Annotated in this window: 46 protein-coding genes (1 of these 46 only partly in view); 24 read left to right on the forward strand and 22 right to left on the reverse strand. The window is 68.1% G+C overall.

All coding sequences use genetic code 11. The features are described from left to right. A protein-coding gene (locus ACFVAV_RS21870) for an NTF2-like N-terminal transpeptidase domain-containing protein (RefSeq protein ID WP_379036894.1) crosses the window boundary here: on the reverse strand, nt 1–1,031 show its 5' portion. 649 nt of this gene lie to the left of the window's left edge; only the first 1,031 of its 1,680 coding nucleotides appear in the window; it begins with the start codon at nt 1,029–1,031; its stop codon lies off the left edge, out of view. Between the two features lie 398 nt (nt 1,032–1,429). Between ACFVAV_RS21870 and ACFVAV_RS21875 the strand changes: the two genes are divergently transcribed. Both ACFVAV_RS21875 and aroQ read left to right on the forward strand, forming a co-directional pair. After that, complete coding sequence (locus ACFVAV_RS21875) at nt 1,430–2,011, forward strand: hypothetical protein (protein WP_379036895.1); 582 nt, start codon at nt 1,430–1,432, stop codon at nt 2,009–2,011. 15 nt (nt 2,012–2,026) lie between these two features. Further along, complete coding sequence (gene aroQ, locus ACFVAV_RS21880) at nt 2,027–2,476, forward strand: type II 3-dehydroquinate dehydratase (RefSeq protein ID WP_379036897.1); 450 nt, start codon at nt 2,027–2,029, stop codon at nt 2,474–2,476. Here aroQ and ACFVAV_RS21885 read toward each other — a convergent pair. Continuing rightward, the gene (locus tag ACFVAV_RS21885) at nt 2,473–2,919 is read right to left on the reverse strand and encodes a nitroreductase/quinone reductase family protein (RefSeq protein WP_379036985.1); all 447 of its coding nucleotides are present in this window, start codon (nt 2,917–2,919) and stop codon (nt 2,473–2,475) included. The two genes, aroQ and ACFVAV_RS21885, sit on opposite strands and share 4 nt — an antisense overlap. A gap of 181 nt (nt 2,920–3,100) precedes the next feature. Between ACFVAV_RS21885 and ACFVAV_RS21890 the strand changes: the two genes are divergently transcribed. Genes ACFVAV_RS21890 through ACFVAV_RS21900 form a run of 3 tightly spaced genes read left to right on the forward strand, consistent with a single transcriptional unit; the run spans nt 3,101 to nt 5,098 of the window. Then, nucleotides 3,101–4,027 (forward strand): ABC transporter ATP-binding protein, encoded by a 927-nt coding sequence (locus ACFVAV_RS21890; protein WP_379036898.1) that lies wholly within the window; start codon nt 3,101–3,103, stop codon nt 4,025–4,027. Next, on the forward strand, nt 4,024–4,872 hold the full coding sequence (locus ACFVAV_RS21895) for an ABC transporter permease (protein ID WP_379036899.1): 849 nt from the start codon (nt 4,024–4,026) through the stop codon (nt 4,870–4,872). Before ACFVAV_RS21890 ends, ACFVAV_RS21895 begins: the two co-directional genes overlap by 4 nt. Continuing rightward, the gene (locus tag ACFVAV_RS21900; protein ID WP_379036900.1) at nt 4,862–5,098 is read left to right on the forward strand and encodes a helix-turn-helix transcriptional regulator; all 237 of its coding nucleotides are present in this window, start codon (nt 4,862–4,864) and stop codon (nt 5,096–5,098) included. The genes ACFVAV_RS21895 and ACFVAV_RS21900 overlap by 11 nt, the downstream gene beginning before the upstream one ends. Nucleotides 5,099–5,147: 49 nt before the next feature. Here ACFVAV_RS21900 and ACFVAV_RS21905 read toward each other — a convergent pair whose 3' ends face one another. Then, the gene (locus ACFVAV_RS21905) at nt 5,148–6,077 is read right to left on the reverse strand and encodes an NAD(P)-dependent oxidoreductase (protein ID WP_379036901.1); all 930 of its coding nucleotides are present in this window, start codon (nt 6,075–6,077) and stop codon (nt 5,148–5,150) included. A 93-nt stretch (nt 6,078–6,170) separates the two neighbouring features. Between ACFVAV_RS21905 and ACFVAV_RS21910 the strand changes: the two genes are divergently transcribed. After that, a complete protein-coding gene (locus ACFVAV_RS21910) occupies nt 6,171–6,548 on the forward strand; it encodes a winged helix-turn-helix transcriptional regulator (RefSeq protein ID WP_379036902.1) in 378 nt (125 codons plus the stop codon). Nucleotides 6,549–6,566: 18 nt separating this feature from the next. On the opposite strand, the gene ACFVAV_RS21915 is transcribed toward ACFVAV_RS21910, so the two are convergent. Further along, complete coding sequence (locus ACFVAV_RS21915) at nt 6,567–7,694, reverse strand: glycerate kinase (RefSeq protein WP_379036903.1); 1,128 nt, start codon at nt 7,692–7,694, stop codon at nt 6,567–6,569. A gap of 156 nt (nt 7,695–7,850) precedes the next feature. On the opposite strand from ACFVAV_RS21915, the gene ACFVAV_RS21920 reads away from it, so the two are divergent. Next, nucleotides 7,851–8,162: a GNAT family N-acetyltransferase gene (locus ACFVAV_RS21920; RefSeq protein WP_379036904.1), complete on the forward strand. Its 312-nt coding sequence runs from the start codon at nt 7,851–7,853 to the stop codon at nt 8,160–8,162. Here the strand turns inward: ACFVAV_RS21920 and ACFVAV_RS21925 are convergent. Beyond that, nucleotides 8,156–8,917: a lysophospholipid acyltransferase family protein gene (locus tag ACFVAV_RS21925; protein ID WP_379036905.1), complete on the reverse strand. Its 762-nt coding sequence runs from the start codon at nt 8,915–8,917 to the stop codon at nt 8,156–8,158. The genes ACFVAV_RS21920 and ACFVAV_RS21925 overlap by 7 nt on opposite strands. Nucleotides 8,918–9,022: 105 nt before the next feature. Between ACFVAV_RS21925 and ACFVAV_RS21930 the strand changes: the two genes are divergently transcribed. The 3 genes from ACFVAV_RS21930 to ACFVAV_RS21940 all read left to right on the forward strand — a co-directional run bounded on the left by ACFVAV_RS21930 (nt 9,023) and on the right by ACFVAV_RS21940 (nt 10,934). Then, nucleotides 9,023–9,661, forward strand: coding sequence for a YqgE/AlgH family protein (locus tag ACFVAV_RS21930; protein ID WP_379036906.1), 639 nt, complete (start codon nt 9,023–9,025; stop codon nt 9,659–9,661). 68 nt (nt 9,662–9,729) lie between these two features. Then, the gene (locus ACFVAV_RS21935; RefSeq protein WP_378851892.1) at nt 9,730–10,239 is read left to right on the forward strand and encodes a sigma-70 family RNA polymerase sigma factor; all 510 of its coding nucleotides are present in this window, start codon (nt 9,730–9,732) and stop codon (nt 10,237–10,239) included. After that, nucleotides 10,236–10,934, forward strand: a complete 699-nt coding sequence (locus ACFVAV_RS21940) for a zf-HC2 domain-containing protein (RefSeq protein ID WP_379036907.1) — start codon at nt 10,236–10,238, stop codon at nt 10,932–10,934. The genes ACFVAV_RS21935 and ACFVAV_RS21940 overlap by 4 nt, the downstream gene beginning before the upstream one ends. A gap of 160 nt (nt 10,935–11,094) precedes the next feature. Here the strand turns inward: ACFVAV_RS21940 and ACFVAV_RS21945 are convergent, their stop codons facing one another. The 3 genes from ACFVAV_RS21945 to ACFVAV_RS21955 all read right to left on the reverse strand — a co-directional run bounded on the left by ACFVAV_RS21945 (nt 11,095) and on the right by ACFVAV_RS21955 (nt 13,549). Next, on the reverse strand, nt 11,095–11,877 hold the full coding sequence (locus ACFVAV_RS21945) for an ABC transporter permease (protein ID WP_379036908.1): 783 nt from the start codon (nt 11,875–11,877) through the stop codon (nt 11,095–11,097). Further along, complete coding sequence (locus ACFVAV_RS21950) at nt 11,874–12,908, reverse strand: ATP-binding cassette domain-containing protein (RefSeq protein ID WP_379036909.1); 1,035 nt, start codon at nt 12,906–12,908, stop codon at nt 11,874–11,876. The genes ACFVAV_RS21945 and ACFVAV_RS21950 overlap by 4 nt, the downstream gene beginning before the upstream one ends. Before the next feature lie 113 nt (nt 12,909–13,021). Beyond that, a complete protein-coding gene (locus ACFVAV_RS21955; RefSeq protein WP_379036910.1) occupies nt 13,022–13,549 on the reverse strand; it encodes an EXLDI protein in 528 nt (175 codons plus the stop codon). Nucleotides 13,550–13,714: 165 nt separating this feature from the next. On the opposite strand from ACFVAV_RS21955, the gene ACFVAV_RS21960 reads away from it, so the two are divergent. The 5 genes from ACFVAV_RS21960 to ACFVAV_RS21980 are packed head-to-tail and all read left to right on the forward strand — an operon-like array spanning nt 13,715 to nt 18,558. Beyond that, nucleotides 13,715–15,412, forward strand: a complete 1,698-nt coding sequence (locus tag ACFVAV_RS21960; protein WP_379036912.1) for a thiamine pyrophosphate-binding protein — start codon at nt 13,715–13,717, stop codon at nt 15,410–15,412. Continuing rightward, nucleotides 15,409–16,065, forward strand: a complete 657-nt coding sequence (locus ACFVAV_RS21965) for an SRPBCC family protein (RefSeq protein ID WP_379036913.1) — start codon at nt 15,409–15,411, stop codon at nt 16,063–16,065. Before ACFVAV_RS21960 ends, ACFVAV_RS21965 begins: the two co-directional genes overlap by 4 nt. Further along, a complete protein-coding gene (locus ACFVAV_RS21970) occupies nt 16,062–17,081 on the forward strand; it encodes a 3-oxoacyl-ACP synthase III family protein (RefSeq protein ID WP_379036986.1) in 1,020 nt (339 codons plus the stop codon). Before ACFVAV_RS21965 ends, ACFVAV_RS21970 begins: the two co-directional genes overlap by 4 nt. After that, complete coding sequence (locus ACFVAV_RS21975; RefSeq protein ID WP_379036915.1) at nt 17,078–18,181, forward strand: pyridoxal phosphate-dependent aminotransferase; 1,104 nt, start codon at nt 17,078–17,080, stop codon at nt 18,179–18,181. The genes ACFVAV_RS21970 and ACFVAV_RS21975 overlap by 4 nt, the downstream gene beginning before the upstream one ends. Further along, nucleotides 18,178–18,558 carry a cupin domain-containing protein gene (locus ACFVAV_RS21980; RefSeq protein WP_379036916.1) on the forward strand — a complete coding sequence of 127 codons (381 nt, stop codon included), beginning with the start codon at nt 18,178–18,180 and terminating at the stop codon, nt 18,556–18,558. The genes ACFVAV_RS21975 and ACFVAV_RS21980 overlap by 4 nt, the downstream gene beginning before the upstream one ends. Nucleotides 18,559–18,562: 4 nt before the next feature. Here the strand turns inward: ACFVAV_RS21980 and ACFVAV_RS21985 are convergent, their stop codons facing one another. From ACFVAV_RS21985 to ACFVAV_RS22000, 4 genes are all read right to left on the reverse strand, one after another. After that, entirely contained in the window at nt 18,563–18,934 is a 372-nt protein-coding gene (locus tag ACFVAV_RS21985; RefSeq protein WP_379036917.1) for a hypothetical protein, read from the reverse strand. Between the two features lie 108 nt (nt 18,935–19,042). Continuing rightward, nucleotides 19,043–19,336: a hypothetical protein gene (locus ACFVAV_RS21990; RefSeq protein ID WP_379036918.1), complete on the reverse strand. Its 294-nt coding sequence runs from the start codon at nt 19,334–19,336 to the stop codon at nt 19,043–19,045. Between the two features lie 28 nt (nt 19,337–19,364). After that, nucleotides 19,365–19,661: a hypothetical protein gene (locus ACFVAV_RS21995; RefSeq protein WP_379036920.1), complete on the reverse strand. Its 297-nt coding sequence runs from the start codon at nt 19,659–19,661 to the stop codon at nt 19,365–19,367. Nucleotides 19,662–19,735: 74 nt separating this feature from the next. After that, nucleotides 19,736–20,143: an SdpI family protein gene (locus ACFVAV_RS22000; protein WP_379036922.1), complete on the reverse strand. Its 408-nt coding sequence runs from the start codon at nt 20,141–20,143 to the stop codon at nt 19,736–19,738. 159 nt (nt 20,144–20,302) lie between these two features. Between ACFVAV_RS22000 and leuS the strand changes: the two genes are divergently transcribed. Next, the gene (gene leuS / locus ACFVAV_RS22005) at nt 20,303–23,149 is read left to right on the forward strand and encodes a leucine--tRNA ligase (protein ID WP_379036923.1); all 2,847 of its coding nucleotides are present in this window, start codon (nt 20,303–20,305) and stop codon (nt 23,147–23,149) included. A 66-nt stretch (nt 23,150–23,215) separates the two neighbouring features. Here leuS and ACFVAV_RS22010 read toward each other — a convergent pair whose 3' ends face one another. The 5 genes from ACFVAV_RS22010 to ACFVAV_RS22030 form a co-directional block, all read right to left on the reverse strand. After that, on the reverse strand, nt 23,216–24,085 hold the full coding sequence (locus ACFVAV_RS22010) for an SGNH/GDSL hydrolase family protein (protein WP_379036925.1): 870 nt from the start codon (nt 24,083–24,085) through the stop codon (nt 23,216–23,218). A gap of 109 nt (nt 24,086–24,194) precedes the next feature. After that, complete coding sequence (locus ACFVAV_RS22015; RefSeq protein ID WP_379036987.1) at nt 24,195–25,319, reverse strand: IS4 family transposase; 1,125 nt, start codon at nt 25,317–25,319, stop codon at nt 24,195–24,197. A 128-nt stretch (nt 25,320–25,447) separates the two neighbouring features. Further along, a complete protein-coding gene (locus ACFVAV_RS22020; RefSeq protein ID WP_379036926.1) occupies nt 25,448–26,125 on the reverse strand; it encodes a hypothetical protein in 678 nt (225 codons plus the stop codon). Between the two features lie 194 nt (nt 26,126–26,319). Continuing rightward, nucleotides 26,320–27,108, reverse strand: coding sequence for a polysaccharide deacetylase family protein (locus tag ACFVAV_RS22025; protein WP_379036988.1), 789 nt, complete (start codon nt 27,106–27,108; stop codon nt 26,320–26,322). Between the two features lie 196 nt (nt 27,109–27,304). Then, nucleotides 27,305–27,994 carry an SDR family oxidoreductase gene (locus ACFVAV_RS22030; protein WP_379036928.1) on the reverse strand — a complete coding sequence of 230 codons (690 nt, stop codon included), beginning with the start codon at nt 27,992–27,994 and terminating at the stop codon, nt 27,305–27,307. Nucleotides 27,995–28,151: 157 nt separating this feature from the next. Here ACFVAV_RS22030 and ACFVAV_RS22035 point away from each other — a divergent pair, with 157 nt between their 5' ends. Further along, nucleotides 28,152–28,700: a DUF6069 family protein gene (locus ACFVAV_RS22035; protein ID WP_379036929.1), complete on the forward strand. Its 549-nt coding sequence runs from the start codon at nt 28,152–28,154 to the stop codon at nt 28,698–28,700. A gap of 54 nt (nt 28,701–28,754) precedes the next feature. After that, on the forward strand, nt 28,755–30,095 hold the full coding sequence (locus ACFVAV_RS22040; RefSeq protein ID WP_379036930.1) for an amylo-alpha-1,6-glucosidase: 1,341 nt from the start codon (nt 28,755–28,757) through the stop codon (nt 30,093–30,095). Between the two features lies 1 nt (nt 30,096). Here the strand turns inward: ACFVAV_RS22040 and ACFVAV_RS22045 are convergent, their stop codons facing one another. Further along, on the reverse strand, nt 30,097–30,783 hold the full coding sequence (locus tag ACFVAV_RS22045) for a pentapeptide repeat-containing protein (protein ID WP_379036931.1): 687 nt from the start codon (nt 30,781–30,783) through the stop codon (nt 30,097–30,099). Between the two features lie 102 nt (nt 30,784–30,885). On the opposite strand from ACFVAV_RS22045, the gene ACFVAV_RS22050 reads away from it, so the two are divergent. After that, entirely contained in the window at nt 30,886–31,170 is a 285-nt protein-coding gene (locus tag ACFVAV_RS22050) for a type II toxin-antitoxin system Phd/YefM family antitoxin (RefSeq protein WP_379036932.1), read from the forward strand. Nucleotides 31,171–31,208: 38 nt separating this feature from the next. Next, on the forward strand, nt 31,209–31,436 hold the full coding sequence (locus ACFVAV_RS22055) for a type II toxin-antitoxin system RelE/ParE family toxin (RefSeq protein WP_379036933.1): 228 nt from the start codon (nt 31,209–31,211) through the stop codon (nt 31,434–31,436). A 70-nt stretch (nt 31,437–31,506) separates the two neighbouring features. On the opposite strand, the gene ACFVAV_RS22060 is transcribed toward ACFVAV_RS22055, so the two are convergent. The 3 genes from ACFVAV_RS22060 to ACFVAV_RS22070 all read right to left on the reverse strand — a co-directional run bounded on the left by ACFVAV_RS22060 (nt 31,507) and on the right by ACFVAV_RS22070 (nt 35,080). After that, the gene (locus ACFVAV_RS22060) at nt 31,507–33,570 is read right to left on the reverse strand and encodes a PhoX family protein (RefSeq protein ID WP_379036934.1); all 2,064 of its coding nucleotides are present in this window, start codon (nt 33,568–33,570) and stop codon (nt 31,507–31,509) included. A 155-nt stretch (nt 33,571–33,725) separates the two neighbouring features. Beyond that, nucleotides 33,726–34,526 (reverse strand): hypothetical protein, encoded by an 801-nt coding sequence (locus ACFVAV_RS22065; protein WP_379036935.1) that lies wholly within the window; start codon nt 34,524–34,526, stop codon nt 33,726–33,728. A 38-nt stretch (nt 34,527–34,564) separates the two neighbouring features. Next, a complete protein-coding gene (locus ACFVAV_RS22070) occupies nt 34,565–35,080 on the reverse strand; it encodes a lipoprotein LpqH (RefSeq protein ID WP_379036936.1) in 516 nt (171 codons plus the stop codon). Nucleotides 35,081–35,230: 150 nt separating this feature from the next. On the opposite strand from ACFVAV_RS22070, the gene ACFVAV_RS22075 reads away from it, so the two are divergent. The 4 genes from ACFVAV_RS22075 to ACFVAV_RS22090 all read left to right on the forward strand — a co-directional run bounded on the left by ACFVAV_RS22075 (nt 35,231) and on the right by ACFVAV_RS22090 (nt 40,595). After that, a complete protein-coding gene (locus tag ACFVAV_RS22075) occupies nt 35,231–36,529 on the forward strand; it encodes a hypothetical protein (RefSeq protein WP_379036989.1) in 1,299 nt (432 codons plus the stop codon). After that, nucleotides 36,529–37,650 (forward strand): hypothetical protein, encoded by a 1,122-nt coding sequence (locus ACFVAV_RS22080; RefSeq protein ID WP_379036938.1) that lies wholly within the window; start codon nt 36,529–36,531, stop codon nt 37,648–37,650. Before ACFVAV_RS22075 ends, ACFVAV_RS22080 begins: the two co-directional genes overlap by 1 nt. Before the next feature lie 33 nt (nt 37,651–37,683). Then, nucleotides 37,684–39,198, forward strand: a complete 1,515-nt coding sequence (locus ACFVAV_RS22085) for a tetratricopeptide repeat protein (RefSeq protein WP_379036939.1) — start codon at nt 37,684–37,686, stop codon at nt 39,196–39,198. Nucleotides 39,199–39,377: 179 nt separating this feature from the next. Further along, the gene (locus ACFVAV_RS22090; RefSeq protein WP_379036941.1) at nt 39,378–40,595 is read left to right on the forward strand and encodes a CHAT domain-containing protein; all 1,218 of its coding nucleotides are present in this window, start codon (nt 39,378–39,380) and stop codon (nt 40,593–40,595) included. A gap of 6 nt (nt 40,596–40,601) precedes the next feature. Here the strand turns inward: ACFVAV_RS22090 and ACFVAV_RS22095 are convergent, their stop codons facing one another. Beyond that, nucleotides 40,602–41,669 carry an alpha/beta hydrolase gene (locus tag ACFVAV_RS22095; protein ID WP_379036942.1) on the reverse strand — a complete coding sequence of 356 codons (1,068 nt, stop codon included), beginning with the start codon at nt 41,667–41,669 and terminating at the stop codon, nt 40,602–40,604. Nucleotides 41,670–41,917: the final 248 nt, after the last annotated feature.

The following is a 41,917-nucleotide window of genomic DNA, read 5'->3' on the forward strand; positions in this document are numbered from 1 at the left end:
GCGCCGGTCGACGGCTGGATCGCGACGACCGAGGCCGGCGTGCCGACGCTGACCACCGCGTCCTCGGCCGCGCGCTGTAGCCGCTGGTCCATGGTGGCGGAGATGTCCGGCCCGGCCGGGCCCTGATATCCGGCGACCTGGTTGACGAACCGGCCGTCGGCTTCGAAGATCTGCACGCCCCAGCCCGAGGTGGTCTCCTGGCTGTCCTTCCACACCTCGCGCAGCGCGTCCAGCATCGGCGACCAGGTGCGGCGGTCGGCGGAGATCAGCCTTGGCTGCTTCTCCATCACCACGCCCGGCACCGCGGCCATCCGTGGTTCCAGGATCGCGAAGTCACCATCGCGCAGGTTGACCGCGACGACCGGCTTGCCCTGCGACCCGGCCAGCTGCTGCATCAGCGACGGTCCGGTGATCAGCGGCGCGACCGGTTCGATGGCGTCTGCCAGCGCGTTGGTCGACCCGACGAGGTCACCGGTGCGGCTCGGATCGATCTTGATGACATTGATCGTCTGCTCGGTCATCAGCGCGTCACCGGACAGGTCGACGACCCGCGGCGGCGGCTTCGCGGTGGTGCGCACGAGCTTGACGGTGCGATTGCCTGCCAGCTGGGGCATGATGACCGCGGGGTCCCAGGAGATCCGCCAGCCGATGGCGAGCTTGCGGACGGTGCCCTGCAGTGTGTAGGTCCAGTCCTTGTGCTCGCCGAAGTTCCAGGCGACATGCATGCTGAAGATCGCCGACTGCGCGTCGAGCTCGATGACCTGAGTGTTCTCGTAGTCGACCGTGCCGGTCGCCAGGCCCTCGAACATTTGCTTCATGGTTGCCGAAGCGGCGGCGGGGTACGAGGTCAGGTCGGCGGCCTTGGCGTAGTCCTGCTCGTCCAGCAGGTCGGTAAACCGCTGGACAACCGATTCCGACTCACTCGTGTTCCCACCCACCCCGCACGAGCACAGCGCGATGGCGAGGGTCGCAACCCCCGCGATCGCCATTGCGCCCCGGACGCGAAAGCGGCGGGATCCCCACACATCCATATCGCCCACTCTTCACTCTTGCCACTCCGGTAACAAATCCACCGTACCCGAAGTTGACCCGTCTCCGATGCCCCGGTATCGCGGGACGCTACCCATCCTCAGCACCTTGATTGTGCCCGAAATCTTGCCCCGATGAAGGGGTGTTTTCGAACCTCGCCCAGCCAGTGGCAACAACTGGCGCACTTACCGTACCGACAGTCACGCCACGTCGCGCGGAACTCATATCGTCCCGGCGATTCAACGCGAGGGTACCCCGGCCCATCGACACCCAACCCTGGGGACGTCGGCGCGGATCACTCGGCAAGGCACCGTTCTCGCAGAGCATAAACCGCAACGCATATATCGGCGTAATCTTGTAATCATCGCAACGTGCGCAACAGAGATAGCAGGTGATTTCCATGCGGAACGCCCATCGCGAACGCGGATTCGGCCGGCCGGGCGGCTGGCAGCAAGCAGATCTCCCCGACCCGGCCGACGCCCCCGACTGGTTCGCCGGACGATTGCCCGCCGACTGGTTCACCGGCCCGCCCGAGATCAATATCGACCGCGACGAGATCGTGGTCGTCGGTGAACTCCCGGTGCCGCAGCCCAAGTCGGCCGACGCCGACGCGCCGCCGGTGTCGGCGGCGACGAAAGAAGGTGCCCTGGCCCGCTTCCGCGAGTCCACCCGCCCGGCCAGGATGCAGATCGCCGACGAGGCCCAGCGGCGCTACGGCCGCAGCGTCGCCTGGGGTGTGCGGGTCGACGGTCAGCGAATCCTGTTCACCCACCTCGCCGTTCCGGTGATGACCAGGCTGCGTCAGCCCGAACGCCAGGTCCTCGACACCCTGATCGACGCGGGCGTCGCCCGCTCCCGCGCCGACGCGCTGGCCTGGACGGTGAAACTGGCAGGCAAGCACGCCGAGTCCTGGCTCGCCGAGCTCCGCGAGGCCATGCGCAAGGTCGACGACCTGCGCTCGGAGGGCCCGACCGGCCTGTGAATTAAGGTGGCCTGCATGGCAGACACCGTGCAGGCCACCGGCCCGATCCTCGTGCTCAACGGGCCGAATCTGAACATGCTCGGCACCCGCCAGCCGGAGATCTACGGCGCCGACACCCTCGACGACGTGGTCGCGCTGTGCGAGCGGACGGCCGCCCGGTTCGGGCGCGAGATCGTCGCGTTCCAGTCGAATCACGAAGGCGCCCTGATCGACCGGATCCAGCAGGCCCGCGGTGAAGTCTCGGCCATCGTGATCAATCCGGGTGGACTCACTCACACTTCCGTCGCCCTGCGCGATGCCCTGGTGATCCCCGAGGTGCCGATCGTCGAGGTGCACATCAGCAATGTGCATGCCCGCGAGGAGTTCCGGCACCATTCGTTCGTCTCCCCGATCGCGACCGCGGTGATCGCGGGCCTCGGCATCCAGGGTTACGCCGCGGCGATCGAATTTTTGAGCAAGTCCTAGGCGAGCTGGAAGACCGGGAAACCCGGTGCGATCGCGGCGAGTTCGTCGTCGGTCGAGTCCTTGGTGACGCCCTCGAAGAACTTGCCGACCTCCCAGCCCCACTTCTCCAGGTAGAGCCGCAGCAGCGGCACCTTGTCGCCGTCGGCGATCTCGGTGGCGGTGAACTGTTCCACCTTGCGGCCCAGGCGCAGTTCACCGTCGCCGGCGACGCGCAGGTTGCGCACCCACTGGGTGTGCCCGCGCGGGGCGACCAGGTAGCGCGCGCCGTCGGCGCCGGTCATCACGTTGACCATCGTGGTACGCCATTCACCGCTCTTGCGACCGCGCACGGCCAGCAGCCGCGAGCCCATGACGCTGATCCCGAGCTTGGGCAGCAGGTTGGCGATCTTGTTCATGATCGGGTCGAAGCCGGTGGGGCCGAGGTAGCGGGTGGCGTTGTCCATGCTGATCACTCCTGAACTGTGAGCACTGCTCTCTGTTGAGTACAAGCATGCGCGATGCGCGATCGCTTGTCAAGAGCAGTGCTCTCTCTTTCTCGAATGCCCCCTTTCGTCCGAAGTATTGCCGCGATGAAATGTAGTACGTATGCTACATCTCATCGAAGGTCGATGACTGGGAGGACTCATGGCTTCGAGTAACGGCGTTGTTCTCGACGTTCAGCAACTACGGATGCGATACGACGACACCGACGTCCTGCACGATGTGACATTTCAGGCCGAGCGCGGGGAGGTGCTCGTCATGCTCGGGCCCAACGGCGCGGGCAAAACCACCACGATCGAGATCCTCGAGGGGTTTCGCAGGAGGTCGGCCGGTCGGGTCGACGTGCTGGGGACCGATCCCGAACACGGTGACGAACAGTGGCGCGCGCGCATCGGCGTGGTGCTGCAATCCTGGCGTGATCACGCACGGTGGCGGGTGCGCGAACTGCTGGCCCACCTGGGCGCGTACTACCGCCCCTATTCCACCGGCCGAATCCACCGGCCTTGGGACACAGATGACCTCATCGCTCTCGTCGGGCTGACCGAGCAGGCCGACGCCAAGATCGCCACTTTGTCGGGCGGCCAGCGGCGCAGGCTGGACGTGGCGATCGGCATCGTGGGCAGGCCCGAACTGCTGTTCATGGACGAACCGACGGCAGGCTTCGATCCCGCCGCACGGCGCGACTTCCACGATCTGGTACACCGTCTCGCCGACCTCGACGACACCACCGTCCTGCTCACCACACACGATCTGGACGAAGCCGAGAAACTGGCCGATCGGATCCTGATCCTGGCGGGCGGACGCATCATCGCCGACGGTTCGCCCGAGGAGCTCAGCGCCGCCACCGCGGGTGAGGCGGAGGTGCGCTGGACCTGCGACGGTCAGCGCTTCGTCCACACGACGACCGAGTCGACCAAGTACGTCCACGAACTGTTCAAGCAGCACGGTGACCTGATCGCGGATCTCGAAGTGCATCGCGCCTCGCTGGAAGACACGTACATGACGCTGGTCCGACGCTTCGAATCCGGCTCGACCGAGCCCGTCCACTCGTTGCAGGAGGTTGTGCGATGAATCCGAATCTCGTTGCGGTCAAGGGCGGCCTGGCTGCCATGCGGATCGAACTGCGCCAGCTGTACACGAACGGGACCAGTCTGGTCGGCCAGTTCCTGACGCCTGCCTTGTTCCTGATCGCGATCTTCTTCCTGCGCGACCGGAATTACCACGACACCGACCTGTCGATCGGCGAACTCGCGGTCCCCGGCCTGCTCGGGTGCGTCATCGCATTCAACGGCCTGTACGGGATCGCCGAGGTTCTCGCACTGGACCGGGAGGACGGAACCTTGTTGCGCGCCAAGACGGTCCCGAACGGCATCGTCGGCTACTTCATCGGCAAGGTCGGCACGACCGCGGGCGCGGTACTGGTGCAGCTGGTGGTGATAGTCAGCCTCGGCGCCGTGATCGTGGGTGGCTTCTCGGTGTCCGGCGGCGACGTGGTCACGCTGGCGTGGGTGGTCGTTCTCGGGTTGCTGGCCACCCTGCCGATCGGCGCGATTCTGGGCGGTCTGATCGTCGGCGCCAGGGACATCTTCCTGCTGACACTGCCGTTGCTGGGGATGATCGCCATCTCCGGCATCTGGTACCCGATCACCGCGCTGCCGGGCTGGTTGCAGAGCCTCGCCCAGCTGTTCCCGATGTACTGGCTCGGCCTCGGCATGCGTTCGGCGTTGCTGCCCGCCGAGGCGGTCGCCATCGAGATCGACGGATCGTGGCGGCACCTCGAAACGGCCGCGGTGCTCGGCGTATGGTCGATCGTCGGGTTGCTGGTCGCGCCGATCGTGCTGCGGCGAGCGGCCCGACACGAGTCCGGTTCGAGCGTGGCCGTCCGCCGCGAGAAAGCGATGCAGCGTGCCTTCTGAGGTCATCTACAACCGCATCGCGATGCTGCGCGCCGAGCGCGGCATCTCGCGGCGGGACCTGGCCGAGGCGCTGGGCGTGCACTACCAGACCGTCGGCTACCTCGAACGGGGCGAATACAGCCCCAGCCTGCATCTCGCCCTGCGGATCGCGGCCTATTTCGAGGTGGCGGTGGAGGTGGTGTTCGCCACCGAACCGTTCCCCCGGTTGGGCACCGAGACCGCATGACCCGGCACCCGCCCGGCACCTCGCGTGCCGGGCGGATTTCGTCGTCGGATCAGTCTGTGCCGCGGAACAATTCGTAGGTCGAGACCGGCTTGCCCGCCGCCTCGCTGGCCTCGACCGCCTTGCGCCAGTACTGCTGCGACAGGTGCGAGAACCCCGCGTCGACGCCGACTTCCTCGCTGGCGTCGATGATGTGCTGCGCGCCGGCGACCATCATCTTCAGTGTCGCCAGATCCGCCCAGCCGCCGTTCTGGTTGGCCACCGAGAACTGCTCCATGAAGTACGGATACGCCTCGCTCGAGCGGATCGCGAACGGCACGAACTTCGCGATGTCGTGACCGGACTTCGCGATCATCGCCGTCGCCTGGTCGAAGGACAGCAGCCAGGGGTGGAAGGTGGTCAATAGTGCCTGGTAGAAGACCTGCGCGAGGCCGTCGTCGGCGCCGAGGTACTCCTGCGGGCTGAGCGGGCGCAGGAGCTCGGCGTGCGCGTCGAACACCGTCTTCGGGCCGCTGTAGAAGATGTAGGACGCGGGATGCTCGATATTGTCGCCCGCCGACATCACCCCGCCGGAGATGAACTCCGCGCCGCGTTCGCGGACCCAGGCCGCACCGGCCCGCGCCTGCTCCGGCGAATCCGAGGACAGGTTGGCGATCACCTTGCCCGCCAAGGCTTCCGGCGCCTGGCCGAGCACGTCGTACATGGCGGCGTAGTGGGTCAGGCTCAGCACCGACACCTCGTTCGCGGCGAGCGCCTCGGCCACCGAGTCGGCGCGTTTCGCGCCGAGCTCGACCATCGCGTCGACCTTCGCCGTGCTGCGGTTCCACACGGTGACCTCGACGCCGGCCGCCAGGAAGGCCCTGACCATGGCCTGGCCCATCGGGCCGAGACCGAGGACGGATACGGAACGGGTCTTGCTCTGCTCGGACATGTACTGCCCCTTCGATTCTCGATGCTTGATGGTTTCGGCGCCGGGATCCATGGTGGTCGCGCGGGTATCGTCGGGGAAGACCGAACGTCGACGTGCGGTTGCTTACCCAGAGGTTCGAAATACGGTCAGAAGGGTGCACCGGACATGAGCAGTGACGCAGATCACGATGTGTGTGGCATGAGCCTGGCCATCGACGTCGTCGGCGGCAAGTGGCGACTGCACCTGATGTGGGTGCTCGGCAGCGGACCGCAGCGATTCGGGCAGATCAGGCGCATGCTCGACGGCGTCAGCGAGAAGGTGCTCGCCGAGAACCTGCGCCACCTCGAGAGCACGGGCGTGGTGCACCGGGAGATCTATCCCGAGATCCCGCCGCGCGTGGAGTACTCGCTGACCGACCTCGGGGAAACTCTGCGGCTGGCGCTGATCCCGCTCGAGGCGTGGGGCGACGCGCACCGCACCGAACTCGCCGCGGGCACCCGCGCCCAGTCCGCACCGGTGCGCACCGCCTCCGTCGCGATGTGATTCAGCGAGCTGAGCGAATCACCAGCGCTCCACGGCGATTCGCTCACCCACACGTTCGAGCAGCGCGGCCGCGTTCCTGATCGACAGGCGCGGGTTGGGTTCGAAATCGCTGAGCGCGTAGCACCCGGCGAATCCGGCGGCACGGATCTCGCCGGGGGACAACAGCGTTCGCCCGACGGCGGCGACTACCGGGACACCAGCAGCCTTGGCCGCCGCGGCGACACCGACCGGCGCCTTGCCGTGCATGCTCTGATGGTCCAGTGACCCCTCGCCGGTGACCACCAGGGTGGCGCCGTCCACCAGCGCCGGGAATTTCAGCAGGTCGAGCAGCACATCTATACCGCTGCGAACCTGCGCGCCGAGGACGGCCAGCACACCGAATCCGGTGCCGCCCGCCGCGCCCGACCCACCGATCTCGGCATAGCCGGTGCCCAGCACGGCAGCCCAATTGGTCAGTGCAGCTTCCAGTTCGCGCATCTGCGCGTGGTCGGCGCCCTTCTGCGGCGCGTACACCGCGACCGCACCCGCCGGGCCGAGCAACGGATTGTCCACATCGCAGGCCAGCGTGAACCTGGTCTGCGCGATCGCCGGGTGCAGCCCCGCCCGATCGACCGCGACCACGCTACTGAGCAGCGCGACCACATCGCTGGGCGCACCACCCAATTCGCGCCCGTTCCGGTCGAGCAGGCGCAGCCCGAGCGCGCGCAGCAGGCCCGCGCCACCGTCTGTGGACGCGCTGCCGCCGAGTCCGAGCACCACCTCGCGGGCGCCGTTGTCGAGGGCGTGCGCGACCACGACACCGAGGCCGAAGGTGTTCGCCCCGATCGGGTCGAGCCTGCCGCCGGGCAGCTTGGCCACCCCGACCGCGGCCGCCAGTTCGACGACCGCGGTGTCACCGCGGACGGCGTAGACCGCGCGCTCCGGCGCACCGGTCGGGCCGGGCGCGGCCACCTCGACCCGCTGCCAGCCCGCCGCGACGAAGGCGTCGACCATGCCGTCCCCGCCGTCGGCCACCGGCACGCAGTGCACATCGGCGCCCGGCGCGCGGCGATGGATCCCGGCGGCCAGCGCCGCGGCGACCTCGGGCGCGGTGAGAGAACCCTTGAATTTGTCGGGGGCGAGCACCACGCGTGGTCGGTCGGTCATGCTGTGTCCTCCTGGCATGCTCGGGCGCCCTGCGTGGTTACGCGGGCTTCTTTCTCCGGGCGCTGACCGATCATCCCGACATTCTCCGGGCTCGGGCCCGAACCCGCCATACACAGACCCCATCGGTCCGGCCGCTGACCGGGGTAGTTTCGACGCATGGCGACCGAGGTCCGCAACAACACCGCGCTCGAGCGGTTCGAACTCACCGCCGACGGGGCTCCCGCCGGCTATATCGAGTACCAGGACACCGGGGCCGAACGCGCCCTGGTGCACACCGAGATCTATCCCCGATTCGAGGGCCAGGGCATGGCGAACGTGCTCACCCTGGCCGCGCTCGACACCAGCCGCGCCGAAGGATTCGGCGTGCTGCCGCTGTGTCCGGTGGTCCTGCATTTCGTCAAGACCCACCCCGCCTACATCTCGCTGGTGCCGCATCGGGCGAGGGAGCTGTTCGGGCTGCCTCAGTAGCGGGCGACGGCTCCGTCGACGGCCAGCTGCAATTCCTCCTTGACCAGCCGGGCGATGTCGCCGGGCCGCTGCGGAAGCTCCAGCACCGGCTCACGGAACACGAACCGCGCCGAGACGGCCTCCTCGGCGGTGGGTTCCACTGTCGGATCGGGTTGCGGCCCGTAGCTCATCGCGAGGGCGACCAGCGCGGGCGGCGCGTTCAGCTTGGCCGCGCGGAACGCGATGTGACCGATCCCGCTACCGACCGGCTGCACCTTCGTCGGATCGACATGGTTGCAGGTGCCCTCGGGGAAGACCGCCAGGTGATCACCGGCGGCCAGGCGCTGCGCGCAGATGTCCATCATGCGCTGACCTGCGGCGTTGACGGCCCTGATGCCGTGGTCGCGCCCGCGGAAGACCGGGATGCCGCCCATCATGTCGACCTTGCGGCGCTGATCGGGATCGATGAACAGTTCGTCCTTGGCCAGCACCCGCACGCGGCCGATCTTCGAGCGCAACGGTGAGTACCAGGCGGTCGCCGCGACGGTGTACGGGTCGCTGTTCGACAGGTGATTGATCGCGTAGACGACCGGGCGCCCGCTGCGGATCAGCGCCTTCAGCTGTTGTTTCGCGCCATCGACGAAGGCCACCCGCGGCCGGAACCGCCGGGCCAGGATGGCATAGCCACCCAGCGCCTTCCAGCGATTCTGCTGATGTCGCAGGTAGTAGTCGTACACGGCGTCGCTGTTCTCGAGCAATACCTCGGGCGAGTGCATGCCGCGACCCTACCGGGCGCGCCCACGGCCGTTTCGCGGAGAATATTTCCGGTCTCGGCGGTCCGCGGGGAGCGCGCGACACCGTAGCAATGCGATGATGGCTCAGTGGCACGCGGAGACGACCCGGACGAGCGCCGGACTCGCGACGGGCACGGCGATGACCGGCGGCGCGGGCAACCCGCGGTGCGCGTCCGCGCGGGCAACCTGCTGGTGTCGGCGATCGACCTGGTGGAACCGACGTTCCGGCGGACCGTCGTGTACGTCATCGAGCACAACGACGCGGGCAGTCTCGGCGTGGTGCTGAACCGGCCGAGCGAGACCCCGGTGCGCGATGTGCTCCCGCTGTGGGCCGAGCTGGCCGCCACCCCGACCGACCTGTACATCGGCGGCCCGGTCAAACGGGACGCGGCACTGTGCCTCGGCACGCTGCGCACCGGTGCCGACATCACCGACGTGCGCGGGCTGCGCCGGGTCGACGGCCGGGTGGTGCTGGTCGACCTGGACGCCGATCCCGCCGAGATCGGCCCGCTGCTCGAGGGCATCCGGATCTTCGCAGGCTATGCGGGCTGGTCGATGGGCCAACTCGACGGCGAACTCGACAACGACGACTGGATCGTGGTCTCGGCGCTGCCGTCGGATCCGCTCGCCACCGACCGCCACGACCTGTGGGCGAGCGTGCTGCGCCGTCAGCCGCTGCCGCTGGCCCTGCTGGCGACGCACCCGATTGAACTCGAACGCAACTGATCCCGTTACTCCTTCGACAGAGCAGGAGTGACACCATGAATATCGACGAGCAGTGACCCGGGCCGCCGATGAACGACGGTCGCGACGAACTGATGCGCGCGCTCTACGCCGAGCACGCTCCCGCGCTGTGGCGTTTCACGCTCGGCCTGGTGCGCGATCCCGGCCGGGCCGAGGACATCGTGCAGGAGACGCTGCTGCGGGCCTGGCAGCGGCCCGCGGTGCTGGAACAGACAGAGACCTCACCGCGCGCGTGGTTGTTCACCGTGGCACGTAACCTCGCCGTCGACGAGCACCGCAGCGCCCGCCACCGTCGCGAGTTCGGCACCGACACGCCGCCGGAGCAGGTCAGCCCCGACCAATCCGACCGGGCGCTGGACGGCTGGCTGGTCGCCGACGCGCTCAGCAAGCTCAGCCCGGATCATCGCGAAGTGATCGTGCGGGCCTACTATCGCGGACTCGGGATGGCGCAGATCGCCGACGAGCTGGGTATTCCGCCGGGGACGGTGAAATCGCGCCTGCACTACGGCATGCGCGCGATGCGTTTAGCGCTACAGGAGATGGGGGTGACGAACCGATGACCGATCTCGCCGACGAGTACAGCACCTGGGATGCCGCCTATGTCCTCGGTTCGCTCGGCGCCACCGAGCGCCGTGAATACGAAGCGCACCTGCACGACTGCCCGCACTGCCAGGCGGCGGTCGCCGAGCTGGCGGGCATGCCGGGCATGCTCGCCCTGGTCGATCGCGACACCGCGCTGTCACTGATCGAATCGCCCGAACCCGCATCGGCACCGGTACCCGACCTGCTGCCCGCGCTCGCCGCCGCGGCCACCCGGCGACGCAGGCGCCGCCGCTGGCTCGGCATCGGCAGCGCGGTCGCGACCGCCGCCGCCGCGGTGGCGATCGCCGTCCCGGTGACGGTCACCGTCGCCCGCTCCGACACCGCCACCGAACAGGTCGTCGCCCAGCAGCAGATGCGGGCCGTCGAACAGACCCCGATCAGTGCCTCGGTGAAACTGGTCCGCGACGGCGACCGCACCCGCCTGGTGATGACCTGCAGCTACGGCGGTATCGACTACGGCTACGGCACCACCTGGACCTACGGCCTGATCGTGACCACGGACGACAAGCGCATCGCCCTCGACCAATGGCCCGCGGGCCCCGGCACGGAACTGACAGTGGACCGCACCATCGACGCCCCACCGGAATCCATCAGCACCATCGAGATCACCTCGATCGACTCCGGCCGCACCGTCCTGGTCGCCCAGGTCTGAACGAGGAATAGCCCCGGACATATTCCGGGGCTATTCAACAGATTTGGTGAGAACATGGGTAACTCACCGGGTACCAGCCAACTCGCCATGCCCGCTACCGCCGGCCGCGTACCCGACTGTCAACGCGCTCGAGTCTGGCCTGAATACGCGGGGAGGCGGATCAGCCGGCTTGCTTGCGGAAGATGGACTTCGACCACAGGTAGCCGCCACCCGCGATGACCGCGCACCAGGCCAGCGAGATCCAGCCGTTGGCGCCGATCTCGGTGCCCATCAGGAGACCGCGGAGGGTTTCGGTGATGGGGGTGAAGGGCTGGTATTCGGCGAACTGGCGCAGGCCGATCGGCATGGTGTCGGTGGCGACCAGGCCGCTGCCGAGGAACGGCATCATCACGATGGGAAACGGTGCATTGCTGGCGCTTTCGGGGTTGGGCGAGAGCAGGCCGAGGGCGATGGCGAGCCAGGTGAACGCGAAGGTCACCAGGGTGAGCAGCCCGAAGGCGGCCACCCATTCGACGAGGTTCGCATTCGGCCGGAAGCCGATCAGCAGCGCGACGCCGGTCATCGCGGCCATGCCACCCAGCGCCTGGATGAGCGCGCCGAGCACGTGCCCGGTGAGCATCGACGACTGCGAGATCGCCATCACCCGAAAGCGATTCACGATGCCCTTGCTCTTGTCGGTGGCGATCGAGACGGCCACCGACACGGTCATGTACGCGGGCAGCAACAGCAGCATGCCCGGCGCCAGGTAGTCGATGTACTCGCCGCCGGAGGACTTCTCCAGCGCCCCACCGAAGACGTAGTTGAACACCAGCAGCAGCACGGTCGGCATGATCAGGATGCCGAAGATCATGCTCGGATAGCGCTTGGCGTGGATGATGTTGCGCCGCAACATGGTCATGGTGTCGGCGAAGGCGTGCTTGTTCGCCACGGTGTGGGTGCTCATGCGAGGGACTCCTGCTTGGTGGTGGCGGGGCTGTATCCATTGGGCAGGAGCTGGCGGCCTGCGTGGTCACGCTCCGCTACCGCCTCCGGCCGCTGAGCGCTCCTGCCCGTGAGGGTGAGAAAGACGTCGTCGAGGTTGGGGGTGTGCACGGAAATGCCGCCCGCTTCGATTTTTTCGGCATCGAGCAGGTCGAGCACCGCGCGCAGGGAGCGCACGCCGCCGTCGCTGGGCACAGCCAGGGTGAGGCCGTCGCCGCCGTCGAGTACCCGCGCGGCCGAGCCGAGCGCGTACTGGGCGGCGGCCAGGGCAGTCTGATCGGCGAAATCGATGCGGATGTGCCCGCCGGGGATCAGCCGCTTCAGTTCCGCGGCAGTGCCTTCGGCGACGATGCGGCCGTGGTCGAGCACCGCGATGCGGTCGGCCAGCTGGTCGGCCTCCTCGAGGTACTGGGTGGTGAGGAAGACGGTGACGCCGAGGTCGTCGACGAGGCCGCGGATGATGTCCCAGATGGCGCGGCGGCTGCGCGGGTCCAGGCCGGTGGTCGGCTCGTCGAGGAAGATCACCCGCGGGTTGCCGACCAGGGTCATGGCCAGATCGAGCCTGCGGGTCATGCCGCCGGAGTAGGTGCTCGCCGGCTTGTCGGCCGCCTCGACCAGGTCGAATCGTTCGAGCAGTTCGGTGGCCAGGCTGCGGGTGTCGCGGCGGGGCAGATGGTTCAGGTCGCCCATCATGTGCAGGTTCTCGCGGCCGGTCAGCAGCTCGTCGACGGCGGCGAACTGCCCGGTGACCCCGATCAGCTCACGGACGCCCTCCCGGTCGTGCACCACGTCGTGGCCGCCGACCGTGATCTCGCCACCGTCGGCGCCGATCAGCGTGGTGAGGATCTGCACGGTGGTGGTCTTGCCCGCACCGTTGGGGCCGAGCAGCGAGAAGATCGTGCCCTCGGCGACGGTGAGGTCGATGCCGTCGAGGACCGTGTGGTCGCCGTAGGCCTTGCGCAGGCCCCGTGCCGTGATGGCCGAGTTGACCATGGTCGTCCCTTTCCAGAGAATTTCATTCATTACTGCGAATAAGTACATGAGTCATCGACACAGCCCCCAGGGGCTGCGGTAGGTGGTGTGCGTGTGTGGTTGTGGCCGGAGACCTAGATGTCGAGTTCCTCGATCTGCGGGTGCGAGTGGATGTCCTCGACCTTGCGGTACAGCTTGTCGGGGACGCGGCCCTTCAGGTCCGAGACGTCGTCGAGGATCTCGTAGTCGTAGTCGCCCCAGTCCCACGGCCGGTCGCCGATGCCGAACATCCGGCGCCAGTACTTCCAGTCCTTCAGGTCACCGGCGGCGTCGCCGGTCGGGTAGTCCTTCCACAGCGCCTTGTGCGTATGGAGCACGAGCTTGCCTTTGCGGCTGCGGTAGACCTGCTGGTGCAGCACCCGCTCGTCGCCGACGTCGCGCCATTCGCCCAGCAGGGTGCCCTGGAAACGCACCTGCCGCACGCCGTCGCGACCCACTTGCAGCACGATCTCGTCGAAACCCGCCTGGCGTCCTTCTTCCAGGTCGATGAATCGGCGCAGCGCAGTGACGACCGCGCCGGAGATGTTGCCGCCGACGAGCTCCTGCGCCCGCTGGAACAGGGGCAGATCGTCGTCGGCTACGTAGATCGTCTTGTTGGGCATGCACTCACTATACGTAGATGTATACGTACACACAAGTGGTGGATATCCCCACCCGGTGAACCCACGCCGGAGCCAGCCCGTATCCCTCGTGTACGCGACGATCCGTCCGTCGATACCTGCTGGTTATCGGGTTCTCGACAGACAGACGCGCCAAGAGGAGGACAGATGCCGGACAGAGTGGTCGACTACCTGACAGCGGCGGTGTCCGAGCTGGGAGTCACCCATATCTTCGGAGTCGACGGCGCCAATATCGAAGACCTCTACGACGCGATCTTCGATGCGGGCGGCCACCCGGCGGGCATCGTCGCCAAGCACGAATTCTCGGCGGCCACCATGGCCGACGGCTATGCGCGCAGCACCGGCGGCCTCGGCGTCGTCGCCGCCACCTCGGGCGGCGGCGCGATGAATCTGGTCGCCGGGCTGGCCGAGTCCTACACCTCCCGGGTGCCGGTGCTGGCTCTCATCGGACAGCCACCGACGAGCCTGGAAGGCCAGGGTGCCTTCCAGGATTCGAGTGGGCTGGCCGAATCCTTCGATGCGACAGCACTGTTCGCCACGATCAGCCGGTACTGCGCGCGCGTCACCGATCCGGCCGAACTGCCCGGGCAGTTCGCGGCAGCGGTCGCGGCAGCCGAGGAAGGCGGTCCGGCCGTCCTGCTGCTGCCGAAAGATGTTCAGCAACAGGCGATGCCGGAAACCGGCACCGGTGCCGAGCAAGAGCGCGTCCTCGCCCGACGCAACGCCACACCGGCGACCGCCTCGACAAACACGATCGCCGAAGAACTCGCCGCCGCCCGACGCACCGGCAAGGTGGTGATCATCGCCGGTGATCAGGTGGCCCGCGACCATGCGCGCGCCGAACTCGCCGAACTCGTCACCGCCCTGGACGCCTCGATCGGCCTGGCGCCCGACGCCAAGGACGTCTACGCCAACACCGGACCCGGCTACTGCGGCGTCGCGGGCAGCATGGGCCACGCCGAGCTCCGCGAGGCACTGGCCTCGGCGAGCGCCTGCCTGCTGATCGGCACCCGCCTGCCGGTCACCGCCCGCGCCGGCCTCGAGGCGGTCATCGCCGATATCCCGGTGCTCAGCATCGGCGCGCTGCCGCCCTATCCGGCCGCGCTCCACGTCACCGGGACCGATCTCGCCGCGACCATCCGGGACCTGCTGCCCCGTCTCGACGCCACCCCGGCCGCCGCCACCGCACCGGCCGCCGACCTCACCCCCATGCCGGTGCCCGGCGCCGCGGGCCCCGGCCTGCGCTACCGCACCGTCGTCGAGGCGATTCAGCGCGAACTTCCCACCGGCGCCGATATTTTCGCCGATGCGGGTAACACCGGCGCGTCCGTGGTGCATTACCTGAGGGTGCCCGAGGGCGGACGTTTCGTCGTCGCCCTCGGGATGGGCGGTATGGGTTACGCCTTCGGCGCGGGGATCGGCTCCGCGTTCGCCCGGCACGACGCCGCCGACGGTCCGCATCGCACGATCGTGATCGCCGGTGACGGCGCGTTCTACATGCACGGCATGGAACTGCACACGGCGATCGAACACGACCTGCCGATCACCTTCGTCGTGTTCAACAACAACGCGCACGCCATGTGCGTCACCCGTGAGCAGCTCTACTACCGAGATCGATACAGCTTCAACCGTTTCCGCACCGCACAGCTGGGAGCAGGCATCGCGGCCATGTTCCCCGGGCTTCCCGCCCGCACCGTCGACGACCCCGACGACCTCACCGATGCCCTGCGCGGCAGTTTCGCCGCCACCGGCCCCTCGTTCGTCGAAATCGTCTGTGACCCCGACGAAATCCCGCCCTTCCTGCCCTTCCTGTCGACCATCGACGCCTCGAGGAGTACACCGTGACCACCAGCGCCCTGCCCGCACTCAGCGACATCCCCGAGGAGGTGATCCCCGGCGTGCTGCGCATCGAGAATTCCGATCGGGAGGCGACCACGCCGATCATCATGGACATGCTGCGGTCGGTGTACCCGCACGACCAGATCTACGGCGACTACTGCCCCGTGCAGACCTACATCGCGGCGCCACCGCGCGAGGTCTACGAGTACCTCGCCGACACCCGCTCACTCGAGGAATGGACCTACAGCCTCCGCGGATTCACCGAGACCGAGCCGGGACTGTGGCTGTCCTACGACCGGCTCGGCGATACGACCAAGTGTTTCACCAGGACCGTCGCCAATCCCGACGCGATGACCGTCGACTACCACTGTGCCTGGGACCAGTCCGAACACCTGTGGATGATCTACCTGATGCGGGTGGTCGACGCGCAGGTCGTGTTCCACAAGCCCGGCTCGGTGGTGCTGTGGGTCAACTGCAAGCACCCGTTCTACGACGAGAACGGTTATCCGGAGACCGCGCCGCCCAAGCGCCCGGTGTGGGTCGGCGACTTCTGGGAGATGTTCTCCGCAGGCCACCAGCTGGAGCTGGACAACCTCAAAGCCATCTGTGAATACCGCGCGGCTCACGGGCTGCCCATCAAGCCGGAGTGGATGCTGTGAATTTCCCGCAGGTGAGTCTGGTCGACGTCGCGAGCTATCTGCCCGGCGATCCCGTCCCGACCGACTACTTCACCCAGTACTCCCGCTCCGAGCGGATGGCGAAGAACGTGATGTTCCGGTCCCCGACCGGACGCCATCACATCGCCCGCGACGAAACCGCCGTCGACATGGCCGAACAGGCCTACGCCCCGCTGCGGGAACGGCACGGCGACGGCCTGGCGTCCGAGATCGACATCCTCATCACCCACACCCAGCTGCCCGACAATCCGGTCATGGGCGCGGGCCCCGAGCTGGCCCGGCGGCTCGGCGCGAAACCGGCGCACGTTCTGGATGTGCACAACGGCGGCTGCGCGGCCTTCGTGCACATGATGGCGCTGGCGCGAATGATCATGGCCACCAGCGATGCCCGCACCGCGCTGATCGTCGCCGCGCAGAACTGCGCGGGACCGGTGTTCACCCAGCCCGACATCCGCAAGCTCGCCCAGGCGCCGGTGCCCGGCGACGGTTGCGGCATCGGCCTGCTGCGCAAGGACGACTCGGCCCCGATTCTCGACATCGAATGCCGCACCTACCCCGAATTCGCCGGTGACATGGACTTCTCCACCAACGGCCCACGCAAGTACTGGGAACCGGGCGAGGGCCAGGGCTGTGTGACCTTCACCGAATCGAAGATCACCAAGGTGTTCGCGCGCGGCAACCGACTGGTCCCCGAGGTCGCGATGGCGGTGTGCGATCACATCGGGGTGAAGGGCCGCGATATCGACACCTTCGTCACCAATCAGCCGAACCGGCTGTTCCTGCGCAACTGGCACGACGCGCTGGAACTGCCCGCCGAACGTCATCCCGACACGTTCGACGAATGCGGAAACCTCTTCGCCGCAGGCATTCCGGTGACACTCGATGTGGAGAACCGGGCGGGCAGGCTGCGCAACGGGTCGGTGGTGCTCATGTCGGCCTTCGCGCACGCGGGCGACTTCGCCGGTGCGGCCGCCGTGCGCTGGGGCGCGGCGCGATGACCATCCAGCTGGCGGAACCGACGATCCCCTCCCGTCGGTTCCGCACCCCCGCCACGCAGGCGCTGTTCGACCTGTCGCTCAGCGAGAACCCTTATCCCCCACTGCCTTCCATCCTCGCCGCGGTGAACGACACCCTCACCCACGCGAACCGGTACCCGGAGTTCCGCCCGGAGCAGTTGCCGCGGGTCATCGCCGAGCACCTGGGCGTGCCGCCCGACGACGTGGTGGTCGGCGCGGGCGCCACCGGTGTCGCCATGCAGGTGCTGCGGGCGCTGGGCGGTGGCGAACTGGTGACCAGCACACCGACTTTCGACGGGTACCCGATCATGGCGGAGATGGCGGGCATGCCGCTGGTTCCGGTGCCGCTCGACGGCCGGGGCGACCAGGATCTGAACGCGCTGCGGCGTGCCGTGACCCGGCGCACCGCGCTGGTCGTGCTGTGCAGGCCGCACAATCCGACCGGAACAGTGCTCGAGGCGGCGGCCGTGCGCTCCTTTCTCGCCGCGGTACCGCGCCGGGTGCCGGTGCTGCTCGACGAGGCCTACGTCGAATTTCTCGATGAAGCCGACCGCCTCGACCTGAACGCACTGCTCCGCCGGCACTCGAATCTGCTGATCCTGCGGACCTTTTCGAAGGCCTACGGGCTGGCGGGCCTGCGCATCGGGTACTGCGTGGGCCGCGGCAAGCTGATCGAACGCGTCCACCGCCAGCAATTGCCCTACGGGATCGCCGCCGCCGCCGTCGCCGCGGTGCGGGCCGCCTACTCCGCCGAGGACGAACTCCGGGACCGGGTCCACCGGATCAACAGGGAACGCGAAGCGCTGCGAATGTCCTTGCGCGCCTGTGGCATCGATGTACACCGCAGCCATGCGAACTTCCTGTACCTACCCGGTCCCGGCGTAGCCACCGCGCTCCGCCGCGCGGGCATCAAAGCCAAGTCGTACCCCGACGGCAGCGCCCGCATCACGGTCGGCGATCCCGCCGCGGGCCGTGCCGTGCATGCGGCCCTGGTGAACCTGCGGTCGCCAGGATCGCCAGGCGGCGAGGCGGCCGCACGCCTGCACCACCGGGCCCGTCCAGGTGGTTCGATGGCGGGATGACCTGGCGGCGACCCAGTCCCTTCCGCCCCAACCCGGCACCGGCGGTCGGCACCGCCAGCCGGACCCTGCTGCGCCTGCGTCTGGCGGGCCACGACATCGTGGTCCGCCGGACCCGCATCACGCCCGGCGGCACCAGCGGGTGGCACTTCCACGACGGCACCCTGTTCGTGCTGGTCACCCGGGGCACCCTCGACCACCCCTACCTCGAACGCGGCCCCGCCGAATACCCCCGCGGCCACATCTTCCGTGAGCCGAGCGGACCCGCCAACGCCCACGTCGCCCGTAACCTCGGCCCCACCGAAGTCCGCATCCTCGTCCTCTACGTCAACCCGGCGGGAAGCCCCCTCTCCCACCGGGTCACCCCGCCCGAACGCTGACCGCTCAGCTGCTGCTGCCGCCGCCGCAGCTGCTCGAACTGCCACCACCGCAGCTGCTCGAGCTACCGCTGCTGCAACTGCTCCAGCTGCTCGAACCGGAATCACTACCGCCGGACCAGCTGCCACCGCTCGACCAGCCGCTGCCGCTGGACCAGCTGCTGTCGCTCGAGCTCCAGCCGCTCGACCCATTTCTCCGGTTCCGGTTGCGGGCCCGCTGAATATTCGCCGCCTGACGTGTCTGCCTGGCACGAGTCTGCTCCGGCGACTCCACCGCCCTGACGATCGCCATGACGATCATGATCGGAACCAGCACGATCGCCGCGAACCCCATCCCGAGAACGATGAGAGCGACGATCATCCCGAACAGCTCAGCCATGAACCCTCCCTTGCAGTACCGGTCTTGTCGATGCCGAACGTATTCGCGCGTCCTTGCAATCGGCTTTCCACCGGCCTGCACCGGACAGGTCAGCGCGGGATTGCGGCCTCAGTCACCGCCACCACCGCCGCCGTCACCACCGCCGGAATATCCGCCTTGGTCGACGACGTCACTGAGCGAATCCGCGTCGTCGATACCGCGGCGCCCCGGGCCGCCACCATCGTGGATGCGCCGAAACTGGCGCACGGTGCGCACAGCGCGATTCTCGACTCGATAGCGGAGAACACCCGCGGCGAGCAGACCCGCGGCGAGAACGAGCAGGACGACGCCGACGGTCACCGAGAAGTCGGTGGCGATCAGGCCGACGAGCGCGACGAGGAACGCCGCGGCGAACAACTTCATCGAACGATCCATGGGTCAGGCCCCCGGCTCAGCTGCCGCCGCCGCAACCACCACCGCCACCGCAGCCTCCGCCACCACCGCCGTCACCGTGACTGCCGCCGTCACCGGACGCGAAGAAGGTGAAACCGCCCGCACCGCCCGCACCACTGGCACCGGCGCCCCAGCCACGCCGCCTGGTGCTCCGCGTCGTCCGCCCGATGACCACGCACCCGACGGCGAACACGACCAGCGCGACAACGAGAACAGCGATGCCCACCGCAGGCCAGAAATTGGCCACGATCAACCCGACGAGCGCGAGCAGAACAGCAGAACCGAAAATCTTCATGAAACCCCCCGATCAGTCCTACTTCCAGTTGTACCGGAGGAGGGGACGGGCGGCCAGAACCAGACGCGGAAGGCTCAGTTGGCGGGCGCGCAGGTGTCGCGCAGCGAGCAGCCGCCGCAGGAGGAGCCGCAACCACCGACCGGGGCGGGCGGCATCAGAGGCTCGACGATGCGGGCCGCGGCGTTGGCACCGGCACCCAGGGTGAAGATGGCGATGGCGGCGACCACGACGGCGACGACGAGTGCGGCGAGACCGCCGGCGACGAGGGCGACCAGTCCGCCGGCGAACAGCAGCGCGCCCGCGCCGACCGAGGTGGGGGCGGCGATGCGGTTGGCGATGCGGAAGTTGTCGTCGCTGTGCAGGGCGGCCTCCGTGGTGACACCGAGGAAACGGTTGCGGGGCAGTTTGCCGAGCAGTCCGAGCACGCCGGTCACGATGGCGACCGCGGCCAGCGCGAACAGCAGGAGAGCGACGACGACCATTCCTGCAGGCTAGCGCACCGGCACAGACGCCGGATCGAGCGCTCCCCGCCGAGGTGACCGCCCACACACCGCAGTGCCCGTGGGAAATCTCCTGGCACCGACGTTCTACCCTGATAGACGATGTTTACCGGGGATCGGCGAGAACAAGAAGGCAGGACCGTGCAGGACACTCGTGCAACCGAGAGTGACGTACCTCAGCACCGGTACAACGCCGAACTGGCGGGACGGATCGAGCGGCGCTGGCAGCAGAACTGGACCGAGCGCGGCACCTTCCACGCGCCCAACCCGGTCGGCCCGCTCGCCGGAGAGACGCCCGCGGACAAGCTGTTCATCCAGGACATGTTCCCGTTCCCCTCGGGCGCGGGCCTGCACGTGGGCCACCCGCTGGGCTACATCGCCACCGACGTCTTCGGCCGCTACCACCGCATGCACGGCCGCAACGTGCTGCACGCGCTGGGCTACGACGCCTTCGGCCTGCCCGCCGAGCAGTACGCGGTGCAGACCGGCGCGCACCCGCGGGTGACCACCGAGTCCAACATCACGACGATGCAGGGCCAGTTGGATCGGCTGGGCCTGGGCCACGACCCGCGCCGCACCTTCGCCACCACCGATCCCGAGTACTACCGGTGGACGCAGTGGATCTTCCTGCGCATCTACAACGCGTGGTACGACCAGGAAGCCGGTAGGGCCCGCCCGATCGCCGAGCTGGAAGAGCAGTTCGCCACCGGCGCGCGCCCGGTCCCCGAGGGCGACTGGAACACCATGAGCGCGGCCGAGCGCAGCGCCCTGATCGACTCGTATCGTCTGGTGTACCAGTCGGATTCGATCGTCAACTGGTGCCCCGGCCTTGGCACCGTGCTGTCCAACGAAGAAGTCACCGCCGACGGCCGCAGTGAGCGCGGGAACTTCCCGGTGTTCCGCAAGCGCATGTGGCAGTGGATGATGCGGATCACCGCCTATTCCGATCGCCTGGTCGACGACCTGGACGAGCTGGACTGGCCGGACAACGTGAAGTCCATGCAGCGCAACTGGATCGGGCGCTCGCGCGGTGCGCAGGTGCGCTTCGACGCGCCCGACGGCGAGACCATCGAGGTGTTCACCACCCGCCCCGACACTCTGTTCGGCGCGACCTATCTGGTGCTCGCCCCCGAGCACGAGCTGGTCGACAAACTGACCACGGCCGCATGGCCCGACAGCACCCTGGCCGCCTGGACCAACGGCGGCGCGGCCACCCCCGCGGAAGCCGTTGCCGCGTACCGCAAGTCGATCGCGGCCAAGTCGGATCTGGAGCGCCAGGAGAACAAGGAGAAGACCGGCGTCTTCCTCGGCTCCTACGCGACCAACCCGGCCGACGGCAAGCAGGTGCCGATCTTCATCGCCGACTACGTGCTGAGCGGCTACGGCACCGGCGCGATCATGGCCGTGCCCGGCCACGACCATCGCGACTGGGAGTTCGCCACCACGCTCGGCCTGCCGATCATCGAGGTGATCGCGGGCGGCGACGTCACCGATTCCGCGCATGCAGGCGACGGCGAGCTGGTGAATTCCGGTTTCCTGAACGGACTCTCGGTCGACGAGGCCAAGGCGACCATGATCGGTCACTTGGAGGCCGAGGGCCACGGCACCGGCACCGTCCAGTACAAGCTGCGCGACTGGCTGTTCGCGCGTCAGCGCTACTGGGGCGAGCCGTTCCCGATCGTCTACGACGCCGACGGTGTGGCGCACGCGCTGCCGGAATCCATGCTGCCCGTGGAACTCCCGGAGATGGAGGACTTCGCGCCGGTCACCTTCGATCCGGACGACGCGAGTTCGGAGCCGTCCCCGCCGCTGGCCAAGGCCACCGACTGGGTGCACGTCGAGCTGGACCTGGGCGACGGGCCCAAGAAGTACCGCCGCGACACCAATGTCATGCCCAACTGGGCAGGCAGCTCCTGGTACCAGCTGCGCTACGCCGACCCCACCAATGCCGAGACGTTCTGCGCCGAGGAGAACGAGAAGTACTGGCTGGGCCCGCGCACGGCCGAGCACGGCCCGAACGATCCGGGCGGTGTCGACCTGTACGTCGGCGGCGTGGAGCACGCGGTGCTGCACCTGCTGTACGCGCGGTTCTGGCAGAAGGTGCTGTTCGATCTGGGTGACGTGTCCGGCAGCGAGCCCTACCGCCGCCTGTACAACCAGGGCTACGTGCAGGATTACGCCTACACCGACTCCCGTGGCACGTACGTGCCCGCCGCCGAGGTCGTCGAGCGCGACGGCAAGTTCTTCTGGACCGGCCCCGACGGCGTCGAGATCGAGGTCGCCCAGGAGTACGGCAAGATCGGCAAGTCGCTGAAGAACGCCATCTCGCCCGACGAGATGTGCGATCAGTACGGCGCCGACACCTTCCGCTTCTACGAGATGTCGATGGGTCCGCTGGACACCTCGCGCCCGTGGGCGACCAAGGACGTCGTCGGCGCGCACCGCTTCCTGCAGCGCGTGTGGCGGCTGGCGATCGACGAGGAGACCGGCGCGGTGAAGGCCACCGACGCCGCGCCGTCGGACGAGACCCTGCGCCTGGTGCACCGCACCATCGCCGGTGTCGACGAGGATCTGGCCGCGCTGCGCGACAACACCGCGGGCGCCAAGCTGATCGAGCTGACCAATCACCTCACCAAGAACTACCCCGGCGGCGCCCCGCGCGCCGCCGTGGAACCCCTGGTGCTGATGCTGGCCCCGCTCGCCCCGCACATCGCCGAGGAACTGTGGGAACGCCTGGGCCACACCACGGCCCTGGCCCACGGCCCGTTCCCGATCGCCGATCCCGCACTGCTGGTGGCGGATTCGGTCGAGTACCCGATCCAGGTGAAGGGCAAGGTGCGCAGCCGCATCCAGGTCCCCGCCGATGCCGACCCGGCCACGATCGAGGCCGCGGCACTGGCCGACGAGAAGGTCGTCGCACTGCTCGCGGGCCAAGCACCCCGCAAGGTGATCGTGGTCCCGGGCAAGATGGTCAACATCGTCCCCTGACGTCCGGCAACGATGAAGGCGGTCCCTGGTCGCCGTGGCGCACCAGGGACCGCCCCTATCGTGGTGTCAGCGGATCGCCGCCAGCACCTGGTCGGCCATCTTCTGCATACCGGTCGCGTTCGGATGAATCGGCACGAAGTTCACACCCCACACCGCCGGCTCGACCCAGCGGGTGCCGATCGGCTTGCACGAGTCGTGGCCGACAGAACTCGACATGTCGACGAAGGTCGCGCCCGTCTCGTCGGCGGCGCGCTTGACGACACTGTTGAGCGTGCCCTGGATGTTGTTGATGTACGGGACATCTCCCTTGGCGATGGGCATCTTCAGGAAACAGTTGCTGTTGTCCGCCGGCATCACCTGGGGATATCCCACGATGGCGACCTTCGCGGACGGCGCCTTGGCGCGGATGTCGGCGAGCGCCTTCTTCACGTCGGGGAAGGTCTTGTTCAGAATGTCATCGACGAACTGGCCGCCGTAGATTTCCTCGCAGGGGTTGCCGAAGCCGGCGGTCACCGATCCGGCGCTGATGCAGGCGGAGATCACCTTGATCAGGGTGTTGTTGTTGTTACCCCCGATGGTCAGGGTGACGAGCTTGGTGTCCGCGGTGACGGCGTCGAGCTGCGGGATCAGGCTCGGCCACTGCTTCTGGTAGAAGTGCGAGGTGTCGGCATCACCGCAGGTGACGTCGGTGAACGAGGCGAGACCGAGGGACTGCGCCACGAGGTTCGGGTAGTTGCGAGTGGTTCGCGCGCACACCGGGGTGACATTGGGGTCGAGCGGAATGATGCCAGATCCCGCGCTGTAGCTGTCGCCCATCGCGACATACGGACTGAGGGCCGGTGTCGCCTGGACCGGGGCGGCCGCCACCAGGGCGAGAGCAGCCGTAATAGCCGTCGTGATAGCCGCAGCGATCTGCGTACGAACAACATTGACCATGCAAAAACTCCAGTTCCAACATTCATAGTTACCTTTCGGTAACGATCGAGCGGAGGAACTGTGACACGTCACATGTGACGTGCGCAACAGGCGAATTCGACGGGATCGTTTACTTAACCCGGCGTGGAGTGTCGCCGGTGACCAGGTCCGGAACGCCGCTCCACTGCATCATGTTGCGAACCGCGTAATGCACGCACAGGTAGCTGTAGAGCTCCTGGATCACGCCGTCCGGCGACTTCGACCGCAGCACCGCGCCGGCGCCCCGCCGATGGGTCGCGAGCACGCCGAACAGCGTCTCGACGTCGCGCTGCCGTGCGTGGACTCCGACCAGCTCGTCCGCGGGTGCGGCCGCGGGATCGGTGATGGTGGTCAGCAATCGGCCGGTTCGCTCCCCGCCGTGGACCGTGTCGACTCCGGACGTGGCCCGCGAATACTCGATGACCCGCACCGGGGTCCCTGGACTCATCCGCGATTCGAAAGACCCATCGGAGCACCACTTTTCGACCGGAAGCGCGGCATCCGACGCCGTTCGCCACAGCAGGTCCGCACCGGAAGATCGGCACAGGTCCCACAGCCGGGGGCACAGCGGCGCGTGCTCGGCGAGCAGCAGCATCCCTGGGCGAAGTGACCGCACGAGGGATTCGGTGAGGGTCTGCTCGTCTTGCCCGCAGTTCCCGAACGCGACGTCGATGACCGCGCGGGAACCGCACTCGATCAACCCGACGACCCGTATCCGGGGCAACGCCGGGCCCCCGACCGCCGACGGAAAACCGAACTCCTCGACATTCGTTTCGCTGCCGGGCAGCTCCAAGGTCGATCCGTCGATGCTCATCAGCCGCCAGGATCGGTAGAAACCCCCTGGAACACGGGGATCGGCCAGTGGCACCGCCACCTTGTCGAACAGCACGCGCAGCGGTTCCGGGCCCAAGCGCTTGCGCGCCTGGAACAGGGCGGCCTTCGTCGGAACCACCCGCTGGTGTGGCCATCCCAATGCCCACTCGAGCCCCGCCATGACCTTGCGCATCACCTCCTCGTACGAGCAGGGAGCGAACAGCGCCAACGAGAGCACGTAGTAGACCACAAACCGCGCGGGCAGCAGCCGATCGCGGCGTTCGACCCGACCGCACTCGACCAGCGCCGCGTCGACGACATCGGGCGGAAACACCCTGGTCAGCAACCCGAACGAGATGAAGTCGGGCCACCGCCGATCATCCACCGACCGCGCCACTCCCATACCGGGCACAGCTGGAAGAATACTCGCCCTAAGTAAACTGAAGTGCTTTCTGCCGGCGCCGACGACTGCTTCCGGCGATGAACGGGCGCCGCCCCGGCACACTCGCGGGCGCCTACGGCCTCTCCGACCTACTCCCCTGGCGCCGCTGACCGGACAGCCAGCTCAGCACGCTGCTGACAGGCAACCGTGACTCGCTCTCGGGTCGCGATCCACGCAGCCGCGTCCGGTGCGATCCAACCCGCCAGTCGACGCGCATCGTCGACGGTCTGGAGCAGGTCGTAGGTGTGAATCGGCTCGTGGTGCGCGACCCGATTGCGAACCTGATGCAGGTTCTTGAGACATCCTTCGACCTGACTTCGTCTACGTCGAATGTCTCGGTTACCCAGTGGGAAAGCAGCATGCAGGCCGGGCACCCAGACCGACGCGTGGTAGCGCGAGGTCGCCAGGTATCGCCAGAAGCCGAAAGACAGTTCGGCGATGGCCTTTCCGTGCGCCTCGGACGCGGCGCAGCGGGCAGTGCGACTCCGGGCCTCCGCCAGATCGGCATCGCCGCGCCGGTCCAGCGGAACGTGATCGAACCACTCGAATGTCCCGTGCCGACGGTTGGACCACCGAGCCAGGGCACCATCCATCGCGTTCCTGGTCAGTACTTCGGTACGCGCGATCAGCGCGAAGACCGCCGCCGAAGCATCCGAATTCCATTCGTACAGCGCCAGGGCGGATTCGAGGTCGGAAGTGACGGCAAGATACGAACTCAGTCGCTGGTGGCTGAGCAGGTCGGCCACCACCGCGGGCCGCCAACGCATCGAAGCCCCACTTGACATCTCCCCCACCCCACCCTTAGCGTTGTTTTCGAAGACCCCGGAACGATCCCTGACTCTGGTCACATCGCCGGGGTTATTTCAATTTCGGCCCTGTGCCACGATCGAGCCGATCATAGCCGTGAACTATCAACTGCGTACAGAGTCGGGCGACAACTGCCGGGCAAGCGCCGGTTGACTCAGGCTCGCACCTGGAGAACATCGTTCAACGTCACCAGTGACAGGTTGCGTTCCTTGATGATGTCGACGAGCCTGCCGTAGCAGTGGGTGACCGGGGGGAAGTTGGCGTGGCCGATGATGATGGTCTGGGCCGCGAAATACTTTCGGGCGCACTCGATCAGGTATTCCTCGGTGATCAGGCCCGAGTCGGACAGGGAGCCGTACCACATGGCGGGGACGGTGTAGCCGAGATCGGCGGCCACCTTGTCGACGGCGGCGTTGTGGTAGCCGAAGGGTGGCCGGTAGAACGGGGTGCCGTCGACGCCGAAGTTGTTGCGCAGGAAGTCTTTTGTGCGGCCGAGCTGGTCGGCGACGCCGCGGGCATCGAGCTTGGTGAGCGCGGCGTGGTTCCAGGTGTGGTTGCCGAGCTGGATCTGACCCGAGTCGACCAGCGGGCGCAGGGCGGCGCGGTGGATCGTCCACGATTCGTAGTAGCCGGTGACGAAGAAGGTGAAGCGGGCGCCGGTGTCCTTGGCCCACTGCACGTACGCGCCGACCACTTCGGGGCTGGCGCCGTCGTCGACGGTGAGGGCCATGCTGGTGCCCTGGCCGGGCAGCGCGGTGATGGTGCCGGGGCCGATGATCGACTTCGGACCGCCCGGCGGGGGCGGAAGCTGCGGATAGGCCGGGTTCGGCGCGACGGGCGGCGCCGGGATCTCGCCGCCCGAACCGGCGTTCACGGCCTCGCCTTCCGCGGTCGCGCAGCCGGTCAGTGCCACAGCGGTACCCGCGGCCAGCAGCGCCAGCATTCGACGTCGTTCCACCTGCGAACCCCTACTCGCACCAGGTGCTCAGGCAGAGCACGGACCAATCAGCGGGAACGTACCGACAGAATCCGTCGATCAGCTGAACAACCGGGCACTCGATTCGGAACATACCGAACATCGCCGCGCCGAGGGCTTGCCGACCGGCGAAATAGTGCCATCGATGCCGCTGATCGCCCGACTACGCCGGTCGAAGCACGACCTCGGTCGGATGCCCGTCACGCGGAGTATCGACGGCGGTCCGGACGGCGCCTGCCACCGTCTCCGGGGTGAGGAACTCCTCCGGCGTGTACTCGCGTCCCTCGCCGGCGACGATCGCCCGCTGCATATCGGTGTCGATGCGGCCGGGGAAAAGCGAGGTCACCCGCAGCGCAGGCTCCTCCTGCCGCAGCGCGTCGGCGAAGGCACGCAGGCCGAACTTGCTCGCGGCATACGAACCCCAGCCCGGGTGCGCGCGCAGTCCGGCACCCGAATTGATCAGCACCACATGGCCGTTCGCGGCGCGCAGCGCGGGCAGCAGCAGCCTGGTCAGCTCGGCGACCGCGATCAGGTTGACCTCGAGCGTGCTGCGCCACTGCTCCACCGAGGACTCGCCGACAGTCCCGAGATCGGCGATGCCCGCGTTGTGGACGAGCACGTCGAGCCGCTCGATCTCGCCCGCCGCGGCGGCCACGGCCGGATAGTCGGTGAGGGCGACGGGCCAGCCGGTCGCGCCGGGCAGCTCGGCGAGGATCGGCGCGAGCGCGTCGGCGGACCGCGCACCGAGCAGCAGGTCATGGGTCGGCGCGAGTTCACGGGCGATCGCCGCACCGAGTCCCCGGCTCGCGCCGGTGATCAGAGCGGTTGGGGCGGGAGTACTGGTCACCGTCATGCGTCCCACGCTAATCGGCCGCCCTGCTCGGCCGATCGGCCCCCGTGCGCCCGGCCACAGAACCCCTGCTTCCGACAAATCAGGCGCAGCGCCACCCAGATCTCGACACCACGACCGTTACCGAGCAGATCAGGGACAGGCGCAGTACCGTCGGGCTATGACCGATCCCCGGTACAACTACGGACCAGCGAACCCGCAGTATCTCCAGGGGCAGTACCCCCAGGGGCAGCATCCCCAGGGGCAGCATCCCCAGGGGCAGGAACAGCCGCCCCAACCGAAGGTCAACATCGGCAAGTTGTGGGCCGGTGGTATCGGCACGGCCGTGGTGGCCGCGCTGCTGGTCGTCGTCGCGATCATGCTGGTGCGCGGGGTGCTCGGCATCGCGATCCTCGCGCCCGAGGGCGCGGGCGCCTATGGCACGGTGTCGACAACCTCCTACGCGCTGGCCGCGGCGGGCGCGGCGCTGCTGGCGACGGCGCTGCTGATGGTGTTGCTGCTGGCCATGCCGAGCCCGCTGACCTTCTTCACCTGGATCTGCCTGCTCGTCACCGCCGTCGCGGTCATCCTGCCGTTCACCCTGGTCGCCGACATGGACGCCAAGATCGCGACCGCGGCGATCAATCTGCTCGTCGGGCTGTGCATCACCACCATGCTCAGCTCGGTCGGCTCGGCGGCCGAGAACGACACGCGTCAAGTGGGGTACTGACCATCACAGCCGTGCCGAGATGCCATCAGCCCTGCTCCGCCGCAGAATAGACGGATGACCGACCCAGGGTTCACCCCCACGCAGCTCGCGGCCCGTGCCGCCTACCTCCTGCGCGGCAACGACCTGGGCACGATGACCAGCGCCGCGCCGCGCCTCTACCCGCACATGTGGAGCTGGGACGCGGCGTTCGTCGCGGTCGGGCTGGCGCCGTTGAGCGTGGAGCGCGCGGTCGTCGAACTCGACACGCTGCTCTCGGCGCAGTGGAAGAACGGGATGATCCCGCACATCGTCTTCGCCAACGGCGTCGACGGCTACTTCCCCGGACCCGCCCGCTGGGAGTGCCGGAAGCTGGCCACCAACGCGCCCGACGGACCCGACACCTCCGGCATCACCCAGCCGCCGGTGCACGCCATCGCGGTCCAGCGCATCCTCGACCATTCCCGCAGGCACGGCCGCTCGACCAGGGCCGTCGCCGAGGAATTCCTGAACCGCCGGTGGCCGGATCTGGTGCGCTGGCACCGCTGGCTCGCGCACGCCCGCGACCCGAAGGAGACCGGGCGGGTCACGCTGTACCACGGCTGGGAATCCGGGATGGACAACTCGCCGCGCTGGGACCGCGCCTACGCGAATGTGGTCCCCGGCGACGACCTGCCCCCGTACCGGCGCGCCGACACCACGATCATCTCCGACCCGACCCAGCGACCGAGCGACCGCGAATACGACCGCTACCTGTGGCTGGTCGAGCAGATGCGGCGGGCGAACTACGACGACTACCAGCTCACCTCGGTGATGAGTTTCGCCGTGGAGGACGTATTCGTTTCCGCGATCTTCGCGCTGGCCTGCGAGGTGCTGGCCGATATCGGCGAGGAGTACAAACAGCCGCACGCCGACGTACGCGAACTGCACGGCTGGGCCGATCGGTTCCGCAAGGGGGTCGCCGCGACGACCGACGAGCGGACCGGCGCCGCACGGGATTACGACGTGCGGCTGCAACGCTGGATCGGCACCGAGACGCTGGCCATGTTCGCGCCGCTGCTCTCCGGCGGGCTGCCGCGCCATGCCGAGCGCGCCCTGCTCAACACCTTCGAGGGCCCGCGCTTCTGCGGTCACCCCGATCTGCGCTACGCCCTGCCGCCGTCGACCTCCCCGGTCGCCAAGGACTTCCGGTCACGCGAGTACTGGCGCGGCCCGGTCTGGCCGGTGATGAGCTGGCTGTTCTCCTGGGCCTTCGCCCGCCGCGGCTGGGCCGAACGCGCCTACATGCTGCGCGCGGAAGGCTTGCGCCAGGCCGCCGACGGCAGCTTCGCCGAGTACTACGAGCCGTTCACCGGTGCGCCGCTGGGTAGCATGCAGCAATCCTGGACCGCCGCTTCGGTTCTCGACTGGCTCGGCTGAGTCAGTCCTCGCCCGCGAGGGTCGTCAATTCGACGGTGATGCCGAGTTCGCGCGCCAGGGTGGCGGCCAGTGATTCCAGATCGCCGCCCTGGATGGTGGCGCCGCGCAGGGCGGTCAGGCCGTAGACGCCGGTGAGGTCGCAGTCCTCGAAACGCAGGTTCTGCTGGGGACGGGAATCGGAGAACCTGGCACCGGTGAGATTGCAGCGCTCGAAGCGGACATTGCGGAACTCGGTGCGCTGGAAATCGGCCTGGCGCAGGTCGCAGTCGCGGAAAACGACGGTGCGCAGCCTCGATTCGGCGAAGGAAGCCAGGTCGGCGCGGGTCGAATCGATCAGCACATCGCGCAGAACGCCCGCGGTCCAGGACAACCCGGTGAGCCGACCGTGCGCGATCTCGGTCTCGAACATGGAGGAGTCGTCGGCCTGCACATTGGCGAGATCGCAGACGCGCAGCGTGGATTCGGTGATCATGGCCTGGCGCAGCGTGCTCGGAAACCGGACGCTGTCGAACAGACAGCCCTCGGCACTCAGTCCGTACACATGGGCCTCGGCGAAATCGGCCCCGCGATACTCGACGCCGGTCACGGTGAGATCGTCGGCCGGGTCGTCGTCCGGCGCCGCGGGCCGCAACGCACCCGGCGCCACCACCGCGGGCTCGAACCGCACCTCACCCTTGCGCGCCGCCATGTCCCACCACTCCTGTCGTCCGATGTTCGCACCAACATACGGGCACCCACCGACCGGGTTGCCGACTAGCCGAACAGCGGAAATATGGTCATACTTGTGACTATGAAGCTGGCCGAAGCGAAAGCAACCCTCTCCGAGCTGGTGGCTCGCGTCCGCAGCCAGCACGAGCGGGTCACGATCACCGTCCACGGCGAACCAGCCGCGGTCCTGGTGGCCGTCGACGATATCGAGTCGATGGAAGAGACCATCGCCATCCTGTCCGATCCGGAAACCGTCGGTCGCCTGATCTCCTCGGATGCGGAGCTCGCCCGTGGGGAAACCGTCACGGCCGACGAACTAGCTCAGGCAATGGCGGTGCGGCGCGCGATGACGCACCGCACCGCATGACGGAGTACACGCTCGAGACAACGCCGACAGTTCGACGAATGCTCACCGAGCGACTCCCGGAGACCGTGGCGGCAGCGGCGTTCGAATTCATGACCGGGCCGTTGCTGGAAAACCCGTACCGCGTCGGCAAGCGGTTGCAGCCACCGCTGGACGACCGATTCTCCGCACGGCGCGGTACCTATCGCGTGATCTACCGCATCGACGACAAGCGCATGGTTGTCACCGTGGTCGATGTCAACCACCGCCGCGACGTCTACCGAACGTAGTTTGGACGGAAACGACAAAACCGCCACTCGCCCAGTCGAGTGACGGTTTCGTCAACGGAGCAGGCGCCGGTTACACGCCGATGCGGCCGCTGTTCTTCTTCCACACGACCGCGACCGCCGGGCGGGGCTGGGCGGTGCCGCCGTCGGGCCAGTGGGACTGCGGGTTGTCGGGGGTGGCGTCGTCGGACTCGCCCGGGTGCTGGACCGAGACGATCACGCGCTGTTCGGTGACGATCGGGCCGCAGGTCTCGGCGCCCTTGGGGACGGTGAGGAACTGCTTGGTCTCGCCGCGGTTGGGGCCGTCGAGGACGACCGAGAACAGGCCGTCGTTGGTCTTGAGGGCATTGCCGTCGGTGGAGATCCAGAGGTTGCCGTAGGGGTCGAAGGCCAGGTTGTCCGGGCAGGAGATCGGGCTGACCTTGGTCTTGTCGAAGCCGGCGAAGTAGGTGTCGGCGGCGGCGGGGTCACCGCAGACCAGCAGCAGCGACCAGGTGAAGTCGGTGCCGGTGTGGTTGTCGGTGAGCTCGAGGACCTGGCCGTTCTTGTTCAGCTTGCGCGGGTTGGCCTCGTCGACGCCCGGCTTGTCGTCCTTGGCGCGGTTGTCGTTGTTGGTCAGCGCGACGTACACCTTGCCGGTGAACGGGTTGGCCTCGAAGTCCTCGGGACGGTCCATCTTGGTGGCGCCCACCTTGTCGGCGGCCAGGCGGGTGAACACCGCGACCTCGGCGGCCGACATGCCGTCGACCAGGGACTTGCCCTTGCCGTCGGTGCCGGTCTCCAGCAGCGGGATCCACTGGCCCTTGCCGGTGAAGCCCTTGTCCGAGGGGACAGTGCCGCTGCCGTCGATCTTGTCGGCGTGGTCGCCGGTGAGCTTGGCGACGTAGAGGGTGCCCGCGTCGAGGATGGTCAGGTTGTGCCGCATCGCCGCGGCGCCGGTGCCCGACTGGATCTTGCGCGAGGACACGAACTTGTACATGTAGTCGAACTTCTCGTCGTCACCGGTGTAGGAGACGACGTCGCCCTTGTCGGTCACATAGATGCTGGCGCCCTCGTGCTTGAGCCGCCCCATCGCCGAGTGCTTGATCGGCGTGGACGAGGCGTCCCACGGGTTCACCTCGACGACATAGCCGAAACGGTTGGCTTCGTTCGGTTCCTGGCTCAGGTCGAAGCGCTTGTCGGTGCGCTCCCACTGGTTGGGGGTGCCGCCCTTGGGGAAGCCGTAGCGCTTGACCCGGCCCTGCGGGTCGGAGGCCTTGTCGCCGTTGGCGAAGTAGCCGTTGAAGTTCTCCTCGCCGGAAAGCACTGTGCCCCAAGGGGTCACGCCGCCCGCGCAGTTGGCGAAGGTGCCGAGCACCTTGGTGCCGGACGGGTCGGCACCGGTGACGGTGAACGCGCTGCCCGCGGCCGGGCCGGTGAGGATGAACTCGGTGTCGGCGGTGATGCGGCGGTTGTACTTGCCGAAGATCGGGGTCAGCTTGCCGCTGCCCGCCTCGCCCTGCACCTCGACCACGGTCATGCCGTGCGCGGCCTTGGTGATCGCGATCTGCTCGTCGGTGGGGGCATCTTTGTTGTATCCGCGGAACATCATCGGGCCGGTGGTGTACTCGTGGTTGACCACGAGCAGGTAGCTGTTGGCCTGGCCCTCGATGGGCAGCAGTGCGGCGAAGTCGTTGTTGTAGCCGAACTGCTTCAGCTGCGCCGCCGCGGTCTGCTTGTCGAAGTCGAAGGCCGGCGCGTCGGCGAACAGCGGGTCGCCCCAGCGGAGCACGACCTGCTGCTCGTAGCCGTCCGGGATCACCAGCGCGTCTTCCTTGTTCGGCGCGACGGCGGTGAAAGCAGTTCCGGTGCCCGGGGTTCCGGCCGGCGTCGGCGCCGGCGTGGTGGCGGCCTCGGAGGCGTCGTCACCACAGGCGGCCAGCGCGCCCGCCGCACCGAAGGCGAGCACCGCGGCAGCGCCGCCCTTGATCAGGCCGCGACGGTTGAGGCCGCTGACGATGTCACCGAAGTAGGCGCCGTCGGACGTGTTCGGCGGCTCGTGGAAGCAGGCGTTGCCGCACTTGTATTCACAGGTCAGGGCGGCACGTGCCGACTGACCGTCGTGCTTGACGAACAGGGCGAGCGGTTTCGGACTCACGGTGACTCCTGAGTAGGTCGGACTCCGGGCACGGTAAGCAGCTCAGGCGAGCCGTCGGGAACGCGAAGATGAACACCCGACCAAAACTGGGCGAGTGCTGCGACCGATCCGCGGGGATCAGGCACAGCGCTCGCGATATCGGTGTGGAGTTGTCATCAGGCGTTGACCGGCAGCGCGATCACCACCTCCTGCTCGTTGCCGGGCAGGTAGTGCACCTGCACGATCCGGCCGACCTGCACCAGCCCGATCGCCGACGGCGGCAGGTACTTCTCGGCGCTGGTCTCGAAGGTACTGCCGTCCGGGCGGGTGACCACCAGACCGAGCACGATCTCGGTGTATCCGCCGCGGATCCGGCCGGGGACGTCGAGACTGCGGACCACCGCCTGCGCGGCCAGGCCGCGCTCGGCGATGTCGAGCTTGCCGCGGGTGGTGATGCCCTTGCGGATGAGCGACTCGTTCATCGCCCGCTGCGCGGCGCCGGAATCACCGGAGCGGTCGACCTCGACCTTGTCGGTGCGACCGGGCAGATACCGGACCGGCAGGACGACGCCGGGTTGCAGCAACGCCAGTTCGGTGAGCGGCACGATCATCTTGGCGGACGAGTCGAAGACCTTCCCGGCCGTGCCCTCGACCCGGAATTCGATCCGGACCTGCGGCTGATCGTTGACCGACACCCCGGTCTGGCGGAACGAGGTGATGGTGCCGATGCCCACCTCGGCATCGCGGAACTCCGAGCTGTTGTGGCCGGTGAAGGCTTCCATGATGCCGTCGCCGGTGAAGGCGAAGACCATCGGGACGATGGTCAGGGCGATGATCGGCAACGCCATCTGCGGGCCGACCCAGCCGAGCAGGCCGCCGGTGAACTCGTCGGGGGTGTAGGTGAGACCGTAGTAGAGGTAGTAGCCGATGGACAGGATGCCGAAGGCGACCGCGGCCGCACGCAGCTTGGATTTCATGATTCCTCCTCGAATGGATGCGACCGGGTCGCGGGTGGTCAGCCGACGATCGTCGAGCAGGCGAAAGTGATGTCGAACTTGGCGGTGGCCGGGCCTGCCAGCGGGTTGGTCATGTCGGGAGCGCTGACGCCCTCGCCGGTGACGCGGAAGGTGTTGCCGTCCTTGGCGAGCTTCGCCGAGCCGCCGGGCTGGCCGTTGCCGTAGCCGACCGCGTAGGGCAGGCCGTTCGAGCCGCCCTGGGTGCCCGCGATGGCCACCGCCTGGACGGTGTCGCCCTCGACCGAGGCGCTGACCGAGAGGTTGCCGTAGGTGGCGTTGGCCAGGTCGGTCAGTGCCAGCGCGAGGGTGCCGCCCTGCTTGGCGCAGGTGGTGTCGAACTTGGCGGTGAATTCCTTGCCGTCGACGCTGGCGGTGGACTTGCCCGCGGCCGGGGCCGGCGCGGCGGAGCCGGTGCTGCTCGGGGTCGAGGTGCTACCGGAGTCGCTGCAGCCGGTGACGAACAGCGCGGTGGCGGCGGCGGAAGCGGCGAGGCCTGCGATCAGCTTGGTGTTCATGGTGTTTCCGTTCTCTCGGTGTGAGCGGGTCGGTGTCGGTGACCCGTTGAGAGAAAGGTAGAAATCGCCGCCGCCCTACCGATCCCAACTTTTCGCGGGGTCACCCGCCGGAAATGCCGTTAACCTGGTCGAATGCGAAGACCCCGCGCCATGGTGCTCGACGAGGTGTGGCGCGGTCTCGACGGCGTCGACGCGTTGAGCGGGCCACAGGGCGGCCCGTTGCGGCGCACCGTGAAGCTGATCCTCGATCCGCTCGTCATCCGGCCGGTGCAGCATCCGCTCTGCGCGGGCACCGTGCTCTCCGCCGACGGTGTCGCCCTGCTGACCGCACTGCTACTCGCCCACTCCGATGCGCTGCGCGCCTGCGCGGACTGGTTCACCGTGCTCAAACAGGTGCGGCGCGCACTGCGGATCACCGAGGGCAATGCCCAGGACCTGTACTTCCAGCGCTGCTTCGAGCTGGCCACCGTGCACGGAGCGCCCGGCTTCGACGCGCGGGCGCGGGCCGAGGCGACACTGCGCGAGATCCACGACAGCACCGGCGGACGCACCACCACGGCCTTGAAAGACCATGTGACCGAACCGAATCGGCTGGTGGAGCTCACCGCGCTGCTCGATGTCGCCTGGCGCAGGCGGCCACTGGCCGATTTCGGTGCCCGCGATCTGTCGTCCGCGCTGACCGAACTGCTCGAGGCGAGCACGCTGGCCCGCGACGGCGACCCGGCCGACGCCGGTCCCCTGCTCGACGAACTGATCGAAGACCAGGTCGGCACCCAACGTGGCATCGCCCTGTGGCGAGCACACCCGGCCCACGGCGCCGACGACCTCGGCCTGACTGTGCACACCTGTCCCCAACGCCCCGACCTGGGCGCCTCCGCGTCGACCGCCAACCTCGGACTGCCGTTCGATCGGACCGTCTACGAGCGGGTCTTCACCGTGCTCCAGGGCAGCATCGACCGCACCGACCTACTCGGCATTCCCGAATTGGTGACCACGGAGATCTCCCGCAGCTGCTCCCCGTGGGGCTTGCTGGACGAGTCGCTGCGGGTCACCGCGGCAGCGGGATGCGAACTGGCATTGGGTTTCTCACCGATCGGTGCGCGCGACAGCGGGCCGTCGCGCGCCCACGCGGTGGTGAACAGCCGCTGGCGGCGGGAAGCGTATGTGCTGCAAGCCCGGCGGTACACGGTGCATGTGGTCGACGGTGCGACGGGTCCGCTGGCCGCCGTCGCCGCCGAGCTGCATACGCCATGGCAGCCCTATCTGCGCAGGTTGTGGGTCCGGCTGCACGGGCGTGACGTGCGGGAGATGCCGGTCGTCGAACCGGGTGAGCTGTGGGATCTGCTCGACGGGGTCGCGCGGTCGGTGATCCTGGACCATCGAACCAGGGTGAAGCAGGCGCTCACCACCATGGGCGAGCACGCGGCGGCGGAAGCGAGGGCGAGCTGATGACGACGATCCGCGTCCAGCGCGCGGCGGGCATCGTGACGCTGGTTCCGCAGGGCGCTTCGACGGTGCTCGACGACGCGCCCGCTCTCGACGTTCTCGTGCTCGAGGTGCGCGGCGGTCACCTGTCGTGGAATCTGCTTGCCGGACACTCTCTTCCGGCGGCCGTACTCGATGACCCGGAATCAGCGCAGGACTGGCTGTGGGCGGTCTACGGCGAAGACGCCGCGCTCACCGTCGCCGACACCACGCTCGCCGACGCCGACACCGGGAGGCAACACACACTCCCGGCCGTGCCTGCGCGACCGGAGCTGGCGAACGCGCTGCGCCGACTCGCGTACGCGCACTGGGCAGCTCGGTGGTGGCCTGCCTCGACCGTCGACGGGATCCCCGCGCTCGATCCCGATCTGCTGGCCGCCGAGATCACCGAGCTGACCGGCGCGTGCGACACCGCAGTCGACGGTGCCGACGCCGAACCGTTCACCCGACCCGGCGAATCACCCAGCCGCACACCGGACCCGGGCACCGCCCGTGACGACAACCGCATGATGAGCGAATCATTCGGCCGTGCCGACGATTACGCGCTGGCCGCGGGCGGATCGACTCCGGCCGGCGGTGGGCTGATCCTCGCGCGCGGCAGTGGCGAGTGGGATTGGCGGCGTTGCCCGCCCGGAATTCTGGACGCGGGCGAGAACGCAGTGTCCTGGCAGGTGGCGCGGACTGCCGAGATATCGACAGTGCAGGTCAGTGTGGTTGCAGCCCCTGACTGTAGACGTCTTGTCCCCGAACACCTTCGGCCGTACGCGCGGGTGCGGTCCACCCAGGTTGCCACCGCGGGGCGTGACCAGGCGGGGCCATCGCCGTCGGCCGGCGTGGAGTTCACGATGCCGCTGCACCTGCGGGGCGACACCTGGACGGGATCCGTCCAGATTCCCGGTCCGCCTGAAACCTTCCCTGAGCCCGCCGTTTTCGTTCCCGGCGTCGGTCCTGCCGATCCTGCGCCCGACGAGTCGGCAGTTCGTGCTCAGATCCGCCGGTTCGCCCGTCTTCGCCTCACCGAGCACACCGGCGACACGCTCCTGGCCGCCGAAGCGGCGGCTGCCGAAACGGACGGGGACTTCTGATGGACGATGCCCGCGCGCTGATTGGGGATAGGGATGGCAGCGACCGGTAGGCCTTCCGACCAGGACGACGCGCAGCTCACCGCGGGGTACGCGGCATACCAGCGTGGTGACGTGGTCGAGGCGATGGAGATCTTCGAGCAGGCCGCCGACGGCGCCGCGCCGCGCTTGCGGAGTGCGGCGCTGATCAATGCGGCGAGCATGGCCGACGAGCTCGGTGAGCATCGGCGGTCGGTGACGCTGTTCCGGACCGCGCTGGCCGTCATGCCCGATGACGCGGCGCATCAGCGCCCGGCCGCACTGGTCAATCTGTCGCAGGCACTGCAGCACCTCGGTGATTTCGACGCCGCGCAAGAGGTGCTCGAGGAAGCGCGCACGCTGCTGGCCGACGGAACCGATCAGGGTCTGCTGCGGGTGGCGTGTCTGCTCTCGCTGACCGCGGTCGCGCTGCATCGGCAGCAGTGGGCACGCGCGGGTGAACTCGCGACCGAATCCCTGGTTGTGACCGAGCGTTTCGCGCCGGAACTGGCCGGCCACCCGTTGATGAACCTGGCGGCGAGTTCGTTCGAGACCGGCCGGTGGGAACTGGCCGTCGACTTCGCCCGGCAGGGTGTGGCCGCTTTCGTCGCGGCGGGCGAGGATGCCTCCGTCGCCGAGTCACAGCAGAATCTGGCCACCATGCTGGTGCGGGCGGGGCGTCTCGACGAGGCCGAGGAGCCGCTGCGCGCCAGTCAGCAGTTCTTCGAGGCCGCCGGGCTGGGACATTGGTCCGGGATAGGCGCCAAGACGATGGGCTTCCTGGCCGAGAACAGGGGTGACCTGGCCACAGCGCGAACGTATTACGAGCACGCTGTGGCGCGATTCGATGCGAGCGGCGCCGTGGTGGATGCGGCGGATGTCCGGCTGCGCCTCGCCACGGTCGCCTGTGCCGAAGGCGATCTCACCGTCGCCGAGGAACTGCTCGCGGCATCGTTCGCGGTCTACTCCGCACACGGGCTCGGCATGCACTGCGCCCAGCTCGACCACTGGCACGCCGAACTCCTGCACGCCACGATCGCACAGGCACCGCAGCCCGATCCGGCCGTGCTCTCCCGCGCTGTCACCCTGGCGGTGTCGTCGGCACTCGCCATCGACGCCGTGCGCCACACCCTCCCCAACGGCAACCAGCGCGAGCACTGGCACCGCACCGTGGCCGAACCGGCCATACGCCTGGCCTTCCAGTGCGCCGCCCGCTCCGGCAACGGCCAACTGGTGAGCGATCTGATCGACAGCGTCTGCGCGGGGACGACTCTCGATCCCACCGCGTTCGCGGAGGCGACCGCGCCCACGCTCGAGTTCCAGCTGCTGGATCCCACACCCATCGAACACATCACCACTCCTGCATTGCAGCTGGGCGCGGCACTCGCGGATGTCGCCGCCGCGGCCGGAATCCCCGTCGCTCCGCCACCACGACTGGCCGATAGTGGCCGAATAGTGCTGGCGGACTTCATCTCCTATGCAGAGCAGCGCTACGGTCGCGCCGTCCGCGACGAGCGGGTGATCGCGCTATGAAGTCTGTCTCGGAACAGCCGCCGCACGAACACGCAGATTCGAGGTCCGGCGCATCTCACTCGGCCGCGTCAGCCGAACAATCGAGCGTCGGCTCAGGCGGCCCCGCACCGGGTCTCAGCACGGAAGAGCCTGCACCATTGCCGGTTTCGGCGGTCGAGATACCCACCGCATTTATTCGAATGGCAGACGCTGGCGATGTTTACGTGTCCTGGCGCTGGGCCGACGACGCTTTGGCGCGCGGCGTCGCGGTACTCCCACAGGACGAAGTCAGGGAGATCCTTCGGCTGCTGGCCGATGCGGTGCCGAATCCGGCGCGACCCGACGAGCTGCGGCGAGTGCTGACCACGGGCGCGCTCGCCGCACCGGATGCGGAAAATTTACTGGCGCAGGCCCTGTCACGCACCCTGCTGCCGTACGGGCTTGCGATGCAGCTCTACGAGCTGTCGCAGCGCGGAGTCCGGCCGCATCTGCGGATTCAGCCGTCACCGCGGTTGGCGCAGGTGCCGTGGGAGATCATCGCGCCCGATCCGCAGATCCGGCTGCTCGATATCGCCGATGTCAGCTTGCTTGCCCCGGTGTCGGTGGTGCACGCGCCGGAGCGAATCGCGCACCGCTGGAGTGATACCCGGGAGTTGCCCGTGGTCGCGGTACTCGATCCCCGTGTTCCCGGGTTCAGAGCCGACTCCGAACTCGGTTCCGTACTGGGCAGGCCGAGTTCGGAAACAATGGTGGCCCAGCACTTCCAGCGCTACGGCGACCGGGTGGTGCCCAGGTTCGCCGACCCGGTCGACCTGTTCCGCCGAACCGATACCGATCGCACCTGGTTGTCCCAGGTACTCAGGACCGGCGCGAGCAGACTCGTCTACGTCGGCCATGTCACTTCTCCCGCACCGGAATCCGGTGCGAGCGAACACGCGGAGCTCCACCTGAGCTGCACTGCCGACACCCGTGGCTTCGCGGCGCCGAATCGCACGCACCGCCCGCTCTCGGCCAAAGACCTCCTGCTCGGCACCTACACCATCGACCCGTCGCCGGTGCCGGGCCGAACACTGTGGCCGATGCCGAGCCGCGTCGCCCTCATCGCCTGCGAGAGCGGTGGCGACCTGCGCTTCACCGAAGCTCTCGGCCTCACCACCGCAGCGCTGTCCGCGGGCGCCGAACTGGTGACGGCGACTCGCTGGCCGCTGCCCACCGACCACGCCTTCCACACCCTCACCGACACCACGGCCTACCCGCTGCAAGCCGCCATCTGCGCCGTGGACAGCGCCCACGATTCGCCCACACCCATCCCCACCCTGCTGACCTGGCAACGCGCGCAACTGGCCGCATGGCGGAGCGACCCCGCCCCGGAGAACTCCCCGCTGCTCTGGGCCGCCTTCGCCACCGTGACCGACTGACGTGGCCTATTCGGGCAGACCGAGTCCCGCTGCCAGGACCGGCCAGGACCGGTAGAAGGCATCGCGCCAGTAGCCCCAGGAGTGGGTGCCGGTGGCTTGGCGGTCGAAGGTCGCCGGGATCTGCAGCTCGGTCAGCTTGGCCTCGAGATTGCGCGTGCACCAGTTGACCGCGGCCTCGATGATGCCGCCGACGACGAGCTGATTCGCCAGGCCGAACGGTGTCGGGTTCATCATGTACGGATCGTCGATGCGGTCGTGCGAGCCGGGCAGACCGGAGGCGTCGGAGACGAACAGTCTTGTGCCGCGCAGCTTCTCGGCGTGCACGACCGGGTCGTTGGCGGCCCAGGCCGGGTCGTCGTCGGCGCCGTACATATTGCGGACATCGCCGCCGCCGTAGGTTTCCACCACCAGTTTGGTGAACTGCCTGCCGATCGGGTCGGCGATCTGCGCGCAGCCGCTGTAACCGGCGACGGACTGGTAGAAGCCCGGCCTGGCTTCGGCGAGCTGCAGCACGGCCGTCGCGGTCATCGAGTTCGCGGCGATGGCGTTGACGCCGTTGGTGCCCAGGGCCTGATCGACCAGCGGCGGCAACTCGTCGAGCAGGAAGGTGCGCCATTTGTTGCGGCCCAGCGCCGGGTCGTCGCGCTGCCAGTCGGTGTAGTACGCCCAGGCGCCGCCGATCGGCATCACCACGTTGACGTCCTTGGTGGCGAGGAAGTCCCCGATGTCGGTGTTCTGCCACCAGGTCGCCCGATCCTCACCGCCACCCGCGCCGTTGAGGAGGTACAGCACCGGACGTGGCTCGGACGCGTCCTCGGGACGCTGCACCCGCACCGTGATGCCCTTGTTCATCGCGGCGGAGAAGACGAACATGGTCAGATTGCGATCATCAACCCGGCTGGAGATGATGTGCGATCCGTCGGCCGTGGTCGGCGAGGCGAGCAGCTTCTTCGACTCGATGATCGGATCACGGCCTTCGGCCAGACCGTTGCCCGCGCCGAACGTGGCTACGCAGGCCGCCAACACGCTGCCGGCGATACCGAAGGCCAACGCGCGCCTGACTGATGTTCTCATCTGCCGAAAGCTCCCATTTCGTGAATCGGCAGACATACCACTGGCCGCCAGGACACCGACAGTATCCGGGCAGATGATCGATCGTCGAGCCAGAAGTATTACGGGGAAACGAAATCCACCCGGGCGTGCGCTCCGGGTGGAATCACATGATCAGTGTTCGTCGAAGTGACCGTCGTGCGCCGCGTGGCGGTGGCCGTCGTGGATGTAGTCGACATGGTCGCCGTGCGGGACCGCGACATGGCCGCAGC

This window comes from Nocardia sp. NPDC057663 (assembly GCF_042799895.1).
In the GTDB taxonomy this organism is placed as follows: Bacteria; Actinomycetota; Actinomycetes; order Mycobacteriales; family Mycobacteriaceae; genus Nocardia.

Excerpts from the sequence above, each read along its gene's own strand:
- ACFVAV_RS21990 (WP_379036918.1), bottom strand. The coding sequence starts at position 19,336 with ATGAAGTTGTTCGCCGCGGCGTTCCTCGTCGCGCTCGTCGGCCTGATC.
- ACFVAV_RS22075 (WP_379036989.1), top strand. The coding sequence starts at position 35,231 with ATGGTGCTCGACGAGGTGTGGCGCGGTCTCGACGGCGTCGACGCGTTG.
- ACFVAV_RS21875 (WP_379036895.1), top strand. The coding sequence starts at position 1,430 with ATGCGGAACGCCCATCGCGAACGCGGATTCGGCCGGCCGGGCGGCTGG.
- ACFVAV_RS22000 (WP_379036922.1), bottom strand. The coding sequence starts at position 20,143 with ATGGTCGTCGTCGCTCTCCTGCTGTTCGCGCTGGCCGCGGTCGCCATC.
- ACFVAV_RS22025 (WP_379036988.1), bottom strand. The coding sequence starts at position 27,108 with ATGCTGGCGCTGCTGGCCGCGGGTACCGCTGTGGCACTGACCGGCTGC.
- ACFVAV_RS21995 (WP_379036920.1), bottom strand. The coding sequence starts at position 19,661 with ATGAAGATTTTCGGTTCTGCTGTTCTGCTCGCGCTCGTCGGGTTGATC.
- ACFVAV_RS21935 (WP_378851892.1), top strand. The coding sequence starts at position 9,730 with ATGAACGACGGTCGCGACGAACTGATGCGCGCGCTCTACGCCGAGCAC.
- ACFVAV_RS21905 (WP_379036901.1), bottom strand. The coding sequence starts at position 6,077 with ATGGATCCCGGCGCCGAAACCATCAAGCATCGAGAATCGAAGGGGCAG.
- ACFVAV_RS21945 (WP_379036908.1), bottom strand. The coding sequence starts at position 11,877 with ATGAGCACCCACACCGTGGCGAACAAGCACGCCTTCGCCGACACCATG.
- ACFVAV_RS22035 (WP_379036929.1), top strand. The coding sequence starts at position 28,152 with ATGACCGATCCCCGGTACAACTACGGACCAGCGAACCCGCAGTATCTC.
- ACFVAV_RS22030 (WP_379036928.1), bottom strand. The coding sequence starts at position 27,994 with ATGACGGTGACCAGTACTCCCGCCCCAACCGCTCTGATCACCGGCGCG.
- ACFVAV_RS22085 (WP_379036939.1), top strand. The coding sequence starts at position 37,684 with ATGGCAGCGACCGGTAGGCCTTCCGACCAGGACGACGCGCAGCTCACC.
- ACFVAV_RS21895 (WP_379036899.1), top strand. The coding sequence starts at position 4,024 with ATGAATCCGAATCTCGTTGCGGTCAAGGGCGGCCTGGCTGCCATGCGG.
- ACFVAV_RS22050 (WP_379036932.1), top strand. The coding sequence starts at position 30,886 with ATGAAGCTGGCCGAAGCGAAAGCAACCCTCTCCGAGCTGGTGGCTCGC.
- ACFVAV_RS21940 (WP_379036907.1), top strand. The coding sequence starts at position 10,236 with ATGACCGATCTCGCCGACGAGTACAGCACCTGGGATGCCGCCTATGTC.
- ACFVAV_RS21980 (WP_379036916.1), top strand. The coding sequence starts at position 18,178 with ATGACCTGGCGGCGACCCAGTCCCTTCCGCCCCAACCCGGCACCGGCG.
- ACFVAV_RS22055 (WP_379036933.1), top strand. The coding sequence starts at position 31,209 with ATGCTCACCGAGCGACTCCCGGAGACCGTGGCGGCAGCGGCGTTCGAA.
- ACFVAV_RS21950 (WP_379036909.1), bottom strand. The coding sequence starts at position 12,908 with ATGGTCAACTCGGCCATCACGGCACGGGGCCTGCGCAAGGCCTACGGC.
- ACFVAV_RS22065 (WP_379036935.1), bottom strand. The coding sequence starts at position 34,526 with ATGAAATCCAAGCTGCGTGCGGCCGCGGTCGCCTTCGGCATCCTGTCC.
- ACFVAV_RS22090 (WP_379036941.1), top strand. The coding sequence starts at position 39,378 with ATGGCAGACGCTGGCGATGTTTACGTGTCCTGGCGCTGGGCCGACGAC.
- ACFVAV_RS21915 (WP_379036903.1), bottom strand. The coding sequence starts at position 7,694 with ATGACCGACCGACCACGCGTGGTGCTCGCCCCCGACAAATTCAAGGGT.
- ACFVAV_RS21885 (WP_379036985.1), bottom strand. The coding sequence starts at position 2,919 with ATGGACAACGCCACCCGCTACCTCGGCCCCACCGGCTTCGACCCGATC.
- ACFVAV_RS21910 (WP_379036902.1), top strand. The coding sequence starts at position 6,171 with ATGAGCAGTGACGCAGATCACGATGTGTGTGGCATGAGCCTGGCCATC.
- ACFVAV_RS21925 (WP_379036905.1), bottom strand. The coding sequence starts at position 8,917 with ATGCACTCGCCCGAGGTATTGCTCGAGAACAGCGACGCCGTGTACGAC.
- ACFVAV_RS22010 (WP_379036925.1), bottom strand. The coding sequence starts at position 24,085 with ATGGTCAATGTTGTTCGTACGCAGATCGCTGCGGCTATCACGACGGCT.
- ACFVAV_RS21975 (WP_379036915.1), top strand. The coding sequence starts at position 17,078 with ATGACCATCCAGCTGGCGGAACCGACGATCCCCTCCCGTCGGTTCCGC.
- ACFVAV_RS22015 (WP_379036987.1), bottom strand. The coding sequence starts at position 25,319 with ATGGGAGTGGCGCGGTCGGTGGATGATCGGCGGTGGCCCGACTTCATC.
- ACFVAV_RS22040 (WP_379036930.1), top strand. The coding sequence starts at position 28,755 with ATGACCGACCCAGGGTTCACCCCCACGCAGCTCGCGGCCCGTGCCGCC.
- ACFVAV_RS22020 (WP_379036926.1), bottom strand. The coding sequence starts at position 26,125 with ATGCGTTGGCGGCCCGCGGTGGTGGCCGACCTGCTCAGCCACCAGCGA.
- ACFVAV_RS21960 (WP_379036912.1), top strand. The coding sequence starts at position 13,715 with ATGCCGGACAGAGTGGTCGACTACCTGACAGCGGCGGTGTCCGAGCTG.
- ACFVAV_RS22095 (WP_379036942.1), bottom strand. The coding sequence starts at position 41,669 with ATGAGAACATCAGTCAGGCGCGCGTTGGCCTTCGGTATCGCCGGCAGC.
- aroQ (WP_379036897.1), top strand. The coding sequence starts at position 2,027 with ATGGCAGACACCGTGCAGGCCACCGGCCCGATCCTCGTGCTCAACGGG.
- ACFVAV_RS21890 (WP_379036898.1), top strand. The coding sequence starts at position 3,101 with ATGGCTTCGAGTAACGGCGTTGTTCTCGACGTTCAGCAACTACGGATG.
- ACFVAV_RS22080 (WP_379036938.1), top strand. The coding sequence starts at position 36,529 with ATGACGACGATCCGCGTCCAGCGCGCGGCGGGCATCGTGACGCTGGTT.
- ACFVAV_RS21920 (WP_379036904.1), top strand. The coding sequence starts at position 7,851 with ATGGCGACCGAGGTCCGCAACAACACCGCGCTCGAGCGGTTCGAACTC.
- ACFVAV_RS21955 (WP_379036910.1), bottom strand. The coding sequence starts at position 13,549 with ATGCCCAACAAGACGATCTACGTAGCCGACGACGATCTGCCCCTGTTC.
- ACFVAV_RS22070 (WP_379036936.1), bottom strand. The coding sequence starts at position 35,080 with ATGAACACCAAGCTGATCGCAGGCCTCGCCGCTTCCGCCGCCGCCACC.
- ACFVAV_RS21985 (WP_379036917.1), bottom strand. The coding sequence starts at position 18,934 with ATGGCTGAGCTGTTCGGGATGATCGTCGCTCTCATCGTTCTCGGGATG.
- ACFVAV_RS22045 (WP_379036931.1), bottom strand. The coding sequence starts at position 30,783 with ATGGCGGCGCGCAAGGGTGAGGTGCGGTTCGAGCCCGCGGTGGTGGCG.